This is a genomic window from Fodinibius sp. GM108 (assembly GCF_058386985.1).
Genome location: NZ_JBYEIR010000013.1, coordinates 1 through 57671 on the forward strand (window position 1 = coordinate 1; position 57671 = coordinate 57671).

Consider the following 57671-nt stretch of genomic DNA (forward strand, 5'->3'; position numbering starts at 1 on the left):
CCGGCGGTAAATGCGTCTTCTGCACGGTGGATTTCAACTCCGCCCTGCTTAAGGATATTAACAAGCTCAACGGCTTCCCCCTCATCCCACTGCTCCGGAGGAATGACATAAGCAAAAGGATCACCAGAATTGCCTTCTTCAATACCATCGCGCCCCATGCTGTAAATATTGTAGAGGAACTGGCTTTTTCGTTCTGCAGTCATATCCAGCACGGCCATCGATCCCGTCAGCATATAGTCTACGGCATCCCGGAAATGCGACTCTCCTCCTTCCCAGGGATCGGGATAAAAGATATCCGTTCCGTCCGTGGGAATGCCGGCGCCTATTTTATCGGGCATAGAGTCCGGCTCATAAAATCGCGGGGTTGGCGTGGCATGGGCCGTTTCCGTAAGAATCCCGATCTGATTATGATAATATGGTGTGGTACGTCCGCCTCCATTCCAAAACATAGTATATGTGTTGTCAGAGACTACACCCGGCATGTCCTTGACCGCAAAGCGCTGGGCCATGGCAGCTCCGACTTGGTTTACTCCTGTAGTTACACCCGGATGGATATTGGGATTTACCGGGTCGGAGAAGGGAGGCAGAAAGATACGCGCCCACGAGGGAGCGGTCTGGTGGTGATTATAGACAATTTGCGGATACCACTCGTTATATAGCACCTCATTCACATGATAGGTTTCGGGCATATTATTCATGAACCAATCGCGATTGTTGTCATGCCCTACGTAGTGGTGATACAGCCACGGCGGACTCGTGGTCTCAAAAGGAGTGTCCAGATTCTTGCGATACCAGTTGGTCACGATATCCAACCCGTCGGGATTCATCACCGGCATCAACAGCGTAATAACGTTATCCCGGATCTTCTTCATTTCGTCACTTTCTTCCGTTGCAATTCGGTAGGCCAGCTCTGATGTCATTTGCCCGTGAGCCAGCTCAGTAGAGTGCATCCCTCCATCGATCCAAACAATAGCTTTTCCGTCTTTGGAAAGTTGCTTTGCTTCTTCGTCACTGATGCGGGCACGGGACAGTTTCTCGCTGATGGTGCGATACTCTTCCAGTTGCCCCATATTTTCTTCACTGGAAATGAACAACAAAATCATGGGGCGCCCCAACACAGACTCTCCGATCGTTATTTTTTGGACCCGGTCGCTGGCCTGATCCAACTGATCGTAATACTCCAGCATTTGATCGTAGTCAGCAAGTTTATAATCTGCACCAACTTCGAAACCATATACATCCGAAGGTGCAGGCACCTGACCATAAGCCGTCGTACCGACCATTGTCAGTATTAAAAATAGAATTGCCGTTTTGTAAATTGTTACCATTCGTTCAAACATACTACAATGTTTATAATTAATGTTTATAACCCTTACTCTTTGTGCTTATCCTCAATATTGTTCTTGATCTAATTTCAATAATGAATCTAGAAGCACATTTCCCCCTGATACAATATCATCTACTTCCGTAAATTCATTAGGAGAATGGCTTACCCCATCCTTACTGGGTACGAATATCATCCCAATAGGTGCAATCAATGCGATGCTTTGCGCATCGTGTCCGGCGCCACTGGGAATATCCGTATGACTAAGTCCTAAGGAGTTTGATGCTGCTCGAATACTTTGCATTATCTTTTGATTACAGATGGCGGATTGTGTTGTATAGATATGTGTAAAAGAGAATTTACAACTGGATATGTTACTCAATTTTTTAGATCGAGATTCAATTTCCTCATACAATGAGTCAATCTTGTTCATACTCAAATCGCGAATCTCTAACGTTAGTACGACTTTACCAGGTATTACATTTGGTGCATTCGGAAAAACTTGCAACTTACCTACAGTTCCAACATGAGTACCCGATTCATTACTTATGACCTCATTTACTATTTCCACAAAATGTGAGGATGCTAATAATGCATCCTTACGTTCTCCCATAGGAGTAGTTCCTGCATGATTTGCCTCTCCGTGTATAGTAACTCTCCAGCGTTTAATTCCAACTATGCCTTCAACAACTCCGATAGTTTTATTTTCTGCTTGAAGTACTTCACCTTGTTCAATATGGAGTTCAATGAATGCTTTAATGCTCGATGGATCCCTTTTAGCATTTTCTATATTGTCAGGATCCCCACCAACTCGTTTAATGCCATCCCAAATAGAATGCCCACTATAGGTTTTCATTGATAAGGCTTCTTTAGTGATTTCACCACTAACAGCCTTACTTCCTGTCTTACCTCCTTCTTCATTAGCAAAAACATATATTTCAATTGGGTGTCGGGTTTGATAATCACTCAAATTTAAACTTCGGGCTGCTTCAATAGCTGTAACCACACCTACCATGCCATCATAGTTACCTCCGTCAGGTACAGTATCAATATGAGAACCTGTTACAAGAGAAGATAAATTAGACTTTTGGCCTTCCAATCTACCAATTATATTTCCCGCACTATCTGTACTGATTGATAATCCTACTTCTTTCATTAATTTTCTAATGTACCCACGGGCACGTATATCCTCCTTGGTATATGCCAGTCGAGTAACACCTTCTTTTCTTTCTCCGATTTGGGAAAGTCTATTCAGATGTTTCTCTACTTTGGTTTTATCAACAGAAAGCTTTGGTCGGTTTTCTAACGTTGTAAGTTTTGACAGGTTAGGGGTTAACATCCATCCTAATGTACCTGTTATAATTCTGTTGAAATCTCGTCTATCCATTATCTTTTTTAACTTAGGGAGTAGGTTGTACCGGATCAGTTATAATTAAGACTGGTAGCTGATCTGAATGATATCCATGCATTGAACAGTGGTATGGATAGGTCTCCGCTTTTTCAAACTTTTTACTGTAAGTACCTCCCGGTGGTATAGTATCACTTTCAAACCATCGGCCGGAATCATCGGGTGTTCCACTACTCAATGCATGAGAAATGGTATCCTTATTTATCCAGGTCACTACTGCTCCGGGCTCAACATATTTATGAAATGGAGTACAGTGGCTACCATCTTGTATCCAAATTTCTGTCTCACCAACCTTTGTTTGTTCCACTTCACTAGAAGTATAAGTGCATGCCGTTATTAAAAAAGTAAGAATAAGTGATATGAAACCTAATGACTTACTGCATGAATGTTCCATAAGGAAATTGAACTTTGTTCTAATTACATCCTAAATGTATTTGAGACAGAGGATCATTATTCGGAAAACAGTTTCCGGAGGGCAATGAATCTGGTACATATCGTTGTAAATTTGGATCGTAAAGAGCTGACTCTAAAAAAGAGACAATCTGTGTTACTTCCTTGTTGGTCAAATTTAAAGGTTGGAATTGTTCAGCTATCTGTTTATCTGGAACAGCTTTATTAGCAGGAATCGCTCTATTTTTATACTCCACAACTTCCCTTAATGAAGTAAATGAGGAACCGTGTCCGTAAAAAGGTGAATCAATTAAATTATATAACTGGGGTGTTTTAAATTTATAGTTATCTTCAGGATTACCCGTAAAACTACCTCTTCCCAAGTTTACTCCTTCATTCGAAGCAACCGGTTGAAGGACTTTAGGACCTTTTAAATTAGGGAATCCCAATGCATAAAACTTCATGGAATTCAAAGCTGGCCCGGTATGACAGCTAACACACTGGGCTTTTCCAAAGAAAAGTTTGGCCCCCTTCTTTTCTACTTCTGCCATCGCATTCAAATTACCTCTCAACCACTTTTGAAACGGAGCCTGATTCGAAATCAAATTGCGCTCATAAGCTGCAATAGCAAGACCGGCAGTTTTAGTAGTAAATAATTTGTCTGGCTCTGCTTGTGGAAAAGCTTCTTTAAAAAGTTTCTTGTATTTAGGATTTTCAGCTATACTCGTATTTTTGATATCACTGAGTCGATGTACTCCTAAACCAGCAATTGCTTGGCTTTCCAGTCCTTCAAAGCCTAAATGATTAACTTCTTTTGGAGTTCCCTCTGTCCAGCTTGGTTCCGTACCCTTATTTACCCCGTTTGCACCAAACTGTCCATTCCATAACATAACCTCCTGCCAGGCAGTGTTCAAAGTTGTAGGTGATTTAACTGGTTGAATATCAAGCTCTTCTACAGTATAAATCTGATTCCTTTTTCGCATTTCCCCATGGTCTCCAAATCCAAGGCCACCTTCACCTATACCTTGTTTCCTACCAGCAGCAAAACCAGCCGCCGCATGATGGCATGACGCACATGAATATGTTGTCATACCTTCTTCTTTTTTCGCTTGAATACCCAATGCTGTTTCATGATATAATAATTTACCAAGTTTAACCTTGGGTAAATTCAGAGGATTTCTGGAATCTTGTGGTATGGCCTCGAAGTAATAGCTTGGAGGAAGTTTAAAGTATGCCAGCCCTCTTCCATCAGTAGCTTTTCGAATTATGTTTTCCAACTCTGAATCAATGTTTTCTGATTCTTCATTAATGCTACTCACGCTGTCACACGTAGTTAATAATAAACAGAGTAAGAAAAACTTTACTGATATCGAGAGTTGGCTTAAGCATGGATGTGTCCCCTTAGCAGTTGATAATTCATCCATAATCTTCCATTTAGTAAAAGTTGACTGCTTAGAACATTTGATTACTATCTAATAAAGTTAAGTTATCAAATAAATCTTCCTACTGATCCCACCAATCAATCGCACGAGTATCATCTAGTAAAGTCTCTTCATCAATCCAATACTTTTTGCCGAATTCTTTTTCTATGGGCCATACCTGATCCAAACTATTTGAATCATATAATTTACCACCTTTCATTACATATTTTATATCCTGAGTATTTCTGATATTATCCAGCGGATTTGAATTAAGTATTAACAAATCAGCAAGTTTACCCTCTTCAAGAGTACCAACATCATCTGTTGCCCCTAAAAAGTATGCCCCTTCTTTTGTTGCAGCTTCCAAGGCTCCCATAGGACCAAATGCTTCAGCAGCCATCCAGATCTCCCAATGTGGGGCAAGACCATGATGTTCCCCATGCCCTCCAATTACTGCGTGACCACCCTGGTTAACTATATCAGCAGCTGCCTGAGCAATTAGGGGATAGTTATAATCTGTCTCTGGTGCAACAGTCCTTCGCCTAAGAAATGTAAGCATCCGCCAAGGCATCCATATCTGTTGCTTTTCTTTCTGCCATACATTGGCATCAGCAAAAAACTTTCCAATATTTCCTAAACCATTACCGCCAACTACCCAAGTTGGAGAATAAACAGCATTAGCTTTTCCATAAAATTCAGCGTAATCACTATACATTGGATTAAAATCCAACGCATGTTCCCAACCAGTATGACCATCCATAATAACACTTAACTTCCAGTGCCCAGTTACCATCAAGTCTTCCTTCCTTGATGCATCGATAATCCACTGACGTTGGTCACGTCTGGGATGTGAGTACTGCTTAATCGCTACTGCCCCCCATGATTTTAATCTTTTAACATTGTCATGGGCAACTTTATAGCTTGTAATTTTATTATGACGAGCTCCATCCCCCTGATACAAAGGGTCTCCAGTACTAAATGTTCTTGGACCAGTGAGCCGACCAGCTTCAATTCTTTCGGCAGTAGGAAAAATATTTTGTGACCACATTGAATTATCTAAATTTGTAGTCACTCCATAAGCTAAATACATTGCAACTTCATAGTCATTTGGAGGTCTATGGCCTCTATTTTCCCGATAATGATGAGAATGCATATCTATTAGACCAGGTATAATAGTCTTACCACTAGCATCTAGAGAACGGTCCACATCAGTAGTATTACAATCATTTTGATTTCCCACACACTCAATCCGAGAATCCTTTATGACAATACTGCCATTTTCAATTATTTCCGGCTCGTTCATAGTTAGAATCCGAGCTCCTTCAATAGCAATAGTGCCATCAGAGTTATCTCTTGGCACTTTAAATTCAACACCAAGAGTATCTTTTTGCTCATAGTTTGTATCATAGGAGTAGTACTGATTTGAACTACCAAATTCGAGTACTGAACTACTCCACCACTTGGGAAACAGACCACCTGTATGTGAAAGTTGTTTTACAGGGAGATCTCCATCTCTTTTGTCAATAAATACCGGTTCATTACCAGTACCTATTTTCGGATATTTCGTCAGGTAAATATTATCTCCTTCCTGAAAGGCAACATGTTTACCATCAGGTGAGGGTACAACCTCATCCGCATATGGAAATATCATGTGGACTTTTCGATCACTACCATCAGGTTTAACTGAAACCAAGGACGTAACGATATCATCATCTATATAATCTTTTGTATCTTCAGTGTCTTCAGTAGGTTGGGGAAAATATATTCTCCCGTCGGGGCCATATGATGGTTGTGGGATAGCACGACGTGCGTGTTCTCCAGGGCTAGTCCCAGTTGGTTTAGAAATAGTCGTTATCTGATGAGAATTTCCTCCATCAGCCGGAATCTGCATTAATTTAAAAAAGGCATTATGAGTTACTGTACGACCTCTAGAAGTTGCCCCTCCACCTTCTACTGCTAATATATTTTTTCCATTGGGATTCCAAACTAAATGAGTATAAAATGATGCTTCTTCCGTTAACCTTTTTGGACTCCCGTCATCTACTGAGACCTTCCAAACATGACCACTATTCGATTCACTCAAGGTTGTAAATGCAATCGACCTGCTGTCGGGAGACCACACCGGAGAAAATTCTGCGTAGTCAAATGATTCAGGTGTCAAACGTCTAGGCTCTCCATCTGGATAATTCATTACCCAAATTTGACCAACAGCTTGAAAGGCGAGTTTTGAGCCATCAGGTGAACGCGTATGCCACCGTATAAATTGGGGCTGAAAAGGTTCATCTTTTATTCTAAAAGAGTTATAAGCCTGTTCAGAAATCCGCCGTTTAACCTTGGCCTTAAATGGTATTGTAGATACTTCACCTGAGCTCATATCCACCTTTCTTATTTTCCCACCCTGGGCAACTACAATTGATTGGCCATCGGGTAGCCAATCATATCGTGGGAGAATACTCCATCCTCTCCCTCCCTCCAATGCTACAGAAATAGGATCCATTACTTTTTGCTCAGCCCCGGTTTCTAAGTTTAGTACCCAAAGGGCAGTTCGAGGCCCAAATTTGTGACCTTTAAAAGAAATAGTACCATCCGGTATTTGTCTTCCGAATGCTAACCATTTACCATTTGGAGATATTTCGGGTGCATAAGCACCACCACTTGATAAACGTCCAGCAGCTGGTCCATTGGCGTTTCCGGAAGTAATATCAATAATTCTACCAGTCTCAAAGTTATATCTTCTCAATTGGAAATCACCATTCAATGCCTCTCCACCTCCAGGTGAAGCTTGAAAATATATATGGTTTCCATCATGTGATACTGAGGGCCATGTTTCACCGGAAACATCTTTACTAACCAATTCCACTCCTTTTCCTCCTTCACGATGATACATTGTTAAAGATCCAGACCCCCATTCATCGGTTTTCTCTTTCTTAACTATGACATATTCACTGTCAGGAGTCCAGGTTGGTAAACTAGTTTCAATATTTAGATCATTAAATACTGGTCTGGGTTCAGAACCATCACTATTCATTATCCACAGGTTTCGCTGGCCCTTGCGATCTGAGATAAAAGCAATATATTTGCCATTCGGTGAAATTTTCGGTTGTAAATTTATAGCTAGTCCACTTTCCTGAGTGATGCAAGTGGCTTCACCACCGTCGATAGGCATTCTATAAATATGGCCTAAGAGGTCAAACACTACCCATTCTCCATTGGGAGAAACATCAATTGACATCCATGTTCCTTCATCTGTTGTAAATTCAATATCTCTGGCATCTCCCAAAGGTTCAGTTATATCCCAATCATCACCTTGGCCGCTATCCTGTGCAAAAGACGTAAATGAGAATAATAGCAAGAAGAGGGTAGCTATAATCGAAATCCTTTTATGTAAATTATCCATAAGTTCTTTTCTTCGTAATTTTTGACATCTCATTCAATATTCTTTTCCCTTTTATACCTAAAGTCCTCTATATCAGAGTTAAAGCTGATATAGAGGAGACATTTAGGGAAGAACTATGCTTAATCGATGTTATCATTATTATTGCGCTCTTGGTCACTGTATGGGAAATATTTCCATTTATCTGACCCCAGATGCCACAATCCAAAGCGTCTTTGATCAATTAATCTTTGCCCCTCAGTGAAAAGCTCCTTATCTCTTTCTTCAATAATGACACTCATATCTATTGTATCAGTACTAGAATAGGGGGAAAGTCCATGACTACTTCTCACTTCATTCAGTAATGCTCTTGCATTATCTTCCGCATTTGCCCCTCCTTCCCGAAGTTCCAATTCTGCAAGCATTAGATGGTTTTCCTGCCAGCTAATAAAATTAATTGAAGTTCCCCTTTCTGGATACAAATCTTGAACATAATGATTGGTACCGCTTCTACCTTCAATTGTAACATAAGGTAATCTGGCAGTCTCATTAGGGTTATCATTGACATAATCCTTAAAACGTTGATCCCATCTCCATTGAATCCGACCTTCCCCACTAGCAAAGTACCACTCGTTCGTTGACTGGACATTATGAAGACTTGTAAATGGATCATCGCCTTGCTGAAGTCCTTGTTGAGCCGCTGCTATTGCCTCAGAATACTCTTCACTATAGAGATGAATACGAGCTATTGTCGAATAAATAACTTTGGTTTGATAAGAGTCCGCATAATTCAAAGCCTCTTGTAACCTAGATAAAGCTTGATCATACATTTCATCGGATGGTATGAATGGACCATTATCTATAATCCCTCCCCCAACATCAGGCTCTAAACCCATATATGAAGCATACCATGCTCTGGCAATTCCTCCAAAAAAGTTACCATAAAACATGGCTTCATTCTGCACATCCTGATATTCAGACGTGAACTCTATGTCACTAACTCGCGTTAGCAAGTTATCAGCCATAAATCTAAATTCTCCAAGAGGATTATTTATGGTGCCATCATCGCTGGCAAAATCTCCTCTTTCCAAACGATCATATGATGGGAATGTAGCTTGAGGGAGATCTCGATCAAAAACCTGCTCATCTGACAAACCACTAGCAGTTACTGTTAACTCATCATGGGTTTCAGCAAAGCTACCTTTTAGGCCAGTGATTAGAAAGGAAATTCTTTCTGGAGTATTGAGCTGATCATCAGGCAAAGTGTTTATAGGATCATCAACGCTTTGAACAAAGTCAGAGCATGATACTAATCCGATTAATACTGTAACCAATAATATATTTCTTAATAATCTAAACATAACTTTCCTCCTTTAAATATATATTAAAATCCCATATTGACAGTAAGATTATATGTCCTCGGATGTTGCAAGGATGTAAAATCTCTCCCCTGTCCTATAGTCCGAGCTCCCTGCCAATGCACTTCAGGATCTGGTCCTTCATACAATGAATAATTGTAAAGATTTGTGGCCGAGACACTAACATTCAACTCCCGAAATAAATCACTAGCACCAATCTGCTGCATAAGACCCATCATGTCATAACTTAAAGTTAACTCCCGAACCTTAAACCAATCCGCACGTTGAACATAACCGTAACCTGAACGAGGGTTCAGTAGGGCATATTTGTTAGCAGCTTCTTTATATGCTTCTGTACCCGGTTCAACTTGCTGGATATCTGGGAACTCTTCCTCCCAAACTCCCCGGAAACGATCATCGTTAATCCTAGCTCCTAATCGCAACCGTTTTGCATAGTTGCCGTAGCGTTCGGCAATCAGTGCCGTAGCGTTATGCACATATAAATCTAATGCCCATTCATTTAATACACGCAGATTAAAATCCTCCAAGAACCTAAAATCAATCGAGAATGAACCATTGTGCTTGGGATAGGGTGTCCCAACAAAAGTTCTATTACTGAAGGAAAGATCCGCCCCAGCATACGTCCCATCTTCGTTAAACAAAGCCCCATTATTTTCATAAGCATAAAAGGCAGATCTTGGCAAACCTTCTTTGACGACATTGTTCCAATCAAAAATGGGTTGTGCCTGCCCAAGTTCAGTCACCTCATTCTCTGTATAATTCCAAATTAGTTTTAAATTTAGTGCTGAACTCTCTGTCCGAAGAGCAGTAGCATTTATATCTGCCTCTAAACCTGAACCACTAACTTGTCCTACATTAAATGGGAGATTATCCGCGGTTAAACCAGTAGATGGCGATTGCTGATATTCCACAATAGATTCTTCAGCACTTTGCCGGTAATAAGTCAAATCTAACCCGATATTTTCAAAAAGTTCTGTTTCAACGCCGAATTCGAGCTCTTTGACCCGTTCTGGTTTAATTTCAGGATTCCCAATAATTTCCAAAGCTGCCCCGGCGCCATATCCATAGTTCGATGCTCCCCAAAGCCGACTAGCTCCATCATAAACATTAGGTAATTGTCCAGACTCCCCATAAGCTGCTCTTAACTTTAGAAAATTCATCACAGAAGGAAGAATATTAAATTTATCAATACGCACTGAAGCACTAGCCTTAGGATAGAAAATATTAGGGGCATCAGCTCCAACAGAACTAGCATAATCACGTCTACCACCTATGGTAGCATAATACGTATCTTCATAATTAAACTGATGCGACATGAAAATTCCGGCAGACCTTGTATGTAATCTTGTCTCATCAGCACCTAAAAATTCCTCACCCGCACCAATATTTGTTATGCCTTGTGCTGGGAAATTTTCTTTATCCATATTAAGCGTAGTTACTAGTCTGTTGAATATCTGAGTTCCAACAATTGAGGTTATTTCTAAATCAGGCAAAACCTGATATGAGTATCGGGCATTAAAATCATAGGTTTGTTGTTGGTTTTTTCGTTCGAAAATTTCTCTGGCTCCATCATCATCTCCACCATACGAATAACCATAGGGCTGAGTCTGATCTTCTCTCATATCAGATTCATCATGACCTACTGTTGCCTGGACTTCAAAGTTTTCCAAGGGAGTCCATGACAAATTTAGTGAACCTATAAAACGATTGGTTTTTAAAATATCTTCCCAAGCATAAACCGCCTCTTTACTACCAGTTTTGGACCAAAGTTGTTGGTCAGTAATAAATATTGTGTTATTTAAGGGGCCGAAAGCGTTATCTAACAACTGCCTATTGTTGTTGTTATTTGTGTAGCTTGTACTGACGCCTATTGTTAGATCCTCGTTTGGATAAGCATCAAAATTAGCACGTAAAGAGGTCCTTTTCATATCATTACCCCTTAATAAACCTTCTTCATACCTACGGCCTATGGAGGTATGGTATCTTACTATGCCAGAACTACCAGATAAGTTTATTGCACTCTCTTCAATTGCACCTTTTCTAAACTCTGCATTAGCACCATCCGCCGTAAGGAATTCATGCTTACTATAGGGTGTTTTTTGTTCATTATAACCCAAGGTAGTTTTTATTCCTACTTCGATTCCCTCTCCCTGGATATTTCTTCCTGACTTTGTTGTAATTAGTACAACACCATTAGATCCACTTGTACCATATAGTGCGGAGGCTGCAGGTCCTTTCAAGATATCAATGCTTTCTATTTCATCAGGATTTAAGTCTGCTAAGGTACCGAACCCTTGTCCTCCAGCTCCCAATCCTTCAACTTCAGAGTTATCCACCCGTATGCCGTCTATATATATCACAGGTTGACCAGTACCTTTAAGACCTCCACCAGATCTCATCTTAAATCTCATACCACTACCAACACTTCCAGAAGCTTTTGAAATATTTACTCCTGCAGCTTTTCCTGATAAAAGCCCTGTTAGTCCAGAGTATGATTGACCTTTGGTGAGCTCCTCTGCGTTTATACTGGAAACAGAGACTTCAGATACAGATTTTGAAGTTCTAGAGGCAATGCCTGTAACTACAACATCCTCCAAACCCGAAACATCTGCTTGAAGACTGAAATTAACGGTATTCTCTCCTTCTTCTACTGTGATACTCTTTGTAGATGTTTTAAAACCTATAAAACTTGCTTCTATGCTATAGGTACCTGTTTCAACATCCTCTATTGTAAATACTCCATTAGCATCAGTGGCAGCACCCGTGGAAAGTTCTTCAATAAATACATTAGCCCCTGCTAAAGGTTCATCAGTACTTGCATCCTTAACCTCCCCTGTAATTGTTCCAGTCTGTACATTTTCTCTAGGAATAATTCTATCATTCCAACGCATAATAACTAAAAACCCATTGGGCGAAATAGCATAACGAGTATCTGTACCACTTAAGAGCTGCCATATAGCTTTATTTACGGTAATCGACTCCGCCTCCAAGGATACTTTTTTTGATGCAGGAAGGACATTTTCACTAAACGAAAGCTTTAAATCAGCCTTTTCAGCAACTTTTTTTAAAGCGCTTTCTAAAGAAACTTCCTTTAAATTTAATGATATAAATTTGCTTAATACTTCTGATGATTTTTTATCATCATTGTTAAGATTGGTCTTTACAAGCTGTATATCATTTTTAACCAACTGCTTACTTCCTGACAGTTCATAACTTTGACCTAATATGCCGCTAGAACTGAAAATTAGTATAAAGCCAGCCATTGCTAGGGTGACTATCGACTTAATAAAAAGGTTACTGTATCCCGCTTTTTCCCAAATTTTTGTTAACCATCTTACCATAATATCCCCTTATTAGTTATTTGGTTGATATTTTGGTCAGTTTTGTTCATTAGTATTAGTTATAAAAGGTGACCGTCCTTTTATCCCTATTATATTTTAAATCCATTGATAGTGAAATAACATTTAAAACCTCATCTAAGGGTTCATCTTTGAATTCAGCTGTGAGCCGGCGCGAATATAGTTCTGAATCCTTCACTTTAATTGAAACATTATACCACCGCTCAATTTGAGACTTAATATTTCGTAAAGATGTATTGTCAAAAACCAGAAGATCTTCTGTCCATCCCGTATGAAGCTTCATATTTCTCACCTTCGTTATTATTGGTGAGCTTTCATCTCTTAATACTCCAGAAAAACCTTTACTTATAACACCTTTATTTTTGGAGCCACCATTTTTTGAACCCAAAAGAACCTTCCCTTCAGTAACTACTACTGAGACATCATTCTCATCGGGATAAGAAGAAATAATAAACTCCGTGCCAAGAACCTTGGTATAGGATTTATTTGCATGTACTATGAAAGGTTTTTCATTGTTTGGAGTAACATCAAAATGTGCTTCTCCCACTAAATAAACCTGCCTAACCCCTTCTGAGAACTGGTTAGATACCTTAAGTCTACTGTCAGAATTGAGAATCACATGTGTATTATCAGATAACTTAACTCTTGTCTTTTCCCCCTTCTGAGTTACAATTTCCTGCATCGTTAATTGTTCTTCAGAAACTTCTTTTGAAGTATCTACCTGATTCAGGAAAAGAAAAACTGAAAATAATAATACGGCAGCAGCAGCTACTGCTATAGCATAAAAGGAATTATTTGATTTCCTATTATAATTCGAGCGACTTTTTATAGATTCAGTTGGACCTTTCAATATATTTTTTTCAAATCTAACCCAGGCTTTATTTGAATCAGCTTCGAATTCATTCTCAGGTTCTACCTCCCAAATTCTCTCTATAGATTTTAATGACTGGCTATTTACAGGATCTGACTTAATCCAGTTAAGCACCTCCTCCTTTTCCTTTTCGGTGCATTCATTTGCAAGAAATTTAACTAGTAGTCTAAACTTCACTTTAGGATATTTTTCGTTTATGATGTCTCACTTCATTAGTTAAACGACTCCCAAAGTGGATACCCTGTAACTTTTTTTTAAAAAAATAGAATTTGTTATGGAGAGTACTATCCAAAGGAGGATAAAAATCCTTCAAGTTGGGTTCTGAGTTTTTTTAATGCTCGACTCATTTGAGATTCAACAGTTTTTATTGAAATATCAAGAACTGTCGCTATCTCTTTATAAGTTAACCCTTCTCTCCGGCTTAACTTATAAACCTTTTTTGCGCGGGCAGGCAGATTCTCGATTGCCTCATGTGCTTCTCTCTCAAAGGCTGATTTACCCTTACCTCTCTTTTTGGGTTGAATCTTCTTTTCCTTTAGTTTGGCAAACTTTTCAATATACTTCTGCTCCGTTTTCTCCTTCTTAATATTATCAAATGCCTTATTTTTTACACAGGTAAATAAATAAGATCGAAGGTTAATGGAAGTATCTAACTGTCCTTTAACCTTCCAAATATGTTCAAAAACATCTTGTACAATTTCTTCTGATCTATGCTTGCAACCCACATAAGTGTAAGCAAAGTTAGAAAGCCTCTGATAATATTTTAAGAAAAGCCTTTTAAAAGCCTCGTGATTACCAGCCTGTATAGCGAATAATAATTCACTATCACTAATAGCTTCCTCATCCCCATTACCCATATCTTTATCCCTAATTCAGAAATATTATCCTTGAATTTCCCAACCTTATCAAATAGTTAATATTTTCATATAACATATCTACCTTATTATGTTAAAAAATGTTAATATTTAATAAGTTCTTAGAACCTAGATTAGATACGGCATAAATAAAAACCGGTTCTTAAAGGTAGGAGGTTGGTTAATAGGGAAGTACCTGGAGGATATGAAAATAAAAATGATACTGCTTGCGGACCCTGGTTCAAAAGGCGGGGATAGGTTATGGAACCTAAATCCTAAAAAATTAGATTAACCACCTATATCCCTAATAAAAAGCTCCAAGACGGCATACCACAGGGATTATATCTGGTCAATGCGATGGCCTCACACTCTTGCCATAACAAATTTCATAACCCATTTTTTTCTTGATTAACATAACTCATATAAGTCAGTGTGGGTTATCCTCAAGTTTCTTATTTAGCTCATCTATGCTGCCATTTAACGAAGAGTTATCACTATCAGTTCTTCTAATAACTGCTCAATTCTCGGAGCTGCACAATCTCATCGTAAAAGCAAAAAAGGCAATTATGGCATCCATCCCCATCCCAGCAAGCGCAACCAGCTTCCCGGCTTTTATCCCAGCATACCCATTAAAGGTCGCATTGCGGCCGGTGGCATGCATCAGGCGATAAGCGAAAACCTGGGACACCGCCCGGTCGAAATTCACCCCTCCAAATCCGATCACTACTTTGCGTTGATCGTGGACGGGGAGAGCATGATCGATGCGGACATCCGCGACGGTGACTACATCATCATTGATCCACGTCCGCCAAAGGACGGGGAAATCGGAGCTATTCTCTATAACGGCGAAACCACGCTAAAAACCATCCGGAAAAAATCAGATGGCGTGCTGCTTCAGCCGGAAAACACCGCCTACGAGCCTATCTCTATTACTCCTGATGAGTGGGAAGAGATTACCGTCTTCGGCACCTTTGTTGGCAAGGCGTGGAAGAGCAACGGCAATTGGGGACTAATCTTCCGATCCGGATAAGCCGTTCCACTGGATTTCTACGTCCACTTCTTTCTCGTCAAAGAGCATCTGATCATCAAACTCATACAGCAAGATCCAGATGATTTTATCGGCATCATAGACCAGGTGAAAGTAGCGATCTTCGCTGGTGCAGATGACAAAATGGACCTGAATGCGCTTGCCTTTGCGCTGGGCATACGAGCGCCGGACCTGTTTGATCTCCAGGATCTCTCCTTTCTTACGCTGGACATACCTCGGTTCGATCCGCTTGTGCTCCCACCCGCTGTGGGAATGCTCCTCTGCGCCTTTGAAGCTGCGGAAGACCGAGTACACGTTAACTTTTTCTTTTAACACTGTTTGCATAACATGAATAATAAATTATTACTTCATATGTTTTTTCATGTATATTAACCATTGATGACCCTCAATATCAACTGTTTTTCATGCTAAAAGAGAGTGACATTGACCCCGGCACCTACAGCCCCGATGAAGATGTGCACAAGATTACCGACTACCGGTGCGTGAGCCGAGACATGCAACACAGTTCTATTAAGGAGCGTCTATATCTGCACTTGGATATGAACTGTTTTTACGCCCAGGTCGAGCAACAATGTTTTAAGCTCCATGGAATGCCCATTTACATTGGTGGATGGTATAAGGGAGCTAAAGGAATTCCAAGGGGTATTGTGGCAACAAGTTCTTATGAGGCCCGAGCACTCGGAATAAAGACAGCCATGAGCGCCTACGAAGCCGAACAGATCTGCCCGTATGTTATAGGCCTGCAGGCCGACTATGAGAAGTACAAAGGCATCAGCGGCCTTATTGAAGATGTATTGGAAGACTTCGCCCCCACGGTCGAAAAATACTCAATGGATGAATACTTCCTGGATATCAACTTTCTGCAGGGCAAGCCTCGATCGGAAATCGTCCGGTACGGGAAAGCGCTTCGGAATCTGATCTACAAAGAGATTGGCCTCGTCTGCTCTATCGGTATTTCCTTCTCGAAAACCTACAGCAAATTGGCCAGCGACATTAACAAACCCGATGGACTGACGCTAGTATTGAACAAAGAGGAAGCTTCTGATGTATTAGGTTCCCTACCCTTGGATGAAGTTTGGGGCGTTGGGCGAAAACGATATGCCAAACTTAAAGAAAAGGGACTCTTGACTATAGCAGACGGGATAGATCGCGGCTACCGAATTTTTCAGGATCTCTTCGGAGAATACTTTGGAAAGATCATGTATGAAATGGTGGCCGGCAAAGACCGGGCGCGGGTGCTCACCGACCAGCTGGCCACTAAAGAACAGCTCAACTACATGCATACCTTCAGCACGCAATCTACAAATGTAACCGAAATAAGTGGGGAGCTGATGAAAGGCATTTCCCGGCTCTGCTACCGCATGCGCGGATACCGGCTACGAGCCCGATCTTATTTTTGTTACCTGCGCATACAACACCGGGAGCATAAAGGCATCAGCTTTCGATTTAACACCGACGGCTATACCAACCTCGACGGATACATCCACCACGAGTGTATGAAGAAAGCACGTCCACGCATTAAGAACCTACTTAAGGGAGGCTACGCCCTGCGGGGCATTGGCATAGGAACGGTGAAGGTTGATCATTCAAACCAGCAAGAGCTGTTTTTCCGGGAATCCAGCCAGCAGCGCCGGGTCTGCCTCGTGAAGGATGCCATCAATAACAAGTTTGGTAATAACACCTTAACCAAAGCATCGATCATGGATTCGGTGAAAGGAAAGACGCATTTCCTGGAGCGTTCTTGAATTCTGTAGGTGATAGTTCGATGGACAAAACCTCCTTCAGCCGAACAAGTTTCGTACTACAAGTGAGCTAAGTATCAAGGGTTTGTTGAAATATCAGCCCGTCCAGTGCTATGTTTTGACTTACATTATCTGGATAATGTAAATGACGGAACCGGCTTCTCTGTAAAATAAGAGGAAAAGGTAGATCTAAAGAATATACGTCATCGCATGGAGCTGATTGGCGGGACATTTGAGGTTAAAAAGAAATCCAGTTTAGGAACATATGGTGCAAAAGCTACCTGCAAGATTCCGACCGAAAATGGGTAGAATTCCATATCAACCGAGTCAATTCGTAATACAAGAACTACATAAATATCAAAGAATATACTAGCATCTTAATACTGATGTTTTCCTATCCTTTACTTCCATTCTTGAAGTTATACGCAAAAATCCAATTAAAAGAACTATGGCAAAACAAAAAACTATTGACAATGAGAATGAACTTGTATCGCCCTACAATGATGAAGAACTGGAATATTTTCGGCAAAGAATTCTAAAAAAACGACGTGAAGCCACTAAGGAGTTGGAAACTCTAAAAAGCAAATTGCATGACAGAAGGGAGAATGGCACTGAGGAATCAGCATACAGTACTCATGTAGCTGATATGGGAAGCGAAGTTCATGAACAAGAGAAGACGTACATTCTTTGTAATCGATTAGAAAAGTTTACTCAATATTTGGACAGGGCTCTTCAGCGTATCGATAACAATACGTATGGTATCTGCAAAAAAACAGGTAATAAGATTTCAAAAGGTCGATTAGAAGCGGTTCCTCACACTCAACTTAGTATCGAAGCAAAACAGAAGCAGCGTTGAAAGAGTAAATTCTATGTGTATTCATTAAACATTATGAACTAATCATCGGAGAGAAGACCCAATAACAACTTACAAGCGACTACTGTGTAAATTCAACGCTTTTTCCTCAGTAACGACCTTTACTTCTGCTCATGTTTATAATCTTTATCCGCCGCTCGAAATAAATAATTCGTAAAAATATTGTGAGCCATAAGATCAGGTATTAATATGAGTAAAGGTGTTTCGAAGTAGAGTAGAATAATATTCCTCAGCCGGTTTAGAACTCTTGAAAAATTAGTTATCTGACCTAAGAGAGTTGGCCAACCTTGCGCTTAACACTTCCTCTCTCAGTTTTTCTAATCTTCCTATTGTCACTTACTATTTTTTATTTCCTTCAATCAACATGGAACAACAAAAAGAAATAACAGTGTTGCTTGTCGATGATCACCAGATGATTCGAGAGCAACTAAAAAAAATAATTGACAAGCAAGAGAACCAAACTGTAATTGGTGAAGCTTCTAAGGGTGAAGAGGCGATAGCATTTATACAAAAAAATGATCCTGATGTAATTATTCTGGATGTAAATTTACCTGATATGGATGGCATTGAAGTAACAAAGAAGATCACGTCCATTATGCCTCAAGCTGTTGTTATCATTCAAGTCCAGATATGGTAGATCGTATACAGAAAGCTGGCGCCTCGGCTTATATCAAAAAAGATGAAGCTTTTGAAAAATTAACTAATGCCATCCAAAAAGAAGTGAATTTCAAAAAATAAAATAAATATTCAATTAGAAGCAGTATTTCAAATAAAATAAGAAGAGAGATTAATACTTGTCTTCCAGCCTGTGCTTTTAAGTGCTATAACTCTAATGCAATGTCACGAATGGTTTCGCATAACGTCTCAAAGGCTTCATTTTTACTCAAATAAGCTGAGGCTCCCGCATTTTTCATATCCTGGATTACTTCGGGACTGTCATGAAGAGATAATCCAATGAGCTGCACGTTCGGCATTTCAGCTTTTATTTTCTGAGTCGCTTCAATCCCATCCATGAGCGGCATATTAACATCCATCACTATAACGTCGGGAAAAGTCTCACGGACTAATTCTACCGCTTCCTGGCCATCAGACGCTTCGCCCACTACTGTCATATCATCCTGTTTGTCAATCATCTGGCGAAGTCCCCGGCGTACCATATCATGATCATCGACAAGAAGAACCTTGATTTTTTCCCACAGCTCAGTTTGTCCCTTTCTTTTATCAGAAGGTGGAAGTGTTTCTTTATAATCTTGTTCTGTTTTATCCATACGTTCCTTCTTTTTGAGAGGGGCATACAGAACAGCCTTTGTACCTTTTCCCGGCTCGGATTGAATTTTAAAGTTACCTCCATACCAATCCATTCGCTCTTTTATATTAAACAGGCCGTATCTTTTATCTTCGGTTGGTGCCGGTCCATCGGCTGCCATATCAAATCCTTTACCATAATCTTCAACCGAAACAATTACCTGTGCAACTTCGCGCCTCATTTCAAGTTGAGCTTCATCGGCATCTGCATGTTTTAACACGTTCTGGAGAAGCTCTCTCACAGATTGATAGAGTACTGTCCTAAGCTCTTTATCAACCGGCTTTTGTTGTCCATCATCATTGATTGTGACATCAAGCCCCTTCTTTTCCGCATTTTTAGCGGTCCAGCGCAGTACTTCAGTGATATCATCTTTGTTCAAGGCCGGTGGTGGCTTTAACTCCACCATTAAATTTTGGTTGAATTTAAGAGCGTCATTCACCACTTCTTTCAACTCTTCCATTTCCGAAGTTGGTTGATCAAATAGTTGGCCATGTTGCAGGCTTTCCACCTTCATTTTAGCGACGGTCAGCAACTGACCCAGCTTGTCATGTAGAGCGGCAGCAAGCCGCTGACGTTCCTGTTCTTCAACCTTGTTCAACTTCGAAGCTAGTGATCGCAGCTGCTTCTGATAAGAATGTAGCTTCTTTGTCCGCTCCTCTACCCTTTTTTCAAGGGTTTTGTTCATTTCTTCCAGCTCCTGAACAGCCTTTTTACGTTCGGTAATATCAACCACAAACTCGACAACCTCATTATCAATTCTCCGAGGAGCAGATAACCCCCACCAGCGAGAACCATCTTTTCGCATATATTGCTTTTCATAGGGTTCGGTATATCCTCTTTTTTTAAGACCTGCAATTCCCTGTTCTGAAACAGAATAATACGCCTCCGGCGTCAGTTCCCGCCAAGATTTGCCTAAAATCTCTTCACGTGAATACCCGCACATATCCAGAAAAGCATCATTGGCTTCTGTGATTGTAAAATTTTCTCCGCCCCAGAAAACCACGCCTACAGTCTCAATTTCCAATGCAGTGCGGAGACGATCCCTATTTTTGCGAAGAGCCTGTTCAGTTTGCTTACGCTCGGTAACATCTCGCGTTGTCCCGGCCACGGCTTCAACGTTCCCATTTTCATCCAATACGGGGACAAAAATATAATCGTAGTAACGATCTCCGAGCTGATCATGCGGGAAAGTCACCTCTCCCTGCACTGGCTGTTTGGTGGCAACCACCTGATCAATTTCGCGCTCATGCATTTCGGCATGCCACTCTTCATAACCTATTTCTCGCAAGCCCTTTCCCCAATACTCTTCTCTTGAAAGTCCCCACATTTCCAGCAAAGCATCATTGGCAAATATAAAACGATAGTTGAGATCAAAAACATAAACCAGATCAGGTGTACTGGAAATAATAGCTTCATACAACCTCTTCTGTTGTTCAAACTGGGAAGATTTTTTTCTCAACTCTGTTTCTAATCTTTTACGCTTGGTAATATCTATAGTGAAGCAGCGCGTGTGAATGAATTCACCATCTCTTCTGAATACGTTTGAACTAATCAGGACATGCTGTATTGAACCATCTTTACATATCATCTGAGCTTCCAAATCTTGCAGCTTATCCTCCTCTGACAACTCCTGTAGTTTTTGGCTGATTAAATCTTGGTCGACATGGAATTCCGAAATATTGCGGCCGATATATTCATCACGAGAATACCCCAACATCTCCAGTTCCCTCTTGTTCACTTTAAGAATGGTTCCATCTGGTCCCAGCCAATGGATACCTACAGGTGCGTTCTCAACGAAATCAGAAATTCTTTCCCCCTGTAGTGGATTTTTCTCATCCGGCTTATAAGTTGCCACATGTGCGACAATGAAGATACCACTAACCACACCATTTTCATCCCAAAGAGGATTAAATGAAAAGGTTAAATTGTGTTCTTCGCCATCGAGAAAAGAAAACAGCTGACTGTGTGTCTCCCTTACCTCACCTGTTGATAAAACTTCTTGAAAATTATGATCAAAAAACTGCCAGTTATCTTCAAAAAAATCATGAGCTGGTTGCCCCAGTGATGAAGCATGAGTATCTCCGAGGAGATCTCTCCACTTATCATTGTATATAGTTAGAAGATCATCTCCCCAGCAAACGCAGGCAGGGTTATTTGAGCTCAAGCAAATATTTACAATTGATTGTAAATTCTTTGGCCATTCTTCTATGGCCCCCAGAGGAGTATCAGTCCAATTTTTTTCATTCATTTGGAAACTGGTATGTCAATCTTAAAGGGGAAAAGGGATATCACCTAAAGCAATAAAGCTAACCCAAAATCACAAGTTATAAGTGTTTTTGGTAGTTATTTTTTATACGTAAAAAAAGTATTCGAAATTTATTACAAATCCATTGCAAAAATGTTTTTAAGTAGCACCCTATTTTGCTACCATGAAAATTCTGTTTTTGAAATATATTTCTTTCTATAAAATGAAAAATATTTGTTGACTATAGTCAACAATATAAGCTATACTTGTTTATAGTCAATAAGATAGGTACGGGAATCTATTTAAAGCATTAGCTATAACTCCATCATAAAGAATACTCTCCAAGATTCGCTCATATAGAGAGTGTTGGTGGAATACGCGCCTTTCTCAATATGCTTAAAATGTTTCTCAGTGGCTTTTGCCGCTAATACGCCCCAGTTCAGTAGACAGATCTATCCGCAAGATTGTCATCCTTGGTAGAATCGATGCCATCGCACTGGCAGACTGGATAAAACAGTCATTCTCGAGACATGGGAGAAACAAATGAAAGAGATTGATGATACCCCGACCCAACTGGCCGCTATGTCTAGGAACGAATTCCTCAACAGCATCCCTCTCTTTTTAGATCAATTGTCTGCAAGTCTGGAAGGAAAGGAAAGATCTTTTAGTAGTATTGGCAAAGAACATGGGAGTCAGCGCTGGGAACACGGATTTGATCTTACAGTGACAATAAAAGAATGGAGTATACTGCAGAAGGTGATACAAGATAAAATTACCTCATTTTCTGAGGAGTATGAACCCTATACCCATTCGATACACCTAGCTCATAAAATATTGACAACTCACATTCAGCAGGCGATAGAATTTAGCATTAAAGAATTTAACCAATTGCAGCAAAGGAAATCTGAGGCCCAGTTACGTGATCTGAAATTAGCCTTGGAAAAACAAGCAGATATGTTGCGAAAGCATAATTTAAGAAGCACTTCTCACGACCTGAAGGGAATAATATAATTATGAAGAGTGACTAACAATAAGTTCTTCATAGATCATTAACAGCCCTTTACGGTCAAAGATAGCAGGATTAAATAAAATGCCCCACACTGGGAAGTGCGGGGCATATCTACAGGTAGCAACCACGACTTGAGGGTTGCTACTGGTAAGATCATTTTAAATGCCAGTCCTTACAAACTGATTTACCAATCCTTACATCTTAATTGCGCCTATATTCTTCGACCATTGATAACATTCGGAATTCGGATGTGTAGCTTTTTTAACAACAAACCCGCTATCAGCCTAATACTTTCTACTGAAAAGTTTGAAGTAAGGAAAATGGTATAATACTTATAAAACTATTCCATTTGAATGATGATCCTTCCCTTGTTGTTAACGAAGGAAGGTCGTTGACTATAGACAACAACCAATGCAAATAAGTAGGCCTAGATAGTTTCAGCATAGACAGATGGACGACACTGCAGATGGTAAAAAAATGCAGAAGATAATTAGGTGCTTATTGTAGATGATCATCAAATAGTACCCAATATTTTCAGTCATTTATTTGAAAAAGTAGATGATATTTTTCAGTAGTAGCTAAAGCAAAGAATGGAGTAGAAGTTTTAGGCTAGCAAATGAGTCTTCCCCTGACGTTTATTTTGATGGATATCGATATGCCTGAAATGGACGGTATCCCAGCTATAAAAAAATTACTGCTAATAATAATCAAGTACGTATGGTAGAACAAACAGTCAATAATGCTAATATTATCGAACTTGTTAAAGAATCAGGAAATGAGTTTACTCCCTTAAATCGTCTTGCCTCCTATATATGTGAGACTCCGGTTTCATTGGTTAACCTTTTGGACCATAATTTTCAGTATACCGTATCAAAAGCCGGAGATTGGAATGGACACATAGTTCCTAAAGAAGAAACAGTGTGTCAGTTTACTGTTGACAGCGAGGAAATATTAGTAATTAATGATACGCATAAGGATCAACGCACCAAATCGATCAAAGAGATTACGGATAATGATTCTCTTCGATTTTACGCCGGTGTTCCTATCAAATCACCGGCCGGCAACAACATTGGCAGTATTTGTGTAATAAATGATCGTCCACAAGAGCTTTCTAAACGACAACGGCAAGCTTTAATCGATCTGGGAAAGGAGGTTGAGGTCCGAGTAAAGCTGTTGAAACAAAAAAAAGCGGCAGAATCCCGGAGCAGTAAACTTCAAGAAGCAGCCGCCTTTTTGGAAAATTCTACTGACCTTCGGTGGGTTTTGAATCCTGAGACATTCAGAATAGTTAAATCCGAAGGAGTAAAAAGTATATTAGGTTGTGATAATTCTGACGTAATAGGAAAGAATTTATTTAACATTATTGAGGAAGTTAATATTCAAAATCATATTAAACAGTGGACTAATGAACAAGATGATCACAGTAAATTAGGTATTCCAGTTAAAGTTGATACCGGTTCAGATAATGAAATTTGGTTAAATATAACTTTTACCAAGTATAATGGAATGCTACTGGCCACCGGACGAGATATTACCAAAAAACATCAAGCTGAAGAGCAACTGAAACACTCATTGGAAGAAAAGGAGATCCTGCTTTCTGAAGTACATCATCGCGTTAAAAATAATCTGGCAGTGGTAAGCGGACTTCTCCAGCTGGAACGATTCCAAACAGATAATCCCGACATTATCGATGTTTTGCGCAACAGTGAATCTAGGATCAAATCCATTGCCAAGATCCATGAATTGTTATACCAAACGAATGATTTCGTTAATGTATTGATGGAGCCTTATCTAAATAAGCTTGTTTCGCACTTGATAGAATCATACTCCTTAGATAAGAGAAAAATTGATATTAATGTGAAAGTCACAGATTTGGCTGTGAATGTAAATCAGGCACTACCAATAGGGTTAATAGTCAATGAACTTGTTGCAAACGCTATCAAACATGCCTTTCCTAATAATTCCCGAGGTGAAATTTTAGTCTTGGCCATAGAAAAAGAACAGGGCATAGTACATGTAGAAGTCAGTGACAGTGGGCAAGGACTGGATTTAAAACAATCCGAAATGGAAGATGAAGGAAATCTGGGATTTACACTCGTACATACTCTTATCAAGCAGCTTAATGCTGACTTGGAGATTCGAAATAATAACGGGACAACGTTTCATTTTACTTTCCAAAAAAACGACAAGAAAGGAAGCGTTAGTGCCTTCAGAAACTAACTTTTAACAGTTATATAAAATAGCAGCCCTTGCCTATCTTCTTTGGTTAAACACTAATCCATTTTTCTGCTCCCAGGTTGTAGAGGTGTTAGGCTGCTGGCATATAATTTCATGAAAGTATGTTTGATAAAATCTTTATCTTTTAAAGGCTCCGATTCGGTGTAAGCCTATTGTCGCCCTGCTGATCTGATAAAAATCTATTCCATCATTCGGAAACGTTTTAGCAGCTACTTCAACCCACAAGCATCATGATTATCTTTGATTAAAACACTCATTCCACTCCTCTTGAGCATTAAATAAATGATATATGAACTCTGGCTTTAATTTCCAGAACCACTTTCCTCTGTTATAGTAAAGGTTTTTAACATATTGTGATTAGCAGGATCAGGTACTTCTGCAATCCACGCATAATCACCCGGTTCTAGGTCCACGTGAAAATAGGCTTTTCCACCTTCGGTCATCTCCATGGTTCCACCCATAAATTCTGCTCCTTTAGGGGCCCGATTAACAAGGCTTCCTGGTTGTCTCCAATCCATCCAGGTTGAGAGCTTATTAAGCAGCTTTTCATCTTCTTTATCATTTAATCTTACCAGCTGCACATTATGGCCTTGGAGGTGAGCGTAAGATTTTTGATCCTTATAAAGTATCTCAATTGTATGACTTCCTTCAGTTAACGGCTGGTCCACTTGAATCCCTTTGGTGGATGAAACAGTCAAGGTTTTTATGGGATGTGGTTTTTCAGTATCGGAGACTTCATCGGTAACGGTTAATTGTTCAACCATACCAATATATGAATGAAATACCTCCTCTTCATTCTTCACATAGCATTCAACAACATATTCTCCCGGTTCCAGATGGACTGTGGTTTCAGATGTCATCCCGGCTGCAGTAAATCCTGGACCACCCATGGTTTTGGCGCCAGGATCAAAAAACCAGGGAGCAGTCTCCGAAATAGTAGCTACCAAACTATCTGTAAATGCATCAAACTCCATATCACCCTCTATATACGGATTAAACACCTTCTGAAATGGTACCGTAATATTCTGGTGAAAATGATCAAGAATAGGCTCACCGGCAGCCTCAGCAGCTTCAATACCTTCCTCCGGAACTTGCCAGATCAAAATGAAATGGTCGTATCCAGAGGCATTATTAAATTGAAATGTCGTCCATCCGGATGAGACTTCATTAGTGTCCATCTCAAAGAGATGTCTATTCTCTTTAGCATCATGAATAGCAGTTACTTCCACCACACTTTCATTTTCTGTTTCTGTCTGTGCCTCGCCATTGTTACAAGCTATCAATGCTGCTAGTGTTAAAGCTAGAGTTAGCGTAACTGCTAATGGACGAAATGTTGAAATGAACATATATTCCCTTTTTACTAAATAATTTATAACTAAAAGAAACTATCATAGAATAACCTCTTCTCATTGTCAAATGACATTTGACCGAACTAATACATATTAGTAAAACCATCTAAGAGGCGGATCACATCAGGTTCCATCTCATTTACTTCATTTCTATGCCTTGTACTAAATCGCGATAAATTCTCCATTCTCCGTCAACATTTTTCCAAATACAGACGTATCGTTCTTTACGAATTTTTTGGCCATCCTTATTAAATACCGTTCCTACACCATATTCATAAGCATGACTCTCAAAGATTTCTACTTCTTGGGCCTTTGGTTCGATGATAAGCCCTGCCCCGATTAGACCTTTGAAAGCTTTTGTTACACCCTCTGTTCCCTGAACCATCCCACCATTAGGAGGGTAAAATTTGGCATCTTCTGTATATAGAGTTTCCGCTAATTCGGCAGGCTTATTATCCTTAATAAATTGCGTAAACTGGCTATATTTGTCGTTGATTGTCTTTTTTAATTCTTCCGAGTTATGTGCCTGAGCATATCCAGTAGTAATATTAGCAATTAACAATAAAGTAATAGGTAGAATCAAATGTTGAATAGTTTTAATCTTATACATAATGTTCTCCATTTAGTTTATATATTATTTTTACTCCTTATACTCTGATCTAGAATTAAAATTAGAGATACAGTTAGGTAAGGTCCCTGACCTAATGCTTAAGAATACATCCGTATTAGTCCATCCTCTACAAAGTATGCGATCATTGCATGTGCCTCTTCGGGGAACCTCATCATCCTCCTTGCCATTACCGCTCTCGACTATTACTTCGGATGAGAAGGTACCATGAAAGCGTTTATATCACAGTTTTTGAATGCTTCTAGTTGATGTTGAACTGGATCTTCCATAATGGTAATTCCCCTTTGATTATATTTAGTATTGCTTCTATTTATTTTACTTTCTTTTTTATATGATCCGAAAGCCTTAGTGTTAATGCTACAAGCGTTAGCGTAGGATTGGCTGCCCCGGCAGTAGGATAGCAGGCTGAGCCTGCCACGTATAAGTTTTGAATCCCGTGTACCCGACAATTTGAATTCACAACTCCTTTTTTGGGATTGTCACTCATCCTGGTCGTACCCATGTGGTGCCAGCCTCCACTCGTGCCTTCCGGCCACCTTATCTCATCCGGATCTCTGATGAAGTCTCTAAATCGGACCCTCCCGATCCCAGCTTCCCCCACCTGATGAGCGATTAGGTCATGCATTTTCCGGATACTCCTCCAATCCAGTTCGGTAAGATCCCAATGGAGATTGGCCCGGGGGACACCTAGTGCATCCGTCTCCGGCCCGACGGTCACGCGTGAGTCTGGGTTGGGAGACTGTTCAATGCGCGTTTTCAGCTCGTAAGCCCGCGTTATAGCCCCGTCAGCTTCTTCGGCCTTTTGAAATGCTTCTTTCCAGTTGCCAAACATACTTTCAGCCGCTTTCCGTGGGTCCTCGTCATTCCAGGTTTCCATGGCCGGTTTTTCATGCTGGCCAAAATCGAGGGGTACCAAAGCCACCGTGCCGTTTAATAATTCCTCCTCTTTCTGAACTGTCTCCGTGAAACCCAGTTCGGCAGCAGGATCCTCCAACCCATCCTCGTATTGGTCATATAGGGCAGAATTAAAAGGTTCAAACAGCCACAGTTCAGAGGGATAAATTTCAATATGTTCCATAAAATAGCGTCCAACCAGATCATGGTCATTGCCCAATCCGTTAGGTGCCTGCGAGTTGGAGGCAAGCAGGAGCCGGGCATTCTGAATGGCCCCACAGGCAAGGATGAAATGATCAGCCTCTACCGTATGGGTTTTCCCAACATGATTTTTAACCTCTACTTTATTTACGGCGGATACGGATTCGTTGGCAGAGATATTTACCACGTTGGCATAGGTGTAGAGTTCTATATTGTTGGCACCGGTAATCTTATCCCGGTATAAGTCCCCGTATCGGGCGTCACTAAACTGCCATATCTTGTTTCTAAAGATATCGTAATCCAACGGGAGAGGCTTCATGTTCGACATCTGCTCTTGCCAGTGTTCTACGGCATATTCATGGGGACCCAAATTGAGCTTTTTGTGGGCACGCGCGTAATAAGGATCAAGATCCTTTTTCGAGAGGGGCCAACCGCTGTTGGGTACCCACTCTCTTTTCTTGAAATCTATCTCATCGAACGGGGAACACAACCCTCCCCAATGCCCGGTCGTCCCACCGAAATAGTGAAGGCGACTCGATTTTAGGGGATAATACGTTTGCCCGGTGGTCTCCCCATCGTACAGATCCTGTACCTCTTCATCATATTCGAATCCCCCGCCTTCCAACAGAATTACCTTATGGGAGGTGCCGATCCAGTCCAGGGCCATGCTTATTCCAGCGGCATCCGCTCCAACAATACAGATATCACCACGGATCGTTGAATTATCTTTCAGCTCTCGGGCATCTATATGCATAATGGATTAATTGTTTTGTTCAAGGGAATAGAGGGCACACTGGCGGGCTTCGGTTTGCGAGATTATCCAACCATCTACCATAACCGTATTGCCGTTTTCAAAGTCATGAGCAATTCGCCGTTTCATAAACTCAGGAATGGCCGTACTGTCGGCAGGAGCCTCAGCTGATAGCAAACGTACTAATGTTCGCCGGTTAGCTTCGTCGGGGGTTTTTTCGAGATAAGCATTACCGATGGACTGTAGTTGTTGGGGATCACGGATTCTAATTATTGTCCCCGGCTGGGATAACGAACTCGGATATTCAACAGATCCTCTGCATCCTTTTAGCGAGGGGAGGGCTATAGCTAAGATCCCTGCAGAAGAAAGTTTTATGAACTTGCTTCTTTTCATCTTGTACCCCCAAATTTAAACCTAAAGCTAATCGTTAGTAACTTCCAATCCCTATTAGAAGTTATAAGACAAATTAATCAATGATCTTTATTCATTCACTCCTGCTAGTAAGACCTTTTCAGAAACAAATCCTTACAACGTGCCACCCAAAACAATAAAAATTTAATTATTTATAGATATTTATTAAATAATTTAATTAGCATTGCCTGATGAACATTTCCTTTTAAGCCATTAATCAATGGAATCAGACTACTGAATTAATAATCGGATACACTAATTCTGTCAGCCAAGAGGGATATACAAATCCATAGATCTGACTCAGCAAAGAAAAACGAAGAATTTTAAACACTAAAACTCCAACCCAATAGAGCTTCCCACACTGCCAGCGGTCATATCAAATAGCAATGAACACGGGAGAAAGACTCAGATCATAATAAATAATCTTTCAAAAAGTATATAGCAACAACGGCTGTCCCGATTAGTGTGGCTTGGTTAATATGTTTATCATTGTAGAGGTCATAAGCCCAAATTGGTCCAAGCATCAGGATATGTAAGATTTCATTACTCCATTCCCCGATTAGGATCCCCCAGCGGCTAGTTGCAGCATTCACTAACACAATGGTAGCAAAAATCATATATCTCTTATGAGCTGCTGGATAGGTTCTAAAGTAATACCCAAGACCTATAAGTATTGTAAATTGCGTAATCGAAACAAATGATGAATTCGTAGTAAAAGCAATTGGAAATACATCTGACCAAGCGATAAGATTTTGTCCTACTGCAGCCTCTATTTGTACATACGTCATAAATAACCCAACACCTACCATAAATATACCTAAAAGAAAGCCATATTTACCTAGCTTTATATGTGTTCTTGTATTATCTCGGGCTACCCAAAAAGTTTGGGTTAAAAGAAGTACCATCCATGCCATAAATACAACAGCGTGGAAGTGAATTTCCCATGATATTTCAACAACTCCGAAATCAACAGGTTCATGACCCAGAAACAAATTGCCAAAGTAGGTCGGCCAAAAACCGACTATAACGATTAAGGACAAATAAATAGCCATACCCACAAAGAAGGTAAGCGAAAATGTAGATTCCTTGCTTTTAGTACCGATATCCGACATTTTATTTGCGCTAACTTTTTTTCCCATCTTGCCCCCCTTTTTAATAATTTTGATCAAAATTTACATCTAAACAGAAAAAACAATTAGGCAGTCTAACATTTACTAAATCATATACGCAACTACTCCTGTTAGTATGACCATCGAAAAGGCTAATTCTTAATGGCTTGGCGAGCAAGTATACCTAACTTACTTCTCACTAGCCTCACCATGAGGATAGCCCCTCTGGCCAAGCTAACTACAACCAGCTCCTCTGACGAGTCAACAAAAAAGTTCTCGTAAAAGAAACTTCCCCACACATAGCTGCAAACACTATCAAGCTCACCACGTTCTTTTAGATTTCTCGTAATGCCAAATCCGAGTCCGAATCCTCCGTTCCGAGATCTACTCTTTATCGTTTTTTACGGCCATATTTTGAGGCGCCATTCTTATAAATGGAGTATCGGGACTTTCTCCTGGTCCAACATTTTCGGGTGTTTTCATTCCCTTTGTCTCAAGCGAATTGATATAGGCATAGATAGCTCGCATATCTTTTTCGCTCATCTGGTTTACATTCATCCAAGGCATGGGAGGAAGTTTCTTGCGGGTTCTCAACATTTTCACCCATTGCTCTTCTGAAAGATCCTGAACCAACAGCCGCAAGTTACTCGCATAAGTGGTGCCCCAAGGACCGCGGAATCCCACGTCCCATCCAGTAAGCCATTGTTCTTCGGGAACATTCCCTTCCTTTAGCATATAACCGGGAGTGTGACAATCGTTGCATCCCCCAACTACGATCAGATATTTGCCTGCTTCAACTGGTGTTTTCCCTTTGACATGGTTTGGGTCAAGCGACTGAGATTTTGATAGCTCGGCGTCCGTAGCTATCACCAAAAAAGCTACACCCACTACAAAAAGCACTCTGATGTATATCTGCTTCATAATAACCTCCCGCTGTTTGGTTTTACAGATTATTATAATCGACCTTTTTTAGCCACTCCTTATTAGTAAGATCATAGCAAATAACTTTGTGGAATTGCCAATGGTAGAGGTCGATTACGTCATATCGGAGTTGATGTATTCATAATGTTTAACAGACCCACTGAGATAATAATACTCCTATAATACATCTATTTGTACTACATATCCCCTCTTTTCCCTTAATTTTCCTAAACGCTGAGCGGACCTTGCTTGTGCTATTGTTGATGATCCACCTTCCTTTTACAGAAACAGCTAACCAAAGCTTGCTTTTAATGCTCACCATAGTAAGACCGTCAAGAAAAGCAATCCTTACAGAAAAATTTACATTTACTACAAATTACCTACCTCCACTTACTGAAAAATACGTACTTTCCCTTACCAGTACCTCTCCTTAGACACACCCACAGCTCAACACCCCCTGAATTGGCAATACAAGTAGAGTAAAAAAAGCAGCATGTATTATAAAAGAAGTGAAGTTACTATCAATAACTTCACCACAAAATCTACAAGTTCTCTCTTCAACGGCTATTTGTAAGACCGTTTCGAAGGTAAATCCTTACAAAATTTTTTAATATGCCTTAAAATTCATCTCAAGCTTATGTACTGTTAACTTCATACTTCAGTTGTTCCCCACTTAGGATAACCAAATGGGTAGTTTTGAACTATTAAATGGAATTGCCTACTAACTCTACCTCACCTCAGATAATCGAATGTATCTACCATCTTGTATTTTGGATCTCTACTCATAAAATCTCTAAAAAATGCCGTATGACTTGCTCCCATCAAGATAAATACCCTGTCATCTTCATCTAATTCAATACGATTTAAATTCGAATACATCCTCAGATTTCTTTGATAGTATTTGGCGGCCTCATCTGCTCCCTCATATCCATTTTCGGTCCCAGCATGGGTTAGCATATCTGCATTTACAGCTATAAGAAAATCCAAATATCTGTCATTGTTCATCAATTCAAGTTTTCCCAATAAGCTTAAACTATCTCGTTCAATATCTACAGGGGGATAAAATTTTAGAGGATCTTGATAATATCTATCGTGCCATTCAGGATCTATTTGGTTACTGATCTCTTGTCCGATTCTATAGTTATATCTCATTTTGTGATCAATACCGTAAATTCTTTCTGTACTACTTAATCTTCCTAGCTCATACGCTAAAAGTTCTATTTCGGAGGGGTTTTCAAAAATCATGTCAGGATTGTTGACATAGGAATTGTATTCCTCCTGAAGTTCTACATTGCGGTGAGGTTCCAACTCCACTAAAATCACAGTAGGTTCAAAGTCAGATAGTTTTTTTGCAACTGCATGAACTTTTTCTTGGTTCTCTTTATCCTCTTCGTCAAATTCTGTTTTATTAGCATCATTTGTGAAGCCCATATGAAAAGTGCCAAAATTCAAGACTTCAACTTTATTATTGGCTTGCTGAAGCTGTTTTTCATTATTTGGTGAGTTTCCTGTTTTATCTTCACTACAAGAAAAAAGAAGTATAATTCCGAAAATTACTAAGGATGGTTTTAAATATTTCATTAGATCTTATTTTGTTTCCTAAAATGTTGATTAAGATTATTCGCCCTATCCTGACTCTAGATAAGCCGCGTACGAAAAAAAAGTTGATTTGTTAGGAATGCGAACGAAGAGTTAAAAGACTAACAGGAATTTATAGTCCAGCCCTGTTTATGCTTGCTTTTTTTATGTGAAATCTTGTATTGATCATCTTCATGATGTGCTTATATAACATCAGATATTTTTTGGTGAGCTAAAACTCCAAAATAGTCTAATGAAGTTGTTTTCGTTAGTGTTTTCAAGATTAACCGATCGGTCTGATATCGTTAGAATGATGATTGGCAGCTTGATATGTAATAAAATCAAACGTAACAATAAAAAATGCTCTCCGTATTTTTGTTTATAAAACTTAATAGTAAGACTTAACAACATTTCATTGTCATGCGGCTTACCACAACATTTTTGTTAGCTTTAATTTTTATCGTAGGGATAAGGGATAGTATATCACAATCCACTCGTATGAGCTCTAATAAAACGCAAGTAATGATATTGGGAACATACCACTTTACTCAAGCCCCTGAATATAAAAATGTAATGTCGCCCAATGTACAGGAAGAAATAGAGTCAGTAGTTGATTCTCTTTATAACTATAAACCTGATAAAATCGCATTGGAAGCTTTGTATGAAGATTCTGCCAAATATGATAGTTTGTACAAAAAATACCGCTCTGGAGCACATACCTTAAATAATAATGAACGTCAGCAACTAGGTTTCCGACTAGCAAATTTACTAAATCACGATTCCATTTATACTATTGATTACAAACAATCCTGGCCCTACCATGAAGTTATGTCATGGGCAAAAGAAAATAGGCCGGATTTCATTCATTATTATGAGGACTGGAAAAAAAGCTTAAGTAGTTACCAAGATAGTTTAATGCGTCGGACAACTGTTGGTGAGTATTTAAAGTGGCTGAACAGTGATGACTATCAGAATCATTTGAAGGATGTACGAATGAAAAGATTAGAACTGGGAGCAGGTTCCTCTTATATAGGCTTAAAGCCTATTACCTCTTCTTATGAACGAAATCTTCGCATTTTTGCAAACCTTGTTTCTATTGTCGGTTCGGCTGATCGAATTTTAGTAATATATGGATCAGGCCATTCCTATTTTTTACGTGAATTCGTTGAACTGCATCCTCAAATGGAAAATGTTAAGCCTGTCGACTTTTTGTAAACTGTACAATCTAAAATAGACAGTTACATCAGCTCCTTTTATTAGTGGCAAAACTTATTAGCTCTGTACATATACGGTGCACCTCTTATAGTATCATTTAAGCTGAAACTGCTAATGCCTCTCCCCTAGTTAAAAGCACATTCCTCCCATATAAGTTTGTGCAGCTTGCATTTTGGATAGGTTGGGAATAGTAAAGGCTCACTTAATATAATGCTGTTCAAATAACACTGATATTTAATAATAAATGTCTTATTACATTTAAAAGTATATTTAATAATCAAATTAACCTAAATAATTTAAGTTTATGGCCTTTACCCCGATAAAAACTGTGAGTCAAGAAGAACTCAGAGTATTTAGGCTTTGAAAACATTATTACAAACGCAACCTAACGGAATAGAAGGCCCATTTACAATTGATAATTATGAGTAATACAGCAGTTAAACAGGCTGAACAAAAAACGGGTTCAGAAAGGAATGAGAGGAAATATCTAACCTTCTTTTTGGGTGAAGAAGAATATGCGTTAGAGATTATAAAGATACGTGAAATTATAGGTCTTTTGCCTGTTACTCCGGTCCCAAATATGCCTTCTTATATAAGAGGCATTTTGAATTTGCGGGGGGAAATTGTTCCAGTGATGAATCTTCGTTCCCGTCTTGAAATTAATGAAATTGAAGATACAGACGAGACATGCATCATAGTCTTACAGTACAAAAACATAATGATGGGAGTGGTGGTCGACAAGGTTTCTAACGTCGTAGATATTGAGGCAACAAAGGTAGAGGACGTACCCGATGTAGGAATTGATAAACAGAGCAAATACTTATCTGGTATAGGCAAATCGGGGGACTCTGTTAAGTTGATTATTGATGTAAATGAATTGCATTACAATATACCTAACAAAGTACCCTCACATGATACATTTGATGGAGAGAAAGCAAGTTAAATTATTAATGCTAATAAAAACATCTAGTAGGTAAAGCGATGAATTTATTAAATAAGTTTTTAAACAGAACAAGATCAAAAGTAGATAACCAGGATTGGACTATTCAGAGTAGAATTATGTCTTTGACAGTCACTGTCACCATAGTTATTCTGATGTTGGGAGGAATAGCAATATATTCTTTCAACGTAATTGATGGTTTTGCCAAAGAGAGTAATGACAAGTTTGTTCCTCAATGGAACGGAGCAAACACTTTGGATCAGGTGGTAAGAACTGTAGATAACGAATTCTTGCGATACACTAAAAACAAGGATAATTCACTTTTTAAACAGTCTGTATCAAAATTTGAGCAGGTTAATAAACAAGTTGAAGATCTACAGTTGCTTTCGAATAGATATGATCTGACAGTATTAGAAAATAAGTTAGGAGGAGTTAAAAAAAGCCTTTCTAATTATAAACTTAGCCTTGAGAATTATTATCAGGCTTCTGAAAATCTCCAGGAAGAAAGAAATAAAGTTGAAAAAGTTTCTGAAGAACTGATCGATTTCCTAAATGATTACTTGGAAAATCCTAATGCAGTAGAACTAGTATCTGTTTCAAAACTTCAAGTAGAACTTGTCCAAAATTCAAAACGCATTTTGAAAGCAGTTGAAGATAACGATCAGAATCAATGGAAGGAAATATCCGATGTTTATGCAGAAGTACGTCAGGAGATAATTTCAATGCGTGATACTATGGGAGCTGGAACTAGCAGAAGGTCTTATTTTGATGATGCTATATCAGTTTTGGATCAGAACATTAACGCTGTTAATACCATGCGAGAAGCAAACGATAATTTATTAGAGGCTTCTGCAAATTCTGATGAAGCTTATCAAAGCATAAAGGATAGTGTAGAAGTTTTATCAAATACTGCCAGAGAAAATACCAGGGAGCAGTCGGAAATGACAATGGCAACTACGAGCCAATATTTATGGGTGATTATTATTAGTTCATTGGTGGCTATATTAGGAGCACTGGGATATGGGTTTTTTGTTAAAAGATCTATCAACCAGGTATTAAAGGGTATGATCGTACGTCTTAACGGTGGTGCACAACAAGTAGGAGCTTCAGCAAGTCAGCTTTCGGTTGCAAGTCAGCAGTTGGCCGAAAGTTCCAGTGAACAAGCCGCCAGTCTTGAAGAGACGACTTCTTCAATTGAGGAAATTTCATCTCAGTTAACACAGACTGATAAAAATTCAGATGAAGCAGAAATGGCCATGGAAGAAGCTAAACCCAAAGTAGAAAAGGGAGTAGAGGCTATGAATCGAATGAAAGAAGCAATGAAAGATATCAGAGAATCTTCTGATGAAACTTCCAAAATAATTGACACAATTGATGATATAGCATTTCAGACCAACTTGCTAGCATTAAATGCTGCCGTTGAGGCGGCACGGGCTGGTGAGGCAGGAAAAGGATTTGCCGTAGTTGCCGAAGAAGTTCGCAATTTGGCTCAGCGCAGTGCGAAAGCAGCTCAAAATACTTCAGAATTAATTGAAAATTCACAGGAAAGTTCTAAGCGGGGTACCGAGGTTGCTAATGAAGTTTCTGAAAACCTATTGGAAATCAAAGAGAGCATCGATAATGTAAGTACTCTTGTCGTAGAGATTGCTGCAGCTGCTAAAGAGCAATCCGCAGGAGTACAGCAGATAAATGCAGCGATGACCGAAATGGATGACACTGTTCAGGGAAATGCTTCGGCTTCCGAAGAAACTGCTAGTTCAGCAGAGGAGCTTTCTTCTCAATCTAAAGAGCTAAATAATATAGTAAGTCAATTGTCGGAATTAGTAGGTGGTATAGATAATAAGTTGGAAAAAACGGCCGCTGTTACAAGCTCTTGGAAGAAGAAAGAAACAAATGGTCATACTGAGAATAGTAGTACATTCGGTCAGAATAGCTCAAAGAATGAGCAGTATCTACAAGCTCAAAAAATGAATGGGGGCAATGAGGGAGAGGAGTTAATACCTTTCGAAGAGGATGATGATTTTAGCGAGTTTTGATATATGGCGAATATTTCAAAAACCCAATCAATCTTACGGTAAGTAAGTTCATCTTTCGTACTTAATCGTAGAAACTTTAGCCACTTTGCGAAAGCATACAGCCGGCGATTGAATCACCTAAAAGGTACAACGAACTGCTATACGACGCTCAGTCCTTATTAACCAATGAAATTCAGTAGCTCATTTATGTTGGCTTCCAGAAACAACTAATAATATAAATTCATGTTACAATGAAAGAGGATTAAAAAGGATAGTATTGGCAGAATTATAACCATATCATCATATACTAATTAAGGAAAGGCCTAGATAGAAGGAACAGCGAATTTGACTGTAAACCTGTTTCTTTCTTTTGAATAGACTTTAGCCCTTCCCTTAACATATGCTGTGTTACGATACAATTTTTAGCGAATCCATATGTAGTATTCTGTATGGAATTTCTATTATGAATAAAGAAATGGGTAGAATAAATTATCTTCAACGTTTTTAAAATAGGTGAAACACATTAATGTTTCATAAGCTTTTACACTAGGACAGAACTGGAGTGGATTGTTCTAACAACTATCAGAAAAGAGTAATAAGCGGAAGTTAATAGTACTCTACTCGGGTGGTCAATTGACCTTTGTTTTGCCCATCCGGTACAGAAGTAATTGTCGATTTTCCAGTTAAACTTAACGTTAATCTCCCATCACTATCAGTATCCTCCTGAACTTTGGTATTAATATCCCAAGAATCAGTTTTGTTTTCCATTTTAATCACAGGATCAATATGGATTAAATACTGTGAATCCTGTGGAAATTTCAGGCTATAGTCTCCTAGAGATAAAGTCTCTGTTGTTTCCTGTAGCTGATCGGTAATATCCGTAACTATATTACTAACAAATACAGGCGCTGAAATAACCTTGACTGTGATGGTCATTACAGCTTGAGCACTATGCTGTGCATGAGTTTCAGAGTTCCCAAATAATATGAGTAGAGATGTCGCCGCAAATTTGAATTTTTGACGAATTTTCATCTTCCAACTCATAGGTATGATATTCTAGAAGCAAATGAGAATGATCATCTTATATGGCAACCTGCCAGTTTGGAAATTGATTAATTTCTTTAAATTTAAGGCCTTATTTTTTACTTAGAAAGTTTAAAAAATCTGTAACCAATGGCTAATAACAAAGATAGAAATCCAGAAGAGATAACGGAACTTGAAGTATCAGCCGAAGAGGAAGTTGCCCGAGGTGTATATTCAAACCTGGCACGAATTACGTTTACTGAAAATGAATTTATTTTGGGTTTTGTGCTAAATATCGAAAATGAAGCTCATTTAGTTTCTCGGGTCATTGTAAGCCCTGACCATATGGAAGATTTGAGCGAAGCAATCCAGAAGAGTATAAAAGAGTATAAAGAGGAGTTTGAAGAATAAATAGCACTTGTAGAACACGAATAGTTAGACAGGCTTAAATTTACACTCTCGTTCTCCTGCAAAATGATCAAATACCTGTAAGAGCTTTCAAAAGACAGACTACAAGTTAAGCAGGCGGAATATTTATATCCTTTAGCATCTTTAACCTTTGATATTCCACTTTTTTTTTGCTCGATGCTCATTATCTATATTCCCATTTCGTTATCTCCATTTGCCGTATCGACTCCTTTTCCATCATCTTGAAGTGTAAAGAAACTGTTTACAGCATCTATAAAAGCAATTTTAAATATTTGAGGCCTCTCCATGCATAACAGTACTCTTTATGGCTTCTTGGGCTAAGCGACGGGGGATAGTGATACCTTTGGTTTACTGAGACAAAAAATACCACCCCAATAACTGTTATGAGAATATTGATAAAAGCAACTATAGAAAATGAAAACTTTTCCCAGCGATCCCATCCGGGGGTACATACGAGGGTACATGAGTTGCCATAATCTCCTCCTAATGCCTCCAGACACTTAATTCTCATTGATTACGGATCAGGAGGTTAGGGGTTCGAATCCTCTCAGGCGTACTTTATACTAAGCCTTTGAATAGCAATAAGTTACAGCTATTTAAAGGCTTTTTTATTGGCTATTATTTTTAGGCTTGAACCATTTCGGGGACAAGGATATCAATTGCACTGTCTGGATCTATTATGCAGGAGGTCGCGAGTTCGATTCTCGTTTGGATCGCTTCTTATAAGCCACTAGCTCACAAAGAGTTATCGAATTTCTATTTTAAAACAACCCTCTACTATTAGGTTAGCATCCGTTCTGATCCTAAAGCCAATCCCCAATATACGGGGCCTGCCGTTCTGGGCAAAGGAGAAAAAGTTTAGCTACAGCATGATCAATGCCGGGCTGAATCAGTCGACAGCAAGAAGTCGTACAAAAAATCTTTCGAGCGATACCGCTGCCTATTACCGGCTAGTTGATTCTACGAATGGAAAGGAGAAAAAGGCAATAAGACGCCTTTCTATATTCATCCCACCCACGAACCTATGTTCACCTTTGCAGGACTCTACAATGTGTGGGCATCGCCTGAAGGAGAAAAGATACCCTCCTTCACTATTGTCACAACAGATGCTAATGATAAGATGAGCGATCTGCATGACCGAATGCCAGCGATGCTGTTAAAAGCAGAATGGAATGAGTGGCTGGATCCTGATAAAAACAATACAATAGTTCAAAGGAGCTGCTGAAGTCTTTTCCGGATGGTGGGATAGACTATTATTACCGGGTTAGCAAGGCGGTAAATAATGTGAGGAATAATTCTGAGGAGTTGCTTTACCGAGCTTCAGACGACTTATCTGATAAATAATAATCCCGATAGCTAATACAGATAAAATACTATGCATTTATGTTATATGTATGCATGTTATCATAATAGAGAAATTAATAGGCTGCGGTAATATGATTGAGGCCAATGATATTATTGAAGAATTTGAAGATGTATAATTTTCTTCTATAAAGTTATATTTCTTAAACGAAAGCACTACTTGAACCTTTTATCTCTGCTTTGTCAAAAGCAATAGTAACCGTTGTCCCTTGGTTGCTTTCAATATCCATATCTGCCTCGAGTTGTTGTACCAACGTATTGATGATGGTGTAGCCTAATGTTGACGTGTTGTCAGGATTAAATTCGGAAGGTAACCCACACCCATTGTCTTGGATAAGTACTTTAATCGTATCATTATCGTCAGTTATCCTTATCCCAATTTCTCCTTTTTCTGACTCTTTGAAAGCATGTTCAAAAGAATTGCTGATGAGTTCGTTGACAATCATTGCGCAAGGTACCGCCTGATTTATATTTAAAGCGACTTCATCGCAACTAAGATTGAAGGTTATCCGCTCTTCATGATCATGGATATTTTTGACAGAGTCTATGAGGCTGCGAATGTATTTCTCAAAATTAATTTCGGATAGAGATTCAGTATCATAGAGCTGCTCATGGATCAGGGCCATCGTTTGTATTCGCATCTCGCTATCCGACAATATTTTCTGCAGTTGCTCGTCATCGGTATTAAATTTCTGTAGTTGCAGAAAGCTGGATACGATTGCCAAGTTATTTTTAACGCGGTGGTGAATCTCTTGTAATAGGATCCGCTTTTCTTTAAGCGATTGTTTTACTTTTTCCAGATACGATTTCCTTTCGGTAATGTCTACATAAATGAGGTAACTAATCGTAGAGGTATCGCTAACCACTATAGGGACCAAGCCAATTAAAACTGGCACTTCCGCACCTTCACTGTTGATTCGGACAGATTCATATTGGAAGGAGTCTTGGCCACCTTTTTGTTGTTCACGAAAAAGATCTTCTTGCTCAACTTTGTACTCTTCTGGCGTAATTAAGTCGTCAATATTCTTTCCTTTTGCCTGTTCTGCAGAATAACCAAATATATCTTCAAAGCTTCTGTTAACATCAAGAACGTTATTCTCATCATCTATCATCGCAATACCTACTGGGGCATTTTGGAAGAGGTTTGAAAGTAATGAACTTTGATATTCAAGTTGTTGCTCTGCTTGTATGCGTTGAGAGATATTGATCCCTGCACCGAGGATATAGTTTTCACCGTCTTGCTGAAAATGGGACCCCGTTAAATAATACCACGCGTCACCTCCCTTTTTTTTCTTAACCTTCGCAACAGTATTGGCCGTGCCTTCCGTAAATGCTTGTTCTATCGCTTCTGAAACACGCTGGTGGTCTTTCTCATAATAAAAATCCAGCGGATTCATCTGTTTTACTTCCTCTTTGGAATAGCCCAGCTCTTCTTCAAATCCTTTATTTAGCCGCACGTAGTTGCCGGCTTCATCCAGTACATAAAACAATCCAGGCAGGCTGTTTAAGGCTTTTGCGGTAAATTCTTTTTCTTTTTCCAGTTGTTGTTCATACGCAATGCGGTCAGAAACATCTCTAGCGGCCGAACGTATTTCCAACAGGCTCCCATCTTCATCATAAATGGGTTTCATGCTGTTTTCCATCCAAATGTAATGACCGTCCTTGTGCTGCAGCCGGTAGGTAATACGCTTTTTGCCATTCCCTTCTATTAATTCTGAAAGGTTTTTTCTAATATCCGGGCGATCATCAGGATGGACCAAGCCAATGATATCTTTTTCCATATATTCCTCAGGCGTATAACCTAAAAGCGACTCCGTAGAAGGAGAGGCATAAATGCAGTTAGCCTCTTCATCAAAAATAGCTACTTTATCGGTAGCATTTTCGGCCAGGTAACGAAACTTACGTTCTCGCTCGGCTATTTCCTGTTGAGACTTCCTGCGCTCTAAAAGATGCCCCAGCTGTTTGGCAACAATAGATAATTGGTTTAAAGTCTGCTGTTCTCTTTCTATTGAATACTCATGATAAAACTCGATAACAGCCGATGGTTCTCCTTTGACAGGGATGCTCATACAGGATTTATATACTCCTGCTACAGATTCTTTTCTTTTATAGCCAGGAAATTTTTGAAGTTCTTTGACCCAATAAGGGCTGTCTTCAGCATGCACCTTTCCAACAAGACCTTCTCCAGATTTAAAGGTTGTTTTAAGGGATGTTTCTATAAAAGTGCTACTATCAGATGTATTGGAATACCAAAATGCTTCAAACCGGTAATCAGCATCCTGCAGCTCGGGAAAAGCCTCTGCTGTCGCATCGTGCTGAATCAATGGATGCTCGATAAGATTGATGCATTGCTTTCCGGGACTGAAAAAAGCAATGAAATGCAATTTGGAGTTACTGCCAAGGACGGTGAGACAAAATATTTGCATTTCTATAACTCGGCCCTTGCTGCCTCAAAATGTTGCCTGATGGAAAACGAAAGATTTTTAAATTGAAAATGAATGAAGGAACATCTAATAAACAGATAGCAGAGAAACTTGATATATCGGTGAATACTGTAAAATCACAGTACTATAAAGCCTCAAAATTCATCAAAGAGGAACTGAGTAAGCGTACAGAACTCGATCTAAAATAGACCTTCTCGAGTATTCGTTTGTCGGAGAAGTCGCTGACAGTGATAACGGGCAAAAGACGGAAACATCCCTCCTAAATATGAAACCCCTATTAAATAAAAGAGAACTGTGGGCCAGGCTTTTATATACTGAAAGGAATCATCAATCATTAATGATTCCGCAGTTTCAACTCCTGCTCTAAAATCTTTAGTCAAATAAAAAAGCCGCCCCGATAATTCGGAGCGGCCTGTTGATTGAACTGCTATTTATTGTAGCCGCCGGCTGCGACTCCATTACGGGGGATCCGGATCTTCCGATTCCGCTGGATGAAACGATCAACGAAGAATACCTTTTGCGAAAACAGATGATAAAAGCCAAATCCTGTAACTATCCTTTCTGGGTAAAGTTCTGATATGATTGCTTTTATCATGCTGTATTCTGGCAAATATCTCTTCTGATGGAACATCAGGATATTCTATAAAATCCTGGGTAACCGCGACCTCAAACCTCATCGCCCGTCTCATTGTTTCCACCGTCGAAACGGACGCCGTCAACAATAAACAGCGGGCTGTTATTACCGCTAATGGATGAAAAGCCACGAATATTGATTACCTAGAAGAGGTCGCCACCAAACATTAACAGGCAGAGACTTAAAAAAATGATGATTCAGAAATTTCTCCTGTAACTTTTTTAAAGTCTCCTCAGTATTACAGACAGAGAGTAAATAACTCTGGACTGTGGTTCCCCACATCAAATACAAAACACTAAGAGGAAAATCCTATGAAAACCTATAATCTCTCGAAAAGACTGATTGCATTGATGGTGATCTTTGCTATTACAAGCCTTACGTATGCCCAGGGCGAAGGTCATGCGAATAAAGAAAAAACAACTCCAAATATCGAAAAGTCAACTCCGTTTATGATAAACGAGAGTAATTATATTTGTTTTAGAGATATTAACTGTCTGAGAGGGCAAAAAGAATTGAACGTCAAGTTTGGCAAAGAACTTAATGCCAGCAGATACACTCTGGAAGGTCAGTCAAAGAATGAACGTGTATATGCAGAATATGATAAAAACGGCTCCTTGGTTACCAGCAGACTTGTACAAATCAACGGCCGTTTCCCCACAGAGATAAGCGAATACCTTGCTTCAAGTAAATACGCCGGATGGACAATAATCGGCAACGAAAAGACAGTCCTGAACTTTAATCCCAAGAAAACGAACTATCAACTTATTCTTCAAAATGGAAGTGAAACCGTAGTTCTTCATTTTGACAGACATGGAAATCTGGAAGATTCGTTTATCAGTGCTTAATTACCTGTTTAAAATATGAATCCAGCCTCGCTACTATCCCGGGGCTGGGTTTATTGACATTTAATTCCGCTCAAAAGAAATTCTTCTCGGACTTTGAAATCGGCTAAATGCTTCCACCAAATCACCATTAAGATTGCGCTAACCTTCCATGGAAAATCCGTATAACGTTCAGCACAAGAGGTACGGAACCAGAAATGAGTCTGTGAAACTTCGCACCACCCTTGGAACAACATTTCATTGGGAGGGCATTCTGCGAGGTGGTATGACGTCTGTTTATAATCTTAACACGTTACTGCCTGTAGAATATTTTCTACAAATTTTTCAGGATTTTTGCTGTTTTGAGTCAACTACTGGTCCCTTATAATTAGAGTAGAAGAAATGAGAAAACATTGATATTGTGAAATTAGGGGGCGAAGGTTGAGGGTGCCTGAATTTTTATAAATTGAGGCTGAGAATAAACCTCTTGTACCTGAACCGAGTAATGTCGGCGAAGGAAAACCATCGCCCCCACATTATTAAAATGCCCCGCATCAAAAAGTGCGGGGCTTTTTTTATATATTCCTCTCCAACCCTCAGGGAATTACAAAACCATCGAAATGTAGAATTGTGACTTCCTTGTCCGGGTCAGGTTTTATTCCTGATAGCTCTTCCCTTTCTATAGGATCAATTTCAGCTAATCCTCCAGGCAAAGTTACAAGATTCCCAGTCACTTCAACTTTGTAAGCATTGGCAAATCCCAGTGTGGATTGTTAAGCATCAATGGTTTAGAACCTTTCCAGATATCTTTACCATTGCACATCTTGCAAGATAATTACCGCTCGCAGCAGTATTCATAGAATAGAAAAGTTACGTATTGTGATAATCTTGATATTAGCTTTACTATTATTAATTAGTATGATGCAAATGGGATTAATGAAATAAATTTATTTCTCGAGAACCTACCATATTTTATATAGCTAATTAAATACATCATTTTAGAACTGGATTCTGACTCTTATCAACGTATAGAAACATGCTTTTACTTCTTGCCGGGCTGGCTTTTCTTATTATAGGTGCTGAACTTCTTGTACGCGGTGCTTCTCGTATTGCCGCCGGATTAGGAATTTCGCCCCTGATTATCGGACTCACGGTCGTTGCTTTAGGAACAAGCTCGCCCGAACTGGCAGTGAGTATCAAGTCCTCACTCTCGGGACAGCCGGCCATTGCACTGGGAAATATCGTTGGCAGTAATGTTTTTAATATTCTATTTATTCTGGGCATCTCGGCTTTAATAATTCCGCTTCGCGTATCGCAGCAACTGATTCGCCTCGACGTACCTTTGATGATTGGTCTTTCAGTGACTGTTTTCCTTTTTGCCATTAATCAGCATATCGGCCGTCTCGAAGGTTTCTTCCTGTTTCTCACGCTCATTGGCTATCTCACGATTCTATTCTTTCAGAGCCACACCGATTCCGAGATAGTAGAACCCGGAAAGTCCCACAAAGAATCAACCAGTTGGTTGCTAAACTCTATCTTTGTTGTTCTGGGATTAGCTCTACTTGTCTTCGGTTCTCGCTGGCTTGTCAACGGAGCGGTAACCCTGGCTCAATCCCTCGGCATCAGCGAACTGATCATCAGCCTTACTGTTATAGCGGCCGGAACGTCATTACCCGAGGTGGTAACCTCGATTATAGCAGCTATTCGCGGCGAGCGTGATATCGCCGTGGGCAATGTAGTTGGAAGCAATATCCTTAATATTTTGGCTGTCCTCGGATTTTCAAGCATTATCAGTCCGGCAGGAATCGAAGTATCGCAGGCACTATTTCATTTTGATATCCCGATCATGATCGCCGTCGCTCTGGCAGCACTGCCAATCTTCTTTACGGGCCTTTCCATCAGCCGGTGGGAAGGCGGATTGCTTTTCAGCTATTATATCGCATACACGGCCTATCTCATATTATCGGCCACCGAACACGATGCATTGGCAGAATTCAACCTTGTGATGCTTTATTTTGTGATTCCGATTACTGTTATCTCTCTTCTCTCAACCAGCATTAAACAGTGGCGCAAAAACAGAAATCATCATCTCTAATGATTTTGTATGTTATCGGAATTTGAAGACGGATTACCATTATCCGCCGAGGTAAAATTATTTTGAGTAAATACATCTGATAATATAGACTGCTCAATATAACTGCGCTGGTCTGACTTTACCGGAATTCGAACAACCAGATGAACTTCTCCGGCCGCAGGCACCTGGATTGTCACCCGCGGTTCAACAGAAGGCATATCCAAACCGCGCTCATAACTTATCCGCTCCATATGCTTTCGCACTTCCTTGAGATACGGCTGGCAATACTTATTGGCAGATTCCAACAGGGCTTCCTGCGCTTTTTGCCAATCGTCTTCTCTTTTAAAAGGCACCGTAAACACATGCAAAATATAATCGTGTGTATAACTTTCGTTGATTACCGGCTCTGATACAAACAGTGCATTAGGAATAACGGTCATACGACCGGTTCGCTGATGCGTGATCTTTCCCGGCCCCACCTCAAGAATGGTTGTTGCCAGCAGATTCTGGTCGATCACATCACCGCGAAAATCCTTGATCTGGATACGATCACCCAGAGTAAACGAGCTGGCTCCGCTTTTCAGAATCGACCCGGTAACACAGAGAATAAGCTCCTTGGTCGCCACTACAAACGCCACGGCAATAGCAACAATAGAAAGCGCCAGTGTACGCAGTTCTTCTCCCCATATTGTTAGCAGTCCCAACAAGAGCAGCAGAATTAATCCATTGCGCGACTGCACCATCCAGCGCCTTCGCAGATCCATAGAAGAAACGTTCCGGCGAATGTATCTTGTTATCAGCGTACGCAGAATAACAACCGCTAAAATAAGAATGGCCGTACTTACCAAAAGATTGGATGCCGAACCCGTAATCGCAATATTTTCTATCCACTGCCTGATATCTTCTATCATTATTTACTACTTTTTCGTTAATTTTTTATCAATCTCATTCACTTTAGCACATAAAATGATAAATACTATTGAGACTATTTAATATTAAAAGCTCCGGCGCCTAACTTGAGTCCTAATTTTAAATACTAATACATGCTTAAACAAATCAAAGAGATTACTACAAATCAGCTACTCAACTATTTAAAAGATCCTGAATCCATTGTTATTGACAGTCGTCCTATTGCAGCTTACAACGGCTGGCCCCTTAATGGTGAACACCGCGGCGGACATATTCCCGGTGCCAAAAACATTCCCCTGCAGTGGACCGATTATATGGATTGGGTTGAGGTGCTGGAAGAAAAGAATATCCCAACAGATAAGCCTGTTGTTGTCTACGGTTACAATGATAATAGCCATAATATGGCTGAACAACTGATTAAGCTGGGCTACGAAAACCTGCAAGTCTATAATGATTTTTCGGATGGGTGGGCATCGGATCCCGATCTCCCGCTGGAGCAATTATCCAGATTCAAACACCTAGTTTATCCCGAATGGATTAGGCAGCTGATTAACGGTGAAAAGCCCCCTCATTATGATAATGATGATTTTGTCATTTGCCATTCTCACTACGATCATATTGAAGATTACCACAAAGGCCACATTCCGGGGGCTATTGCGCTGGATACAAACAGCCTGGAATCGACCGAAACCTGGAACCGGCGGACACCTGAAGAATTGAAAAAGACTTTGGAAAACCACGGCATTCGTCACGATACTACAGTCGTTATATATGGACGTTTTTCATCGCCCACATATGACGAAGAAAGATTCCCCGGCAAAAGTGCGGGACACCTGGGCGCCCTGCGCTGTGCAGCAATTATGCTTTATGCAGGTGTTGAGGATATCAGGATTTTAAACGGCGGGATCACCAGCTGGGAGACGGCCGGTTATGAGCTGTCAACAGAATCGGTGAAACCCAACCCGATTGATGATTTTGGAATTACTATTCCCGTCCATCCAGAATATATGATTGATACGCCCGAAGCCAAGCAGCTACTCAGGTCTGATGACGGTGAACTTGTCAGCATTCGCAGCTGGGAAGAGTTTATCGGCAACCGGAGCGGCTATCATTATATAGAGCAAAAAGGACGCATTCCCGGGGCTGTTTTTGGCAACTGTGGCAGCGATGCCTATCACATGGAAAACTATCGCAATTTCGATCATACGATGCGTGAATTTCAAGAAGTTGCCCTAACCTGGAAAGAGGGTGGCATTACGCCCGACAAGAATATCGCTTTTTATTGCGGCACCGGATGGCGCGGCAGCGAAGCTTTTATGAATGCATGGCTGATGAATTGGCCGAACATTTCTGTCTACGACGGCGGGTGGTATGAATGGTGCAACGACCCTGGCAATCCGATAGAGACCGGTAATCCGGAGGAAGTTTAGTAGTTACAAGCGGATAACCCCAGAATCCATGCTTCGGGAGCAGAGCTCCCTTGGAACTAGTTTGGCGAATTTTTACCACAGAGTTACACAGAGATGATCGCGGAGTCACGCGGAGGATGCTTCAACATTTTCGACATTGTTGGGAGGGAGTTGAACTCCCGACCTGCACTACTTCATCCACCATTCTAGAACTTTTGTTGCCTTCAAACCAAGGTAAATATTAGTTCAAATCTGTGCGGATTCTGTGGTCTGAATAAGGGAAGCCTAATCGGATGAAATTCATACTACGGGAGCGGAGCTCCCTTGGAACTAGTGTTGTTCATCAGATGTATTTTTACCGCAGAGATACACTGAGATAGTCGCAGAGTTTCGCAGAGATGTATATTAATTCTCTGCGAAACCATCAGCGCTACTCTGCGGTTTTAAAATCGGCACTCTTGTAAAAAGAGGCTACATAGAAATTCTTAATCATATCCATATTAGTATAAACCTTTCGCCTATGGAATTTGGCATCTATACATTTGTAGAAAATACCCCCGTCCACCAAACCGGTGAAAAGCTGTCTCCCGAGCAGCGCCTACAAAATCTGATGGAAGAGATAGAGCTGGCCGATGAGGCCGGCCTTGATGTTTTTGGCATCGGCGAGCATCACCGGGAAGAATATCTGTCCTCGTCACCATCTACAATTTTAGCAGCTGCGGCAGCACGAACCGATCAAATTCGCCTGACCAGCGCCGTTACGGTTCTCGGATCAGAAGATCCGGTACGGACTTATCAGCAGTTCTCCACAATAGACCTGCTTTCGCAGGGACGTGCTGAAATTATGGTCGGCCGAGGTTCCTTTACAGAATCATTTCCCCTTTTTGGATATAATCTCAGCGACTATAATGAACTGTTTGAAGAAAAGCTGGATCTGCTGTTAAAACTGCGCGAAAATGAAATCATCACGTGGAGCGGAAAACACCGGGCGGATATCGATAATCGGGGCGTTTATCCACAACCATATCAGGATCAAATTCCTCTTTGGAGAGCCGTAGGTGGTACCCAAAAATCAGCCTACCGAGCAGGTAAGCTGGGCCTCCCAATGGCACTTGGCATCATCGGCGGACAGCCAGAACAATTCAAACCACTGGCCGACCTGCATCACCGCGGCGCCGAAGAAGCCGGGCATTCGAAACCTGCGCTAAGCATAAACTCACATGGTTTTATTGCGGATGATTCTCAAGAGGCTGCCGACATCGCCTTTCCAGCTTTCAAACAGACAATGGATAAAATCGGCAAAGAGCGCGGATGGCCGCCAATGACGCGTGATAAATTTGACGCCTCCCGAACGTTACGCGGTGCCAATGTTGTAGGCAGTCCTCAGGAAGTAATTGATAAGATCTTATTCCAGCACGAAATTTTTGAACACGATCGTTTTCTGCTACAAATGAGTGTCGGCAGCATACCTCATAAGAAACTGCTACGCTCCATCGAGCTTTTCGCAACGGAAGTAGCACCTGCTGTAAATAAAGAGCTGGGTGAGTCATAAGAATGAGTTTGTCATTCCGTGGCTTCAGACCATAGTATCCCTAAAAAAGCATTTCCTATAAGGGAGATTGCCACATTTTTATCCACTCGCCCTACAACTGTCATCGCGAGGGAGTCCGGCTTTGCCGGTTGACCGCGGCGATCCCCAGTAAAAATCAAAGACAAGAAGCATTGGGAGATTGCCACGCTTCGCTATTCCAAAAAATTCATGGAATAGCTCTGCTCGCAATGACAGGTTCTTTTTTTCTGTAGCATTAACAACTTTCTGTCATCGCAAGGTCCGATGCTTCGGACCGAATTTTGACGATAGGCCAAAGACGAGGCGATCTAACAAATAACTAGGGGCATTAATCTACATAAAAATTCTACTCTGTGGTTTATTACTTTTCTATTTGAGAAAGAAAGTAGCACTTGCGTTAATAAAGAGCTGGATAAGTAAGTATCAGCTGTTGTTTCCGTTAAGCATTGGATTAGCAGAAATAATTTCTGCAAGGAAAATAGTTCCCTCCCCACTTATTTAGCATCTTCTATTGCTTCATCTTGCCCTTTTACCGGGAACAACACCTAATCCGAAGCTTTAGCGGATTAATACTTTTTCCGTTTAGGTCAGATACAATCATGCCGATAAAAGAAGAGAGAGTCTAAGTGGAACAAATAACTATCAGTCGTGAAATATCTGACCGCATTTTTACTCCTTATATCTATACCCATCGCTGTATATGGACAAGAAAAATCCATCGTCGAAGGATATATCAGCGATGCTGAAACCGGTGAACCTTTGCCAACAGCTCATGTTATACTTTCAGAAGATGTCGGGACCTCAGCAGATACGACCGGATACTTTTCATTTAAGGGACTCCCAACCGGTGAATACAAAGTTTTCTCATCCTTCCTCGGCTATAAAAAATTTGAAAAAACGATATCAGTACAATCCGGGGAAAGGACCAATCTCAACATCAGATTAGAACCGACAACATTCAGGCTTGAGGAGCTTATCGTAAAACAACAGGGGACATCTTCCGGGCAGCGAAACATTGGGCAGGCAAACGTGACACCCTCTTTTTTGAGTTCGCTCCCCTCGATTTTTGAGGATGATCTTCTTCGATCGCTCCAGCTGCTTCCGGGAATTAAATCGAGTTCGGAACTGTCCAGCGGCCTGCACATTCGCGGTGGTAGCCCTGACCAAACACTTATCCTGTACGATCAGGCAACACTGTATAATCCTTCTCACTTTTTTGGATTCTATTCGACTTTTAATCCGAGTGTAGTGGGAGATATTACCCTTTATAAAGGTACATATCCCGCACAATATGGCGGACGCCTGGGGTCGGTGTTATCTATTACAAACAAAAGCGGCAATGACAGTGAACTTGCCGGTGAACTTTCACTCGGCATGCTGGCGACCAACCTCTCGCTTGACGGACCCCTGGCGAACAATAGCGGATCGTGGTTTATTTCAGCACGGCGATCCACCTTAGAACCACTGCTAAACGTACTCAACAGAACATATGATGATATCCCAGAAAAATTTTATTTCATGGATGCCACCGGAAAAATACATTTAAACCCGGATTACAAAAACGAATTATCGCTGTCATTTTACACAGGAAGTGATCTCCTTGATTTTCCCTTTTCGGATGATGCCAACATCACCCTTAATTACGGCAACCAACTTATCAGCAGCACCTGGAAGCGCTCTTTTTCGAATAATTTTCTTTTATCAGCCAACGTTTCCGGTTCGCGTTATTATACCTTCCCCACGTTTGATGTTGCCACAACACCCTATGAGCGATCAAACGATGTTTACAATCTGGGGCTTAATGTTAACACTACCTATCAGCCGAATGACCAACACGATATTTTATCCGGTATCAAAATCGAGAACAATATTATTAAACTTGAGGACAAAGAGGAAGGAGATCTAACTTTCAATTCTCGCAATCAGACTACAAATGCAGCTGTATACATTCAGGACAACTGGTCTATAACCGACCGCATTATTTTGTCTCCCGGCATCAGGCTGAGCCATTTTGCCTCGGGCAGTTATTTTAGGACAGCACCCAGATTATCCCTGGAATATCATCACTCAAAAAATATACGACTGCAAGCGGCTTACGGACGCTATCACCAGAACATGACGCTTGTATCACATGAGGCATTCTCCGGATTAGATGTTTGGCTTTCCTCCGATGAAGGCGTGCCTCCCTCCTCGGGCGACCAGTATGCAGTGGGGATTAAAACCCTTCCCTTCAAGGGATACCGGCTCGATACCGAAATTTATTATCGCACTATGTATGATCTGTTTGAACCCGATCCCTTTATTCCGGATCATTCGGGACTGCCTTATCAGGAGACCTTTCGGTTTGGAGAAGGATATGCTTACGGAGCGGAATTCTTACTGGAAAGACATATAGGTCCACTGACCGGTTTTTTGGGATATACTTTCAGCGTTGCACGACGTCGTTTTCCCGATACCAACAGGCCTCTTGCCAAAGATGGAGAGGCAAGTTTCTTTCCCACACGTTTTGACCGTACTCATGCCCTCAATATCTCAGTTCAATACCAGTTGAATTCGCAATGGTCGGTTGCAACAAACTTCACCTATACCAGCGGTAAACCTTATACCAAACCTATTGCCAGAACCTTTTCTTTTCGATCGCCGCTTAGCGATCGAGGCAATCATGAAATCGTCACCGGGAAAGTTAACGGCGCACGTTTACCTCCCTATCATCGACTGGATCTGAGTATTTCGCGAAAAGGAACATTTTTTGGATCGGGTAGCACAGAATGGGATTTCCAAGCTATCAACGTGTATTCGCACCGCAATACCTGGTTCTACAATTTTGATCTCAATGATAAACCACCCGAACATCGAGAAGAAGTGCAATTGCTCCCCATGTTGCCCAGCATATCCTATAAAATAAATTTCTGATGCCATGAAACACCGAATTCCCCTTTCTGTTTTAAGTCTGTGTCTCCTCGGACTTACCGGATGCGAGTTATACATGGATGGCGATCAATTTGAATCGCACTACGCCGTAGAATCCTATCTCATAGCCACGGATACTCTACCCGAAGTGAGGATAACACGGACCATCCCTTTGGAAGAGGATTTCAACAGAAAGAAAGTGGCTGTAGAAGATGCCACCGTTGAAATAAGGTTACTAAACGACGATGAATCCATCGCGGAACGGTACCGGTATGAACACGCAAAACTGGGAAGCTATCAGCCTGTTGACAACGAGCTGGTAAAATCCCAGAAAAAATATGAGCTGGTTATCACTTTTGAGGGAGGAGACACTGTTCAGGCCAAAACTACGGTACCCAAAGCGTTTAAAGTTACCAAAGAGATTCCAAAGCAATACGTCTACCGCGAAGAACCGCCGATTAGCTTTTCAACAACACCAAGTCAATATCCGGGACGTCAGTCCTATTATTTATTTACTGCCCAGTCGCTGGCTAATTCTGAGGATAATTTGACACCTCTATATCAGAAACTTGTAGAAGAGCATAAAATGTGGATCAACAGCTATTTTATTAATTCATCGGATGTATATAATGAAAAGAAATTCAATACAAATGAGCAGAAAGATATCGTATTAACAATTCCCTGGTCTCTGATCGCTTTTTATGGCCCCAACGAACTCTCGGCTTATGCCATAGATAACAACCTCTACGACTATGTGCGATCAAATGATGATTTTACAGAAGGAACGACACTCTCCAACGGCGAAATTCAGAATACACGATATGGTAACATTACCGGAGGTATCGGTATTTTTGGCAGTATGGCAAAAGTTAGCCGTAGAGTTGAAATAGCGAAGGCAAAGTAAAACTATCCGCAATCTGCTAGTAAACCACTTAACGTTATCAATCGAAAAGCACCTTGGCGCCTTCTCCCTGGGCTATTAATGATTTATAGTTCTCAAGATTTTCCTTAATCGTTTTATCCGTAAGATCCAGCGTCTCACCGCGCTCGGCAGCCATATAGGCAGCCTGACAAATCCAGGTGGTTTCAAATCCATATTCCCAATCCAACAACGCATCTTCGCCATTTAAAAAGGCATTTTTCATATCCTCAAGCTCACTTACATATCCGTAAAGATCGGCTTCATTCGGTTGAACGGTCAGCAGTCCGCGGGATGAGGTAGATTTTTCGAGCGCTGTTTCGGCATCGGCCACAGCCTCGGCGGCATCATCGCCAATAAAAATTTCGAGTGGAGAAAGCAGCGTATTTATCTCCATGGCATAGCCCGGCCCAAGGGCATCCATTGTCAGCCGCAAACCCTGCTTGTCGTACATCCAGGAATCGGTAAATTGCGCTTTAACAATTTGTTCGGTCTCCGGATTTTTAAAGGTCACTATACCGGTGCAAAAATCCTCGGCCGGTGTTTCGCCGTAATCAACTCCGTGGCGCTCTTTGAGCTCTTCCCTGTATTTCGGTTGTCCCCATTTTAGCAGGCAGGTATCGGCCTGTACCGAAATGGGCTTCAGAAATCCCGGCTCTTTGCCAAGAGGCGTAAGAATATGTCGGGCGACCGCAATGCTGTGGCAGCCCATATCCGAAAGTACGCCGCCACCCTGTTTTATGGGATCCCAGAACCAGCCGTTATGCGGTCCTGCGTGCTCTTCGGTACTGCGTGCGAGGGTAAAATTTCCCATCTCCTGCTGCTGTGGCTCCAGCTGGAGCAATGCTTTATTAATGGCTCGCATATGAATCTGATTTTCGAAATAAGCCGTCAACAAGTTGGCGGAATCGGCCAGCTCTAACAAACGCCGGGCCTCAGCAACCGTTCGTCCCAGCGGCTTTTCGCATATAATGCCGGTAAGCTCTGTTCCTTTTTCTACGGCATCGACAATCTGCTCGACGATTTCAACCCGCACATAATTCGGAGCCAACACTGCTACGGCATCGCAATGCTGGCACACCTCTTCTATGGTATTGCAAATTCTGCTTTCGCCAAGATTATTTTTTCGGACAAATTGAGCCAGCTCTTCTGAAGTGCTGCGTTTTAAAACAGCTGACAACTCCAAATTACGCACTTGTTTCATCGACTCCGCCATAAAATGTGCTATAAATCCCGACCCGATAAAGCCTACTTTCAGCGTCTTCATATCTTTTTAAATTTAAGTCTGATTTTCACTCAATTTTCATGAACTGAATTTAAGGAACAAAGAAAAATGTAAGTGCTCAAATAATTTTGCAATCCGAGGGTTGCTAATCTGTAAGCCTGTCCTTTCCCTTCCAAGGCAAGAAAAGGCTTTTTTAAGATTTAAAAACCTTTTCGCTAATATTAAACTATAATAATAATCTCTTCACCTGCGATAGTAAGGATGGTCAAGCTGAGCTATAAGTTTATAACGCAGTAGTGAAAGAAATCGAAACAAAAATCTCTCCGCCGACGATCAACAAAGTCGAACTTTAAGAATTAACATCTAGTTACTTAAGGTTTATTCAATCTCTCTAAATCCCTCTTACACGCCGTCGGTCGCGGCTCTAAGAGGGACTTTAAAAGCCTCTCAAATTGATTGTTGAATAGTTTGAGAGACAAAGGGTTCCTCCTTGCCTGTCCCGAGACTTCGGGGAGAAGGAGGAATGTTTTTAGGAAATAAGAAGCCGACAAATTTATCCAGGCAAATACACAAATCAAGCTTCTGCAGATTCCTCCGCGCGTCCGCTTAACCCCAGCGGACTTAGTCGGAATGACGTCCAGAGTGTCCCAAAAACAACATAATGACGCAAGCGTCTGCTTGTGCCGATATATTTCCTTCCAAAGTTCCAGCTTGGGAAGGATTTCTTCTGCTTATTAAGCTTTAAGGATTCATGCCGAAGCTGGAGCTTAGGCATGAGGTAAAAATAAGGCAAAGCAAGAAAGTACAACTCCTTCCGATGTTATTTCGAACGAATCCCGAAAACTTTCGGGAGAAGTGAGAAATCTTTGTTTTCTCTATTACAATTCGAACTTTGAATAATGATTTGCAAGATGTACAGGGTTCTATCCTACCTACGTTTATTCGCTATATCTGTGTCATCCGCGTTCCATCTACATCTAACCGAAATTCTTACCAAGAAATTTATTACTCAGCAAGGCAAAGACAAACTGGCGGCAAATGTACCTATGTACATTGAGCATCCGCCAGCCGGCAGATCAACGCTACTGAGGGGCAAATTTCGCAGCAAAAAAACACTGTTATCCATGCAAGTTGTAACCTTACATTGGTGATAAAGAATTAATAACAAAATATTTGTGAGAAGTACGGGTAAATAAAAAATCCATACTGCCCGAAGACAGTATGGATTTGTAACCAATGTAGGAGTCAGGTGTGTTAGCCGCCGATAAATCCGAGTACGGATTGTGGTCCGTTATTGGCCTGCGCCAGTGCGGATGTTGCGGTCTGTTGCAGAATTTGCAACCTGACAGACTCACTTTGTGCCTTCGCAAAGTCAGTATCCATAATACGAGACTTCGCTGACTCGTTAGCACTTACTGATTCGGAAAGTGTCTGCTCACGTACCGACAGCGATGATTGGGTAATACCAATCTCATTAACATTTTCTGACATTGTTGTAATAGCGTCATCAACATCATCCAAGAAAGCTCGGAAGTCAGCTGAACTCGCAACAGTATTATCAGTGTTCTTAATTTGAATTTCACCACCGGGACTTGCAGCTCCAGCTGTTCCAGCAGCAGTAACTTGTATAGCATCACCATTGGCCATTGCACCACCATTCGTAGTTGTTTCTCCCAAACTTGTTGCTGTTGTAGACCCAGAATTAAAGAGCTCTGCAACATTAACAGCATCTAAGTTTGCCTCAATAGTATCTTCTGCCCTTTCACCAACCTGGAAAGTCATTTCAAGAGTACCACTAACTGTAGCAGTTGTATCATCTCCATTCAACAACTGATAGTCTTGATAGACTGTCTGGTCAGCAATTTTATTAATGTCTTCGCCCAAGGCTTCAATTTGCTCACCAATAAAGCCCCGCTCCTCTTCACCCAAGGTATCATTGGACGCCTGGGTAGCGAGTCCTTTCATCTCGACTAAGTTGTCCATAACTGTTCCATAACTGGACTCGGCAATATCCAAGACGGACTTCGCATCACCCACGTTTTGCATCGCCTGGTTCAGTCCCCCAATACGACTGCGCAACTTCGTCGCAATCGAGAAACCTGCTGAATCGTCCTCGGCACGGTTAATACGCTTACCGGTTGACATCTTCAGCTGGTTCTCAGCCATCTGCTTATTGATCTTATTCAGCGACAGCTGAGAATCCAGCGACTGTATGTTTGTGTTTACCCTGTTTAAATCTCCAAAACTTGCCATAACTTTTCTCCGTTTTTAATTGTTGTGAAATATGTTAAAGTATCTGCATGACACAGGTATTATCGTTGGGCTGGCGGGGTTCTTAAATATTTTTTTTGTTTTTTATTTTAGCCGCCGATTTAGACAAATATGGGGGCTTTGTGTACAATATATTTAAGAGCAGTTTCATTATGCCGCGTCGTGAAATATTCGGAATGATTTTTTAAAAGAAACTATTGGGATATCCTAACCGAACATGGTTATCTTACCCATATCTATTGACGTTGGATTAAAAGAAATGTTTATACGCTGTAATACCGATATCAAGATAAAACAACCTCATTACTGGCTGTTTTGAACCAGCTTCTTGAGTAGCGCATCTACAACTATAGTCTCATACTTCTCTACAGATTGCTCATCTTCTACTTTATATATATCACGTACAGCAGCTTTGTCATTTCCAAAGGTGGGAAGATCCGGAAGCTCGTCTATTTCTGGATAATCCTGAAGAAAATTGATGCCATACTTTCCATTTAGCCAGTAAAGATCCTCGCGGTGATTATGATAAACAATACTTTTTACCCAATCCTGCAGTTCAGGTTTATGCGTAAAAGGCGCTGTAATATGAACCAGTGTCTTTAAATGGATTTTACCGTTAAGCTGATCATCAATATGGGAATAATGGTGCCTTTGGATTTTTTCCAACAGAGTCATCTGTTCAATAGAAACAGACCTTTTGGTTCTTTTTTCTTTCTGAGAAAGTGCATCAAAATCAATTCCAATCAGATCACATAAAGTTTTGCATGAATTTTTTCCTTTTACATACTTAATAAGTTTTGTATCAAAGTGTTCAGACC

The 57671-nt window shown here is 40.5% G+C and carries 42 protein-coding genes, 1 pseudogene and 1 riboswitch (1 of these 44 running past the window's edge); of the genes and pseudogenes, 19 read left to right on the forward strand and 24 right to left on the reverse strand.

From position 1 onward, the window contains the following. The 9 genes from ACT3ID_RS17795 to ACT3ID_RS17835 form a co-directional block, all read right to left on the reverse strand. The coding region (locus tag ACT3ID_RS17795) for a M14 family metallopeptidase (RefSeq protein WP_491543416.1) at positions 1 to 1340 on the reverse strand (1340 nt) is incomplete at its 3' end. Positions 1341 to 1391: 51 nt separating this feature from the next. Beyond that, on the reverse strand, positions 1392 to 2711 hold the full coding sequence (locus tag ACT3ID_RS17800) for a Zn-dependent hydrolase (RefSeq protein WP_491543417.1): 1320 nt from the start codon (positions 2709 to 2711) through the stop codon (positions 1392 to 1394). Between the two features lie 13 nt (positions 2712 to 2724). Continuing rightward, positions 2725 to 3126 carry a cupredoxin domain-containing protein gene (locus ACT3ID_RS17805; RefSeq protein ID WP_491543418.1) on the reverse strand — a complete coding sequence of 134 codons (402 nt, stop codon included), beginning with the start codon at positions 3124 to 3126 and terminating at the stop codon, positions 2725 to 2727. A 19-nt stretch (positions 3127 to 3145) separates the two neighbouring features. Beyond that, positions 3146 to 4546: a cytochrome-c peroxidase gene (locus ACT3ID_RS17810; RefSeq protein WP_491543419.1), complete on the reverse strand. Its 1401-nt coding sequence runs from the start codon at positions 4544 to 4546 to the stop codon at positions 3146 to 3148. Between the two features lie 79 nt (positions 4547 to 4625). Continuing rightward, a complete protein-coding gene (locus ACT3ID_RS17815; RefSeq protein ID WP_491543420.1) occupies positions 4626 to 7940 on the reverse strand; it encodes an amidohydrolase family protein in 3315 nt (1104 codons plus the stop codon). A gap of 119 nt (positions 7941 to 8059) precedes the next feature. Continuing rightward, the gene (locus ACT3ID_RS17820) at positions 8060 to 9277 is read right to left on the reverse strand and encodes a RagB/SusD family nutrient uptake outer membrane protein (protein WP_491543421.1); all 1218 of its coding nucleotides are present in this window, start codon (positions 9275 to 9277) and stop codon (positions 8060 to 8062) included. Positions 9278 to 9300: 23 nt separating this feature from the next. Continuing rightward, positions 9301 to 12636, reverse strand: coding sequence for a carboxypeptidase-like regulatory domain-containing protein (locus ACT3ID_RS17825; RefSeq protein WP_491543422.1), 3336 nt, complete (start codon positions 12634 to 12636; stop codon positions 9301 to 9303). A 55-nt stretch (positions 12637 to 12691) separates the two neighbouring features. Then, a complete protein-coding gene (locus ACT3ID_RS17830) occupies positions 12692 to 13702 on the reverse strand; it encodes a FecR family protein (RefSeq protein WP_491543423.1) in 1011 nt (336 codons plus the stop codon). Positions 13703 to 13809: 107 nt separating this feature from the next. Continuing rightward, entirely contained in the window at positions 13810 to 14382 is a 573-nt protein-coding gene (locus ACT3ID_RS17835) for an RNA polymerase sigma-70 factor (RefSeq protein WP_491543424.1), read from the reverse strand. Positions 14383 to 15019: 637 nt separating this feature from the next. On the opposite strand from ACT3ID_RS17835, the gene ACT3ID_RS17840 reads away from it, so the two are divergent. After that, the gene (locus ACT3ID_RS17840; protein ID WP_491543470.1) at positions 15020 to 15409 is read left to right on the forward strand and encodes a LexA family protein; all 390 of its coding nucleotides are present in this window, start codon (positions 15020 to 15022) and stop codon (positions 15407 to 15409) included. Here ACT3ID_RS17840 and ACT3ID_RS17845 read toward each other — a convergent pair. Further along, positions 15389 to 15751 carry a hypothetical protein gene (locus ACT3ID_RS17845; protein ID WP_491543425.1) on the reverse strand — a complete coding sequence of 121 codons (363 nt, stop codon included), beginning with the start codon at positions 15749 to 15751 and terminating at the stop codon, positions 15389 to 15391. The two genes, ACT3ID_RS17840 and ACT3ID_RS17845, sit on opposite strands and share 21 nt — an antisense overlap. A gap of 80 nt (positions 15752 to 15831) precedes the next feature. On the opposite strand from ACT3ID_RS17845, the gene ACT3ID_RS17850 reads away from it, so the two are divergent. The 3 genes from ACT3ID_RS17850 to ACT3ID_RS17860 all read left to right on the forward strand — a co-directional run bounded on the left by ACT3ID_RS17850 (position 15832) and on the right by ACT3ID_RS17860 (position 18680). Further along, the gene (locus tag ACT3ID_RS17850; RefSeq protein WP_491543426.1) at positions 15832 to 17172 is read left to right on the forward strand and encodes a DNA polymerase Y family protein; all 1341 of its coding nucleotides are present in this window, start codon (positions 15832 to 15834) and stop codon (positions 17170 to 17172) included. Positions 17173 to 17617: 445 nt separating this feature from the next. Beyond that, complete coding sequence (locus tag ACT3ID_RS17855) at positions 17618 to 18025, forward strand: TraR/DksA family transcriptional regulator (protein WP_491543427.1); 408 nt, start codon at positions 17618 to 17620, stop codon at positions 18023 to 18025. 382 nt (positions 18026 to 18407) lie between these two features. Further along, positions 18408 to 18680, forward strand: a complete 273-nt coding sequence (locus tag ACT3ID_RS17860) for a response regulator (RefSeq protein WP_491543428.1) — start codon at positions 18408 to 18410, stop codon at positions 18678 to 18680. A gap of 184 nt (positions 18681 to 18864) precedes the next feature. On the opposite strand, the gene ACT3ID_RS17865 is transcribed toward ACT3ID_RS17860, so the two are convergent. Beyond that, positions 18865 to 21597, reverse strand: a complete 2733-nt coding sequence (locus ACT3ID_RS17865; protein WP_491543429.1) for a PAS domain S-box protein — start codon at positions 21595 to 21597, stop codon at positions 18865 to 18867. 540 nt (positions 21598 to 22137) lie between these two features. On the opposite strand from ACT3ID_RS17865, the gene ACT3ID_RS17870 reads away from it, so the two are divergent. After that, complete coding sequence (locus tag ACT3ID_RS17870; RefSeq protein WP_491543430.1) at positions 22138 to 22605, forward strand: hypothetical protein; 468 nt, start codon at positions 22138 to 22140, stop codon at positions 22603 to 22605. Between the two features lie 715 nt (positions 22606 to 23320). Next, positions 23321 to 24823 (forward strand): histidine kinase dimerization/phosphoacceptor domain -containing protein, encoded by a 1503-nt coding sequence (locus ACT3ID_RS17875; protein ID WP_491543431.1) that lies wholly within the window; start codon positions 23321 to 23323, stop codon positions 24821 to 24823. A gap of 320 nt (positions 24824 to 25143) precedes the next feature. Here the strand turns inward: ACT3ID_RS17875 and ACT3ID_RS17880 are convergent, their stop codons facing one another. From ACT3ID_RS17880 to ACT3ID_RS17910, 7 genes are all read right to left on the reverse strand, one after another. Beyond that, complete coding sequence (locus ACT3ID_RS17880) at positions 25144 to 26187, reverse strand: hypothetical protein (RefSeq protein WP_491543432.1); 1044 nt, start codon at positions 26185 to 26187, stop codon at positions 25144 to 25146. 142 nt (positions 26188 to 26329) lie between these two features. Continuing rightward, positions 26330 to 26800, reverse strand: coding sequence for a YybH family protein (locus ACT3ID_RS17885; RefSeq protein WP_491543433.1), 471 nt, complete (start codon positions 26798 to 26800; stop codon positions 26330 to 26332). 328 nt (positions 26801 to 27128) lie between these two features. Then, complete coding sequence (locus ACT3ID_RS17890) at positions 27129 to 28667, reverse strand: GMC oxidoreductase (protein ID WP_491543434.1); 1539 nt, start codon at positions 28665 to 28667, stop codon at positions 27129 to 27131. Positions 28668 to 28673: 6 nt separating this feature from the next. After that, positions 28674 to 29057, reverse strand: a complete 384-nt coding sequence (locus ACT3ID_RS17895) for a hypothetical protein (protein WP_491543435.1) — start codon at positions 29055 to 29057, stop codon at positions 28674 to 28676. 428 nt (positions 29058 to 29485) lie between these two features. After that, a complete protein-coding gene (locus tag ACT3ID_RS17900; protein ID WP_491543436.1) occupies positions 29486 to 30214 on the reverse strand; it encodes a hypothetical protein in 729 nt (242 codons plus the stop codon). A 354-nt stretch (positions 30215 to 30568) separates the two neighbouring features. Next, positions 30569 to 31105, reverse strand: coding sequence for a c-type cytochrome (locus ACT3ID_RS17905; RefSeq protein WP_491543437.1), 537 nt, complete (start codon positions 31103 to 31105; stop codon positions 30569 to 30571). A 732-nt stretch (positions 31106 to 31837) separates the two neighbouring features. Beyond that, a complete protein-coding gene (locus ACT3ID_RS17910) occupies positions 31838 to 32686 on the reverse strand; it encodes a DUF5694 domain-containing protein (protein ID WP_491543438.1) in 849 nt (282 codons plus the stop codon). 495 nt (positions 32687 to 33181) lie between these two features. Between ACT3ID_RS17910 and ACT3ID_RS17915 the strand changes: the two genes are divergently transcribed. The 3 genes from ACT3ID_RS17915 (at position 33182) to ACT3ID_RS17925 (ending at position 36874) form a co-directional block, all read left to right on the forward strand. Next, on the forward strand, positions 33182 to 33898 hold the full coding sequence (locus ACT3ID_RS17915) for a DUF5694 domain-containing protein (protein ID WP_491543439.1): 717 nt from the start codon (positions 33182 to 33184) through the stop codon (positions 33896 to 33898). A 421-nt stretch (positions 33899 to 34319) separates the two neighbouring features. After that, positions 34320 to 34841 carry a chemotaxis protein CheW gene (locus tag ACT3ID_RS17920; RefSeq protein ID WP_491543440.1) on the forward strand — a complete coding sequence of 174 codons (522 nt, stop codon included), beginning with the start codon at positions 34320 to 34322 and terminating at the stop codon, positions 34839 to 34841. Between the two features lie 116 nt (positions 34842 to 34957). Further along, complete coding sequence (locus tag ACT3ID_RS17925; RefSeq protein WP_491543441.1) at positions 34958 to 36874, forward strand: methyl-accepting chemotaxis protein; 1917 nt, start codon at positions 34958 to 34960, stop codon at positions 36872 to 36874. A gap of 585 nt (positions 36875 to 37459) precedes the next feature. Here ACT3ID_RS17925 and ACT3ID_RS17930 read toward each other — a convergent pair. Further along, entirely contained in the window at positions 37460 to 37897 is a 438-nt protein-coding gene (locus tag ACT3ID_RS17930) for a hypothetical protein (protein ID WP_491543442.1), read from the reverse strand. Between the two features lie 129 nt (positions 37898 to 38026). On the opposite strand from ACT3ID_RS17930, the gene ACT3ID_RS17935 reads away from it, so the two are divergent. Next, the gene (locus ACT3ID_RS17935) at positions 38027 to 38287 is read left to right on the forward strand and encodes a DUF3467 domain-containing protein (RefSeq protein ID WP_491543443.1); all 261 of its coding nucleotides are present in this window, start codon (positions 38027 to 38029) and stop codon (positions 38285 to 38287) included. Between the two features lie 988 nt (positions 38288 to 39275). Further along, a pseudogene (locus ACT3ID_RS17940) lies at positions 39276 to 39530 on the forward strand (SOS response-associated peptidase); the annotation flags it as partial. A 280-nt stretch (positions 39531 to 39810) separates the two neighbouring features. Here ACT3ID_RS17940 and ACT3ID_RS17945 read toward each other — a convergent pair. Continuing rightward, positions 39811 to 42093: a PAS domain S-box protein gene (locus tag ACT3ID_RS17945; RefSeq protein WP_491543444.1), complete on the reverse strand. Its 2283-nt coding sequence runs from the start codon at positions 42091 to 42093 to the stop codon at positions 39811 to 39813. A 29-nt stretch (positions 42094 to 42122) separates the two neighbouring features. Between ACT3ID_RS17945 and ACT3ID_RS17950 the strand changes: the two genes are divergently transcribed. The 4 genes from ACT3ID_RS17950 (at position 42123) to ACT3ID_RS17965 (ending at position 45661) form a co-directional block, all read left to right on the forward strand. After that, a complete protein-coding gene (locus ACT3ID_RS17950; protein ID WP_491543445.1) occupies positions 42123 to 42299 on the forward strand; it encodes a sigma factor-like helix-turn-helix DNA-binding protein in 177 nt (58 codons plus the stop codon). 227 nt (positions 42300 to 42526) lie between these two features. Beyond that, a complete protein-coding gene (locus ACT3ID_RS17955) occupies positions 42527 to 42688 on the forward strand; it encodes a hypothetical protein (protein WP_491543446.1) in 162 nt (53 codons plus the stop codon). A 368-nt stretch (positions 42689 to 43056) separates the two neighbouring features. Then, positions 43057 to 43590 carry a hypothetical protein gene (locus tag ACT3ID_RS17960; RefSeq protein WP_491543447.1) on the forward strand — a complete coding sequence of 178 codons (534 nt, stop codon included), beginning with the start codon at positions 43057 to 43059 and terminating at the stop codon, positions 43588 to 43590. Between the two features lie 409 nt (positions 43591 to 43999). Then, positions 44000 to 44103: riboswitch (TPP riboswitch) on the forward strand. A 499-nt stretch (positions 44104 to 44602) separates the two neighbouring features. Then, the gene (locus tag ACT3ID_RS17965) at positions 44603 to 45661 is read left to right on the forward strand and encodes a calcium/sodium antiporter (RefSeq protein WP_491543448.1); all 1059 of its coding nucleotides are present in this window, start codon (positions 44603 to 44605) and stop codon (positions 45659 to 45661) included. Here the strand turns inward: ACT3ID_RS17965 and ACT3ID_RS17970 are convergent. Continuing rightward, entirely contained in the window at positions 45658 to 46551 is an 894-nt protein-coding gene (locus ACT3ID_RS17970; protein ID WP_491543449.1) for a mechanosensitive ion channel domain-containing protein, read from the reverse strand. The genes ACT3ID_RS17965 and ACT3ID_RS17970 overlap by 4 nt on opposite strands. 132 nt (positions 46552 to 46683) lie before the next feature. Here ACT3ID_RS17970 and ACT3ID_RS17975 point away from each other — a divergent pair, with 132 nt between their 5' ends. From ACT3ID_RS17975 to ACT3ID_RS17990, 4 genes are all read left to right on the forward strand, one after another. Further along, positions 46684 to 47979 carry a rhodanese-like domain-containing protein gene (locus ACT3ID_RS17975; protein WP_491543450.1) on the forward strand — a complete coding sequence of 432 codons (1296 nt, stop codon included), beginning with the start codon at positions 46684 to 46686 and terminating at the stop codon, positions 47977 to 47979. Between the two features lie 499 nt (positions 47980 to 48478). After that, complete coding sequence (locus tag ACT3ID_RS17980; protein WP_491543451.1) at positions 48479 to 49510, forward strand: LLM class flavin-dependent oxidoreductase; 1032 nt, start codon at positions 48479 to 48481, stop codon at positions 49508 to 49510. Positions 49511 to 50176: 666 nt separating this feature from the next. Beyond that, complete coding sequence (locus ACT3ID_RS17985; RefSeq protein ID WP_491543452.1) at positions 50177 to 52441, forward strand: TonB-dependent receptor; 2265 nt, start codon at positions 50177 to 50179, stop codon at positions 52439 to 52441. Between the two features lie 4 nt (positions 52442 to 52445). Continuing rightward, entirely contained in the window at positions 52446 to 53342 is an 897-nt protein-coding gene (locus ACT3ID_RS17990; protein ID WP_491543453.1) for a DUF4249 domain-containing protein, read from the forward strand. A gap of 37 nt (positions 53343 to 53379) precedes the next feature. On the opposite strand, the gene ACT3ID_RS17995 is transcribed toward ACT3ID_RS17990, so the two are convergent. The 3 genes from ACT3ID_RS17995 to ACT3ID_RS18005 all read right to left on the reverse strand — a co-directional run. Next, the gene (locus ACT3ID_RS17995; RefSeq protein WP_491543454.1) at positions 53380 to 54624 is read right to left on the reverse strand and encodes a Gfo/Idh/MocA family protein; all 1245 of its coding nucleotides are present in this window, start codon (positions 54622 to 54624) and stop codon (positions 53380 to 53382) included. A gap of 1212 nt (positions 54625 to 55836) precedes the next feature. Further along, positions 55837 to 56835 (reverse strand): flagellin, encoded by a 999-nt coding sequence (locus ACT3ID_RS18000; RefSeq protein WP_491543455.1) that lies wholly within the window; start codon positions 56833 to 56835, stop codon positions 55837 to 55839. Positions 56836 to 57156: 321 nt separating this feature from the next. After that, positions 57157 to 57671 carry the 3' portion of a hypothetical protein gene (locus tag ACT3ID_RS18005; protein ID WP_491543456.1) on the reverse strand. Its footprint extends 487 nt past the window's final position, so 515 of the gene's 1002 nt are visible here — the last part of the coding sequence; the start codon falls outside the window, past its right edge; the stop codon is at positions 57157 to 57159.

What these genes read in the sequence shown, in the direction of transcription:
- ACT3ID_RS17800 (WP_491543417.1), bottom strand. Translation starts at nt 2,711, where the DNA reads ATGGATAGACGAGATTTCAACAGAATTATAACAGGTACATTAGGATGG.
- ACT3ID_RS17805 (WP_491543418.1), bottom strand. Translation starts at nt 3,126, where the DNA reads ATGGAACATTCATGCAGTAAGTCATTAGGTTTCATATCACTTATTCTT.
- ACT3ID_RS17810 (WP_491543419.1), bottom strand. Translation starts at nt 4,546, where the DNA reads ATGGATGAATTATCAACTGCTAAGGGGACACATCCATGCTTAAGCCAA.
- ACT3ID_RS17815 (WP_491543420.1), bottom strand. Translation starts at nt 7,940, where the DNA reads ATGGATAATTTACATAAAAGGATTTCGATTATAGCTACCCTCTTCTTG.
- ACT3ID_RS17820 (WP_491543421.1), bottom strand. Translation starts at nt 9,277, where the DNA reads ATGTTTAGATTATTAAGAAATATATTATTGGTTACAGTATTAATCGGA.
- ACT3ID_RS17825 (WP_491543422.1), bottom strand. Translation starts at nt 12,636, where the DNA reads ATGGTAAGATGGTTAACAAAAATTTGGGAAAAAGCGGGATACAGTAAC.
- ACT3ID_RS17835 (WP_491543424.1), bottom strand. Translation starts at nt 14,382, where the DNA reads ATGGGTAATGGGGATGAGGAAGCTATTAGTGATAGTGAATTATTATTC.
- ACT3ID_RS17845 (WP_491543425.1), bottom strand. Translation starts at nt 15,751, where the DNA reads ATGCAAACAGTGTTAAAAGAAAAAGTTAACGTGTACTCGGTCTTCCGC.
- ACT3ID_RS17850 (WP_491543426.1), top strand. Translation starts at nt 15,832, where the DNA reads ATGCTAAAAGAGAGTGACATTGACCCCGGCACCTACAGCCCCGATGAA.
- ACT3ID_RS17855 (WP_491543427.1), top strand. Translation starts at nt 17,618, where the DNA reads ATGGCAAAACAAAAAACTATTGACAATGAGAATGAACTTGTATCGCCC.
- ACT3ID_RS17860 (WP_491543428.1), top strand. Translation starts at nt 18,408, where the DNA reads ATGGAACAACAAAAAGAAATAACAGTGTTGCTTGTCGATGATCACCAG.
- ACT3ID_RS17865 (WP_491543429.1), bottom strand. Translation starts at nt 21,597, where the DNA reads ATGAATGAAAAAAATTGGACTGATACTCCTCTGGGGGCCATAGAAGAA.
- ACT3ID_RS17870 (WP_491543430.1), top strand. Translation starts at nt 22,138, where the DNA reads ATGAAAGAGATTGATGATACCCCGACCCAACTGGCCGCTATGTCTAGG.
- ACT3ID_RS17875 (WP_491543431.1), top strand. Translation starts at nt 23,321, where the DNA reads ATGGTAGAACAAACAGTCAATAATGCTAATATTATCGAACTTGTTAAA.
- ACT3ID_RS17880 (WP_491543432.1), bottom strand. Translation starts at nt 26,187, where the DNA reads ATGTTCATTTCAACATTTCGTCCATTAGCAGTTACGCTAACTCTAGCT.
- ACT3ID_RS17885 (WP_491543433.1), bottom strand. Translation starts at nt 26,800, where the DNA reads ATGTATAAGATTAAAACTATTCAACATTTGATTCTACCTATTACTTTA.
- ACT3ID_RS17890 (WP_491543434.1), bottom strand. Translation starts at nt 28,667, where the DNA reads ATGCATATAGATGCCCGAGAGCTGAAAGATAATTCAACGATCCGTGGT.
- ACT3ID_RS17895 (WP_491543435.1), bottom strand. Translation starts at nt 29,057, where the DNA reads ATGAAAAGAAGCAAGTTCATAAAACTTTCTTCTGCAGGGATCTTAGCT.
- ACT3ID_RS17900 (WP_491543436.1), bottom strand. Translation starts at nt 30,214, where the DNA reads ATGGGAAAAAAAGTTAGCGCAAATAAAATGTCGGATATCGGTACTAAA.
- ACT3ID_RS17905 (WP_491543437.1), bottom strand. Translation starts at nt 31,105, where the DNA reads ATGAAGCAGATATACATCAGAGTGCTTTTTGTAGTGGGTGTAGCTTTT.
- ACT3ID_RS17910 (WP_491543438.1), bottom strand. Translation starts at nt 32,686, where the DNA reads ATGAAATATTTAAAACCATCCTTAGTAATTTTCGGAATTATACTTCTT.
- ACT3ID_RS17915 (WP_491543439.1), top strand. Translation starts at nt 33,182, where the DNA reads ATGAGCTCTAATAAAACGCAAGTAATGATATTGGGAACATACCACTTT.
- ACT3ID_RS17920 (WP_491543440.1), top strand. Translation starts at nt 34,320, where the DNA reads ATGAGTAATACAGCAGTTAAACAGGCTGAACAAAAAACGGGTTCAGAA.
- ACT3ID_RS17925 (WP_491543441.1), top strand. Translation starts at nt 34,958, where the DNA reads ATGTCTTTGACAGTCACTGTCACCATAGTTATTCTGATGTTGGGAGGA.
- ACT3ID_RS17930 (WP_491543442.1), bottom strand. Translation starts at nt 37,897, where the DNA reads ATGAGTTGGAAGATGAAAATTCGTCAAAAATTCAAATTTGCGGCGACA.
- ACT3ID_RS17935 (WP_491543443.1), top strand. Translation starts at nt 38,027, where the DNA reads ATGGCTAATAACAAAGATAGAAATCCAGAAGAGATAACGGAACTTGAA.
- ACT3ID_RS17945 (WP_491543444.1), bottom strand. Translation starts at nt 42,093, where the DNA reads ATGCAAATATTTTGTCTCACCGTCCTTGGCAGTAACTCCAAATTGCAT.
- ACT3ID_RS17950 (WP_491543445.1), top strand. Translation starts at nt 42,123, where the DNA reads ATGTTGCCTGATGGAAAACGAAAGATTTTTAAATTGAAAATGAATGAA.
- ACT3ID_RS17960 (WP_491543447.1), top strand. Translation starts at nt 43,057, where the DNA reads ATGAAAACCTATAATCTCTCGAAAAGACTGATTGCATTGATGGTGATC.
- ACT3ID_RS17965 (WP_491543448.1), top strand. Translation starts at nt 44,603, where the DNA reads ATGCTTTTACTTCTTGCCGGGCTGGCTTTTCTTATTATAGGTGCTGAA.
- ACT3ID_RS17970 (WP_491543449.1), bottom strand. Translation starts at nt 46,551, where the DNA reads ATGATAGAAGATATCAGGCAGTGGATAGAAAATATTGCGATTACGGGT.
- ACT3ID_RS17975 (WP_491543450.1), top strand. Translation starts at nt 46,684, where the DNA reads ATGCTTAAACAAATCAAAGAGATTACTACAAATCAGCTACTCAACTAT.
- ACT3ID_RS17980 (WP_491543451.1), top strand. Translation starts at nt 48,479, where the DNA reads ATGGAATTTGGCATCTATACATTTGTAGAAAATACCCCCGTCCACCAA.
- ACT3ID_RS17990 (WP_491543453.1), top strand. Translation starts at nt 52,446, where the DNA reads ATGAAACACCGAATTCCCCTTTCTGTTTTAAGTCTGTGTCTCCTCGGA.
- ACT3ID_RS17995 (WP_491543454.1), bottom strand. Translation starts at nt 54,624, where the DNA reads ATGAAGACGCTGAAAGTAGGCTTTATCGGGTCGGGATTTATAGCACAT.
- ACT3ID_RS18000 (WP_491543455.1), bottom strand. Translation starts at nt 56,835, where the DNA reads ATGGCAAGTTTTGGAGATTTAAACAGGGTAAACACAAACATACAGTCG.